Annotated in this window: 49 protein-coding genes and 4 tRNA genes (2 of these 53 only partly in view); 18 read left to right on the forward strand and 35 right to left on the reverse strand. The window is 46.1% G+C overall.

What is annotated here, in order from left to right; translation table 11 throughout:
- The 3 genes from H8K36_RS05515 to H8K36_RS05525 form a co-directional block, all read right to left on the reverse strand.
- A protein-coding gene (locus H8K36_RS05515; RefSeq protein ID WP_186914699.1) for a phosphoglycerate kinase crosses the window boundary here: on the reverse strand, nucleotides 1-657 show its 5' portion. It extends 537 nt beyond the left edge of the window; only the first 657 of its 1,194 coding nucleotides appear in the window; the start codon lies at nucleotides 655-657; the stop codon falls past the left edge of the window.
- 215 nt (nucleotides 658-872) lie between these two features.
- A complete protein-coding gene (locus tag H8K36_RS05520) occupies nucleotides 873-1,199 on the reverse strand; it encodes an AzlD domain-containing protein (RefSeq protein ID WP_186914698.1) in 327 nt (108 codons plus the stop codon).
- A complete protein-coding gene (locus H8K36_RS05525) occupies nucleotides 1,196-1,906 on the reverse strand; it encodes an AzlC family ABC transporter permease (RefSeq protein ID WP_230404294.1) in 711 nt (236 codons plus the stop codon). Before H8K36_RS05525 ends, H8K36_RS05520 begins: the two co-directional genes overlap by 4 nt.
- Nucleotides 1,907-2,243: 337 nt before the next feature.
- On the opposite strand from H8K36_RS05525, the gene H8K36_RS05530 reads away from it, so the two are divergent.
- From H8K36_RS05530 to H8K36_RS05545, 4 genes are read left to right on the forward strand one after another with little or no spacing between them, the layout of a single operon-like run.
- Nucleotides 2,244-2,441, forward strand: coding sequence for a zinc-finger domain-containing protein (locus H8K36_RS05530; protein ID WP_186914696.1), 198 nt, complete (start codon nucleotides 2,244-2,246; stop codon nucleotides 2,439-2,441).
- Nucleotides 2,442-2,471: 30 nt separating this feature from the next.
- Nucleotides 2,472-2,903: a YybH family protein gene (locus H8K36_RS05535; protein ID WP_186914695.1), complete on the forward strand. Its 432-nt coding sequence runs from the start codon at nucleotides 2,472-2,474 to the stop codon at nucleotides 2,901-2,903.
- A gap of 9 nt (nucleotides 2,904-2,912) precedes the next feature.
- The gene (locus H8K36_RS05540; protein ID WP_186914694.1) at nucleotides 2,913-3,869 is read left to right on the forward strand and encodes a hydrolase; all 957 of its coding nucleotides are present in this window, start codon (nucleotides 2,913-2,915) and stop codon (nucleotides 3,867-3,869) included.
- The gene (locus H8K36_RS05545) at nucleotides 3,862-4,452 is read left to right on the forward strand and encodes a DUF2946 family protein (RefSeq protein WP_186914693.1); all 591 of its coding nucleotides are present in this window, start codon (nucleotides 3,862-3,864) and stop codon (nucleotides 4,450-4,452) included. Before H8K36_RS05540 ends, H8K36_RS05545 begins: the two co-directional genes overlap by 8 nt.
- Here H8K36_RS05545 and H8K36_RS05550 read toward each other — a convergent pair.
- The gene (locus H8K36_RS05550; RefSeq protein WP_230404295.1) at nucleotides 4,434-6,101 is read right to left on the reverse strand and encodes a M48 family metalloprotease; all 1,668 of its coding nucleotides are present in this window, start codon (nucleotides 6,099-6,101) and stop codon (nucleotides 4,434-4,436) included. The two genes, H8K36_RS05545 and H8K36_RS05550, sit on opposite strands and share 19 nt — an antisense overlap.
- 141 nt (nucleotides 6,102-6,242) lie before the next feature.
- On the opposite strand from H8K36_RS05550, the gene moaC reads away from it, so the two are divergent.
- Nucleotides 6,243-6,779 carry a cyclic pyranopterin monophosphate synthase MoaC gene (gene moaC / locus H8K36_RS05555; protein WP_186914692.1) on the forward strand — a complete coding sequence of 179 codons (537 nt, stop codon included), beginning with the start codon at nucleotides 6,243-6,245 and terminating at the stop codon, nucleotides 6,777-6,779.
- Nucleotides 6,780-6,783: 4 nt separating this feature from the next.
- Here moaC and H8K36_RS05560 read toward each other — a convergent pair whose 3' ends face one another.
- From H8K36_RS05560 to tfpZ, 5 genes are all read right to left on the reverse strand, one after another.
- Nucleotides 6,784-8,409, reverse strand: coding sequence for a glycosyltransferase family 9 protein (locus H8K36_RS05560; protein WP_222611118.1), 1,626 nt, complete (start codon nucleotides 8,407-8,409; stop codon nucleotides 6,784-6,786).
- A gap of 30 nt (nucleotides 8,410-8,439) precedes the next feature.
- A complete protein-coding gene (locus H8K36_RS05565) occupies nucleotides 8,440-8,733 on the reverse strand; it encodes a hypothetical protein (RefSeq protein ID WP_186914690.1) in 294 nt (97 codons plus the stop codon).
- 86 nt (nucleotides 8,734-8,819) lie between these two features.
- Nucleotides 8,820-10,472 carry a tetratricopeptide repeat protein gene (locus H8K36_RS05570; RefSeq protein ID WP_186914689.1) on the reverse strand — a complete coding sequence of 551 codons (1,653 nt, stop codon included), beginning with the start codon at nucleotides 10,470-10,472 and terminating at the stop codon, nucleotides 8,820-8,822.
- 48 nt (nucleotides 10,473-10,520) lie between these two features.
- Nucleotides 10,521-12,230 carry a PglL family O-oligosaccharyltransferase gene (locus tag H8K36_RS05575; protein WP_186914688.1) on the reverse strand — a complete coding sequence of 570 codons (1,710 nt, stop codon included), beginning with the start codon at nucleotides 12,228-12,230 and terminating at the stop codon, nucleotides 10,521-10,523.
- Nucleotides 12,231-12,367: 137 nt separating this feature from the next.
- Nucleotides 12,368-13,135, reverse strand: a complete 768-nt coding sequence (gene tfpZ / locus H8K36_RS05580) for a TfpX/TfpZ family type IV pilin accessory protein (RefSeq protein ID WP_186914687.1) — start codon at nucleotides 13,133-13,135, stop codon at nucleotides 12,368-12,370.
- A 453-nt stretch (nucleotides 13,136-13,588) separates the two neighbouring features.
- Here tfpZ and H8K36_RS05585 point away from each other — a divergent pair, with 453 nt between their 5' ends.
- Complete coding sequence (locus tag H8K36_RS05585) at nucleotides 13,589-14,002, forward strand: pilin (RefSeq protein ID WP_186914686.1); 414 nt, start codon at nucleotides 13,589-13,591, stop codon at nucleotides 14,000-14,002.
- A 104-nt stretch (nucleotides 14,003-14,106) separates the two neighbouring features.
- Nucleotides 14,107-14,532 carry a pilin gene (locus tag H8K36_RS19300; protein ID WP_186914685.1) on the forward strand — a complete coding sequence of 142 codons (426 nt, stop codon included), beginning with the start codon at nucleotides 14,107-14,109 and terminating at the stop codon, nucleotides 14,530-14,532.
- Between the two features lie 121 nt (nucleotides 14,533-14,653).
- On the opposite strand, the gene H8K36_RS05595 is transcribed toward H8K36_RS19300, so the two are convergent.
- From H8K36_RS05595 to H8K36_RS05620, 6 genes are all read right to left on the reverse strand, one after another.
- Nucleotides 14,654-15,244, reverse strand: coding sequence for an FHA domain-containing protein (locus H8K36_RS05595; protein ID WP_186914684.1), 591 nt, complete (start codon nucleotides 15,242-15,244; stop codon nucleotides 14,654-14,656).
- A gap of 48 nt (nucleotides 15,245-15,292) precedes the next feature.
- On the reverse strand, nucleotides 15,293-16,099 hold the full coding sequence (locus H8K36_RS05600) for a Stp1/IreP family PP2C-type Ser/Thr phosphatase (RefSeq protein ID WP_186914683.1): 807 nt from the start codon (nucleotides 16,097-16,099) through the stop codon (nucleotides 15,293-15,295).
- A 49-nt stretch (nucleotides 16,100-16,148) separates the two neighbouring features.
- Nucleotides 16,149-16,880, reverse strand: a complete 732-nt coding sequence (locus H8K36_RS05605) for a TerC family protein (RefSeq protein ID WP_186914682.1) — start codon at nucleotides 16,878-16,880, stop codon at nucleotides 16,149-16,151.
- 115 nt (nucleotides 16,881-16,995) lie between these two features.
- Nucleotides 16,996-17,877: a succinate--CoA ligase subunit alpha gene (sucD, locus tag H8K36_RS05610; protein ID WP_186914681.1), complete on the reverse strand. Its 882-nt coding sequence runs from the start codon at nucleotides 17,875-17,877 to the stop codon at nucleotides 16,996-16,998.
- An 18-nt stretch (nucleotides 17,878-17,895) separates the two neighbouring features.
- On the reverse strand, nucleotides 17,896-19,080 hold the full coding sequence (gene sucC / locus H8K36_RS05615; protein ID WP_255423111.1) for an ADP-forming succinate--CoA ligase subunit beta: 1,185 nt from the start codon (nucleotides 19,078-19,080) through the stop codon (nucleotides 17,896-17,898).
- Nucleotides 19,081-19,747: 667 nt separating this feature from the next.
- Nucleotides 19,748-21,583 carry a DUF885 domain-containing protein gene (locus H8K36_RS05620; protein WP_230404296.1) on the reverse strand — a complete coding sequence of 612 codons (1,836 nt, stop codon included), beginning with the start codon at nucleotides 21,581-21,583 and terminating at the stop codon, nucleotides 19,748-19,750.
- A gap of 234 nt (nucleotides 21,584-21,817) precedes the next feature.
- Here H8K36_RS05620 and H8K36_RS05625 point away from each other — a divergent pair, with 234 nt between their 5' ends.
- On the forward strand, nucleotides 21,818-24,235 hold the full coding sequence (locus H8K36_RS05625) for a glycoside hydrolase family 127 protein (RefSeq protein ID WP_186914679.1): 2,418 nt from the start codon (nucleotides 21,818-21,820) through the stop codon (nucleotides 24,233-24,235).
- Between the two features lie 124 nt (nucleotides 24,236-24,359).
- Here the strand turns inward: H8K36_RS05625 and recX are convergent, their stop codons facing one another.
- The 6 genes from recX to H8K36_RS05655 form a co-directional block, all read right to left on the reverse strand.
- The gene (recX, locus tag H8K36_RS05630) at nucleotides 24,360-24,836 is read right to left on the reverse strand and encodes a recombination regulator RecX (RefSeq protein ID WP_186914678.1); all 477 of its coding nucleotides are present in this window, start codon (nucleotides 24,834-24,836) and stop codon (nucleotides 24,360-24,362) included.
- A 270-nt stretch (nucleotides 24,837-25,106) separates the two neighbouring features.
- Complete coding sequence (recA, locus tag H8K36_RS05635; protein WP_186914677.1) at nucleotides 25,107-26,144, reverse strand: recombinase RecA; 1,038 nt, start codon at nucleotides 26,142-26,144, stop codon at nucleotides 25,107-25,109.
- Nucleotides 26,145-26,590: 446 nt separating this feature from the next.
- Nucleotides 26,591-26,666: transfer RNA gene (locus H8K36_RS05640), tRNA-Glu, on the reverse strand.
- 156 nt (nucleotides 26,667-26,822) lie between these two features.
- Nucleotides 26,823-26,898, reverse strand: a tRNA-Ala gene (locus tag H8K36_RS05645).
- Between the two features lie 102 nt (nucleotides 26,899-27,000).
- Nucleotides 27,001-28,419 carry a glutamate--tRNA ligase gene (gltX, locus tag H8K36_RS05650; protein ID WP_186914676.1) on the reverse strand — a complete coding sequence of 473 codons (1,419 nt, stop codon included), beginning with the start codon at nucleotides 28,417-28,419 and terminating at the stop codon, nucleotides 27,001-27,003.
- A gap of 114 nt (nucleotides 28,420-28,533) precedes the next feature.
- Nucleotides 28,534-29,355 (reverse strand): formate dehydrogenase accessory sulfurtransferase FdhD, encoded by an 822-nt coding sequence (locus H8K36_RS05655; protein WP_186914675.1) that lies wholly within the window; start codon nucleotides 29,353-29,355, stop codon nucleotides 28,534-28,536.
- 93 nt (nucleotides 29,356-29,448) lie between these two features.
- On the opposite strand from H8K36_RS05655, the gene H8K36_RS05660 reads away from it, so the two are divergent.
- From H8K36_RS05660 to H8K36_RS05670, 3 genes are all read left to right on the forward strand, one after another.
- Nucleotides 29,449-30,336 (forward strand): pseudouridine synthase, encoded by an 888-nt coding sequence (locus tag H8K36_RS05660; RefSeq protein WP_186914674.1) that lies wholly within the window; start codon nucleotides 29,449-29,451, stop codon nucleotides 30,334-30,336.
- Nucleotides 30,337-30,444: 108 nt separating this feature from the next.
- Nucleotides 30,445-30,521 (forward strand) — tRNA-Pro (locus H8K36_RS05665).
- Nucleotides 30,522-30,602: 81 nt separating this feature from the next.
- Nucleotides 30,603-30,679: transfer RNA gene (locus tag H8K36_RS05670), tRNA-Pro, on the forward strand.
- 81 nt (nucleotides 30,680-30,760) lie between these two features.
- Here H8K36_RS05670 and ribD read toward each other — a convergent pair.
- Nucleotides 30,761-31,870, reverse strand: a complete 1,110-nt coding sequence (gene ribD, locus H8K36_RS05675; protein WP_186914673.1) for a bifunctional diaminohydroxyphosphoribosylaminopyrimidine deaminase/5-amino-6-(5-phosphoribosylamino)uracil reductase RibD — start codon at nucleotides 31,868-31,870, stop codon at nucleotides 30,761-30,763.
- A gap of 17 nt (nucleotides 31,871-31,887) precedes the next feature.
- Nucleotides 31,888-33,000: an iron-sulfur cluster carrier protein ApbC gene (gene apbC / locus H8K36_RS05680; RefSeq protein WP_186914672.1), complete on the reverse strand. Its 1,113-nt coding sequence runs from the start codon at nucleotides 32,998-33,000 to the stop codon at nucleotides 31,888-31,890.
- A 277-nt stretch (nucleotides 33,001-33,277) separates the two neighbouring features.
- Between apbC and H8K36_RS05685 the strand changes: the two genes are divergently transcribed.
- The 3 genes from H8K36_RS05685 (at nucleotide 33,278) to H8K36_RS05695 (ending at nucleotide 38,648) form a co-directional block, all read left to right on the forward strand.
- Entirely contained in the window at nucleotides 33,278-34,579 is a 1,302-nt protein-coding gene (locus tag H8K36_RS05685) for a DUF4214 domain-containing protein (RefSeq protein ID WP_186914671.1), read from the forward strand.
- Nucleotides 34,580-34,685: 106 nt separating this feature from the next.
- Complete coding sequence (gene metG / locus H8K36_RS05690) at nucleotides 34,686-36,740, forward strand: methionine--tRNA ligase (RefSeq protein WP_186914670.1); 2,055 nt, start codon at nucleotides 34,686-34,688, stop codon at nucleotides 36,738-36,740.
- Between the two features lie 111 nt (nucleotides 36,741-36,851).
- Entirely contained in the window at nucleotides 36,852-38,648 is a 1,797-nt protein-coding gene (locus H8K36_RS05695; RefSeq protein WP_186914669.1) for an aminopeptidase P family protein, read from the forward strand.
- 87 nt (nucleotides 38,649-38,735) lie between these two features.
- On the opposite strand, the gene H8K36_RS05700 is transcribed toward H8K36_RS05695, so the two are convergent.
- Nucleotides 38,736-40,043, reverse strand: a complete 1,308-nt coding sequence (locus H8K36_RS05700; RefSeq protein ID WP_186914668.1) for an ATP-binding protein — start codon at nucleotides 40,041-40,043, stop codon at nucleotides 38,736-38,738.
- Nucleotides 40,044-40,318: 275 nt separating this feature from the next.
- Here H8K36_RS05700 and H8K36_RS05705 point away from each other — a divergent pair, with 275 nt between their 5' ends.
- The 3 genes from H8K36_RS05705 (at nucleotide 40,319) to H8K36_RS05715 (ending at nucleotide 43,277) form a co-directional block, all read left to right on the forward strand.
- Entirely contained in the window at nucleotides 40,319-41,518 is a 1,200-nt protein-coding gene (locus tag H8K36_RS05705) for a hypothetical protein (RefSeq protein WP_186914667.1), read from the forward strand.
- Between the two features lie 181 nt (nucleotides 41,519-41,699).
- Entirely contained in the window at nucleotides 41,700-42,503 is an 804-nt protein-coding gene (locus tag H8K36_RS05710) for a MipA/OmpV family protein (protein WP_186914666.1), read from the forward strand.
- Between the two features lie 42 nt (nucleotides 42,504-42,545).
- The gene (locus tag H8K36_RS05715) at nucleotides 42,546-43,277 is read left to right on the forward strand and encodes a hypothetical protein (protein WP_186914665.1); all 732 of its coding nucleotides are present in this window, start codon (nucleotides 42,546-42,548) and stop codon (nucleotides 43,275-43,277) included.
- A gap of 50 nt (nucleotides 43,278-43,327) precedes the next feature.
- On the opposite strand, the gene H8K36_RS05720 is transcribed toward H8K36_RS05715, so the two are convergent.
- From H8K36_RS05720 to pstS, 11 genes are all read right to left on the reverse strand, one after another.
- Entirely contained in the window at nucleotides 43,328-44,032 is a 705-nt protein-coding gene (locus H8K36_RS05720; RefSeq protein ID WP_230404349.1) for a response regulator, read from the reverse strand.
- Between the two features lie 124 nt (nucleotides 44,033-44,156).
- Nucleotides 44,157-47,720: a PAS domain S-box protein gene (locus H8K36_RS05725; RefSeq protein ID WP_186914664.1), complete on the reverse strand. Its 3,564-nt coding sequence runs from the start codon at nucleotides 47,718-47,720 to the stop codon at nucleotides 44,157-44,159.
- Nucleotides 47,720-48,868: an FIST signal transduction protein gene (locus H8K36_RS05730; protein ID WP_186914663.1), complete on the reverse strand. Its 1,149-nt coding sequence runs from the start codon at nucleotides 48,866-48,868 to the stop codon at nucleotides 47,720-47,722. The genes H8K36_RS05725 and H8K36_RS05730 overlap by 1 nt, the downstream gene beginning before the upstream one ends.
- A 31-nt stretch (nucleotides 48,869-48,899) precedes the next feature.
- Nucleotides 48,900-49,970 (reverse strand): response regulator, encoded by a 1,071-nt coding sequence (locus H8K36_RS05735; RefSeq protein WP_329604201.1) that lies wholly within the window; start codon nucleotides 49,968-49,970, stop codon nucleotides 48,900-48,902.
- 224 nt (nucleotides 49,971-50,194) lie between these two features.
- The gene (gene phoR, locus H8K36_RS05740; RefSeq protein ID WP_186914662.1) at nucleotides 50,195-51,487 is read right to left on the reverse strand and encodes a phosphate regulon sensor histidine kinase PhoR; all 1,293 of its coding nucleotides are present in this window, start codon (nucleotides 51,485-51,487) and stop codon (nucleotides 50,195-50,197) included.
- Nucleotides 51,488-51,598: 111 nt separating this feature from the next.
- Nucleotides 51,599-52,288 carry a phosphate regulon transcriptional regulator PhoB gene (gene phoB, locus H8K36_RS05745; RefSeq protein WP_186914661.1) on the reverse strand — a complete coding sequence of 230 codons (690 nt, stop codon included), beginning with the start codon at nucleotides 52,286-52,288 and terminating at the stop codon, nucleotides 51,599-51,601.
- Nucleotides 52,288-53,007, reverse strand: a complete 720-nt coding sequence (gene phoU / locus H8K36_RS05750) for a phosphate signaling complex protein PhoU (RefSeq protein ID WP_186914660.1) — start codon at nucleotides 53,005-53,007, stop codon at nucleotides 52,288-52,290. Before phoU ends, phoB begins: the two co-directional genes overlap by 1 nt.
- Before the next feature lie 73 nt (nucleotides 53,008-53,080).
- Nucleotides 53,081-53,869 (reverse strand): phosphate ABC transporter ATP-binding protein PstB, encoded by a 789-nt coding sequence (gene pstB, locus H8K36_RS05755; protein ID WP_186915712.1) that lies wholly within the window; start codon nucleotides 53,867-53,869, stop codon nucleotides 53,081-53,083.
- 14 nt (nucleotides 53,870-53,883) lie between these two features.
- Nucleotides 53,884-54,744 carry a phosphate ABC transporter permease PstA gene (pstA, locus tag H8K36_RS05760; RefSeq protein WP_186914659.1) on the reverse strand — a complete coding sequence of 287 codons (861 nt, stop codon included), beginning with the start codon at nucleotides 54,742-54,744 and terminating at the stop codon, nucleotides 53,884-53,886.
- Nucleotides 54,741-55,715, reverse strand: a complete 975-nt coding sequence (pstC, locus tag H8K36_RS05765) for a phosphate ABC transporter permease subunit PstC (RefSeq protein WP_230404351.1) — start codon at nucleotides 55,713-55,715, stop codon at nucleotides 54,741-54,743. The genes pstA and pstC overlap by 4 nt, the downstream gene beginning before the upstream one ends.
- Nucleotides 55,716-55,883: 168 nt before the next feature.
- Nucleotides 55,884-56,927 carry a phosphate ABC transporter substrate-binding protein PstS gene (gene pstS, locus H8K36_RS05770; RefSeq protein WP_186914657.1) on the reverse strand — a complete coding sequence of 348 codons (1,044 nt, stop codon included), beginning with the start codon at nucleotides 56,925-56,927 and terminating at the stop codon, nucleotides 55,884-55,886.
- Nucleotides 56,928-57,295: 368 nt separating this feature from the next.
- On the opposite strand from pstS, the gene ppk1 reads away from it, so the two are divergent.
- Nucleotides 57,296-57,671, forward strand: the 5' end (the start) of a protein-coding gene (ppk1, locus tag H8K36_RS05775; RefSeq protein ID WP_230404354.1) for a polyphosphate kinase 1. Its footprint extends 1,706 nt past the window's final position; only the first 376 of its 2,082 coding nucleotides appear in the window; the start codon lies at nucleotides 57,296-57,298; its stop codon lies beyond the right edge, outside the window.

Genomic DNA, 57,671 nt, shown 5'->3' on the forward strand with positions numbered 1-57,671 from the left:
GCCAACGATTAATTGGTCTACTTTCTCTGCTAAAGACTTCAAAATCGTCAGTTTGCTCGACACTTTTGAGCCAGCGACGATAGCAACCAATGGTCGAGCTGGATGACCAAGCGCTTTCCCCAGGGCGTCAAGCTCTGCAGACAACAATGGGCCCGCGCAAACGACCTTTGCATATTTCGCGATACCGTGTGTGGTCGCTTCTGCGCGGTGTGCTGTACCGAATGCGTCATTGACATAGACGTCGCACAGATTCGCCATCTTCTGCGCCAGAGCGTCGTCATTTTTCTTTTCACCTTTGTTGACTCGGCAGTTTTCGAGTAATACCACTTGACCAGCAGCGACTTCAACGCCGTCCACCCAGTTTTGTTTTAATTCGACATTCACGCCTAAAAGTTCAGACAAACGTTTTGCAACTGGCGCCAAAGAATCTTCCGCTTTGAATTCACCTTCTGTTGGGCGACCTAAGTGCGATGTCACCATCACGGCAGCGCCAGCTTTCAATGCTTGTTGAATGGCTGGAACGGAAGCGCGAATGCGTGTGTCTTCGGTGATATTGCCAGCGTCATCTTGCGGCACGTTGAGGTCGGCACGAATGAATACACGTTGACCTTGAAGTTGATTAGCAGCGATGAGATCGCTCAGGCGATTAAATTGCATGTTCAGGACCGTAAAAGTATGGAGGATTTGCTTAATTTGCTACATCGTGAAGCTTGCGCACAGTGCTTGCTGTGGACGCCGAAAATTTCGCCTTTCATGCCTTTTAAGCAACTCCAGCAAATTTCCCGTAATCGCGTATTTTACCAAACAGCGGGGCGATTTCACGGATTTTTATGTGAAATCGGCGGTTTGAGATGGGATTGTTTGGGTAAAAACTAAGAAATCCAAAGTCTGGCTGCAGTAAACACACTCATTCCCAAAACGATGGTCATTAACATATTACGGCGCCATAGGAAAAACAGGGTCGCGAGAATACCAGCAATCATCTTTGGATTGGTAATTGAGATATCAATTTGCTCACCATTCACAAATAAATCGGGCACAATAATCGCCGCCAAGGCGCATGCCGGTGCATAGCGCAAGGCCTCTTGTACTCGTTTTGGCAAATTGATATGGTGCCCAACTACCCAAAAAGCGCTACGATCAATCACCGTAGCGATTGTCAGAAAAATAATCACCAACCACACTTCGAGATCACTCATGTCTGATCTCCTTGGCCTGCCTGATCTGCATTTGCCGCTTCAGCTCCTGTATCAAAATGTTCTTCGAGCCACATGGCGAAACCCATACCCACAATAACCGCCAACAATAGACCGAGTTTATACGGTAAGGCATGCGCCAGCACCGCCACCACACTCGCGAGAACGACCCCACCCACTGCAGGACGATTTTGAACCAAAGGTAACATCACACATAAGATAGCCAAGGTGCCTGCGAAGCCTAAGCCCCAATGCGTTGGTACTTGGCTCCCTAGCAAAATGCCAATAATCGAGGTGATTTGCCACACGAACCAATTTGGCACGACTAAACCTTTGAGAAAATCACGCTGCTCTCCCTCCTCTGCTGCTGAATTCCACATGTGTGGGAAACGGTTCATAAACAATGCCACCGTAATATCGCCAGTAAAAAAGCCCAAAACGGTACGCTTAAACCAATGTAGGTGGGCAAATCGCGGCGCAATCAAGGCCGACATAATCAAGAAACGCAGGTTGACGATCAGAGCTGTCACAAAAATGACCCAGACTGGCGCATGTGCAGCCATCAAAGGTAAGGCCGCTAATTGCGCAGAGCCCGCAAACACCAAAAGTGTCATCCCCAAGGCTTGCGGCAGAGTCAAACCTGCCTTAATCATAGCAACACCCACTACTAAGCCCCAAGCCCCCATACCAAACTGCGACGGAGCGCTCATACGAGCACCTTCGATGAAAGCTGGAGATTTCCAATTGAATAACATGGGCGGGATTTCGTAAGGAAGCGGACAAGAAAGCACTAAAGCATGAAAGCGCTATTGTAACGGCTTTCACTGCACTTGCCCGTGTTTGACGACGATTGCTTGTGTTTCTTGAGCCCTGACTGCGTCCACACTCAGCTGCTTTAAGAGCCACCTTGTGCACGCCTTCTCCTCAAGCACAGCAGAATCCGCTAAAATTGCGATCATCTTTGTGTTCGAGCAAACTTATAGCAGGTCGTTGGTTTAGATTGACTCGACACACTACCCACTCATTTTTCCCATGAAGGAGAACACCATGTCAGCGAAGCCAAGCGCCGCTCCTGTCGAACTGCAAGCTAAAGACTTACCAGCACACTGCCCTAACCCAGCGATGCCTTTGTGGTCTTCACATCCCAAAGTATTTCTGGATTTGTCACACGGCGGCAGCGCAACTTGCTCTTACTGCGGCACTACTTACACCCTTGCGCCAGGGACTGTCATCAAGGGTCACTAAGATTGCATCTCTTCATTTCGTCGGAATTCTATGCCTGCAAAAAAACAGTTTAACGGAAGTGCCGACGAACTCGAGGTTGCATTTTATGATGCGATCTCCCGCGGTGATATCGAGGGTTTAATGGCACTCTGGGCAGACGATGAAGAAATTGTCTGCGTTCACCCCAACTCTGCTCGCCTGATTGGTCACGCTGAAATTCGCGCCTCGTGGGAAACCATCTTTGAGAATGGTAGCGTACATATTCACACGACGCAGCTGCATGCCATCCACAACATGCTGACAGCTGTGCACAGTGTGATTGAAACCTTCCACAGCGGCACTGAACCTGCACAAGACGTGCATATTATTGCCACCAATGTGTACATCAAAACACCCAAAGGATGGCGCATTGCTACCCATCACGCTTCGGTCGCAGCAGGTAAGGCACCACTCGATCTGTTCAAAGCTAGCGTGCTGCACTAATACGAATTCATGAAATACATTTCACCAAACTGGTTACCTGGCGGCCATTTGCAAACCATCGTGCCAGCACTCTTTATGCGCAAACCGAGTTTGCAATTCCGACGCCAGCGTTGGACCACGCCTGACAATGATTTTATCGACCTCGATTTCATCGATGGCGAAGCAGGTAAACCGATGTTGGTTCTGTTCCATGGTTTGGAAGGCTCAAGCGATAGCCACTATGCACGCGCCACTATGGCTGCCATCAAAGAACGTGGCTGGCATGGCGTGGTACCGCATTTCCGTGGCTGTTCTGGCACAGCAAATCAAGCACCACGTTTCTATCATTCAGGTGACTCGCAAGAAATCAATTGGATTTTGCGTCGCCTACATCAAGAATTTAAAGCACAACATCCGCAAGCAAAATTCTATGCCGCTGGCGTTTCGCTCGGCGGCAATGCCCTACTCCGTTGGCTAGGCGAGTCACAGCAATCCGCAGGTATCGTTGATGCCGCTTGCGCGGTTTCGGCTCCGCTCGATCTCACGAATAGTGGTGCGACTTTGTCCCGAGGATTCAACTGGGTCTACACCCAAAAGTTTCTACAAACTTTAAAGCCCAAATGTCTCGCGAAGTTAGAACAATTTCCAGGCCTATTCGATAAAGCAACGATGCTCAGGGCTAAGAACTTATTCGAATTCGACAATGTGGTTACTGCGCCCTTACACGGCTATCGCGATGTCCACGACTATTGGCATCGTGCGAGCGCGCGTTTGGTACTGAATGATATTTGCGTGCCAACCTTGGTGCTCAATGCGAAAAATGACCCGTTTTTACCTGAGCGATTTCTACCGCAAAACGCCGCAGCTGCAGTACAGTTAGAATTTCCTGAACATGGTGGGCATGTTGGTTTCGCACAGAGTCCATTTCCAGGAACACTGACTTGGCTGCCACAACGCTTGCTCACACATTTCGATCAACATGGATGACATTGTTAAAGCAGCCATGGCCAAATGGCCTAAGGTACCTCACTGCTACGCCTGGCTTGCCCTTGATGCACGCGGCAACTGGCGTATGCGTGATGAACGTGCACAAGCTTTAAATTTAGCTGGAGACACCATCCGCAATCCGGCGCTACAGCAATTCATTAATCGCAATTACGGGGTCGACGACGAAGGCCGATGGTACTTCCAAAACGGCCCGCAAAAAGTCTACGTGGATTTGGAAGCCACTCCCTATATCAGTCAACTTCTGCCGAATCAAGTTTGGCGATTGCATACAGGCGAAATACTCGACACACTAGAGAAAGCCCATCTACTTCAAGATGGCAGCATGACGATCCAAAATGGCGAGCAGTTAGCGCAAGTCGATGACAGAGATTTAGTTGATGTCATCGCTCTACTGCGCCTCAATAGCGACAGTATCCCCGACGATCAGTTATGGCAAATCATCGAAACTGGTCATTGTGATGGCGCACTGGCTTTACAATGGCACAATAATTTAATTCCTGTTCAACTCACTACGCTAGCCAGACTGATGCAGGAAAACGGCTTTCAGTCCAAGCCGCGCTGAAGAGCAAGCAGGGAATAGCTCTGCGTTCTTCTTTTGACTTTGGATTCCACGTTAGAATCGGCTTTTGTTTCGGTTTTAGTTTGCATATTACTCCAAGCATCTCCATCGAAACGCTGCGCTTGCACGCTAAAATTCGAGCGTGAATCGCCGCGTTTTTTCTCTGCCTCGATCTCTTCTTTATATCGCTCTTTCCATTCACGCTCTTTGGCGTCGATCACCGATAAGTCGTAATACTTCACATCTTTAGCGGTGCGAGCAATTTCCAATTGCTGCAACGCTCCTGGCACAGCGCCTTCCAACATATACGCCTCAGCTAGAGCGATGTGCTGCAGGGCTTCCTTATTTTGTGCAGCATAAGCCTTGGCTATTTCATGCTGCAAACGAGCATCCCTTCTGTACAAGGAAATTTGGTCACGCAAGAAGCTTTCTACTTCTTCATAATGTTTCGCTTCGATAAGCACGTCAGCATATTGGTATACCATGCCTCGTGCCAGAGGCAAATCTCGGACAGCAGACTTCGCTTTGGCCACAGCTTGTTCAACGCGTTTAAGACCTAACTCAATATCAATCGTGAGGCTCGCAAATGCACTAATCTCTTTCAACCATTTATTCTGTTTAGGATTTTGCTCAAGCTCTTTGATCAATTCATTCAAAATCACCTCAGCCTGTTTAAACTCTGACTTCTTAAAGGCGACAAAAGCCAAGCCATACTTACCACTCAAGCGACTTTCTTCATTGCCATTCTGAATTTGATTCTCAAACACGATCTTTGAATCAATCAGACCTTGAGCTTTACTATCTTGCAGCACACGGACTCGTGCTTGCATTAAATAAAAATCCAAACCATCTACGCGCTGTCGATAGCGTTCACCAAATAATCGCCCTTGAATATCCGCCATGCGTTCGGTGGTTAATGGATGACTGCGCAAATATGACAAGCCGTTATCGCTGTAATTGCGTGAAGCGTGTTGCATACGTCCAAAAAAAGCCAACATACCTGAAGTATCGTAGCCACTATCCTTGAGGATCTGGAAGCCGATCCGGTCTGCTTCGCGCTCCGCATCTCGACTAAAACTCAGTTGTCTTTGTATGGTCAGGCCCTGTCCGCCCATCACCATCGCCATTGCCGCATCGGGGCTAGACTTTGCCGCCAAAGCCGCCAACAGAATTGCCGCAAGGGGAATCAATACATCTTGTTTTTGTTGGCCGATCATGCGCGCAATATGACGCTGCGATACATGCCCAATCTCATGCCCCATTACCGAGGCGAGCTCAGACTCGCTTTGCGCAGCCAACAACAAGCCTGAATGAAAGCCAATGAAACCACCGGGGAAGGCAAATGCATTTAAGACAGGATCACGTACCGCGAAAAACTCAAAATCATATCTTTCTTCACCGCGCGCATCCGGACGCTTATCGAGCAAACTATTACCGAGCTTTGTCAGATACTCAGAGGTTGGCCCATCATTCAAAAAATCAGGGTCTCGTCTGACACTCGTCATCACTTGTTCGCCCAACTTGCGCTCCATGATAGGCGACAAGTCTGCCCGCGCGGTATCGCCCAAAGTTGGCAACTTTTGCCCCTGAGCCGAACTAATTTGAGGCAATGCCGTAATTGATAGGCAGACGCTCAACATGAGCTGAGTCAAGTTTTTTCGAAAAAACGGAATTTCTTTTTTCACGGTGATATGATCACAAAAATAAGTCGCGCTACACAAGAAAACAGGTAAAGACATTTATGTTTAGCTAAGCACTTATCTTAACTCACAATTATTTTTTATGTTCATCTTATGACCAACAAAGCACCTACAAGTTCGACCTCCGGTGATGAATTCACGCATTTCGATGCCAGCGGACAAGCGCATATGGTTGATGTGGGTGCTAAAGAGAACACGCATCGCGTTGCCGTTGCCCGTGGCAAGATACGCATGCAAGCACAAACATTCAAAATGATTGCGCAGGGGAATTCAAAAAAGGGCGATGTTTTGGGCATCGCAAGAATCGCTGCAATCATGGCATCGAAACGCACCAGCGATCTTATCCCTCTTTGCCATCCACTTGCATTGACACGCGTCACGGTCGACTTCGAGCAAGATCCAGAGAATCTTTGTATCCACTGCACGGCACAAGTTGAAACACGAGGCCAGACAGGCGTTGAAATGGAGGCGCTAACGGCCGTTCAAGTTGGTTTACTCACCATCTACGATATGTGTAAAGCGGTCGATCGCGGCATGGTGATGAGCGATATTCGTGTAATGGAGAAACGAGGCGGAAAATCAGGCGAATGGGTGGCGGACATCGATGCACCCACTATCCCGACTAGGTAGACCTTTACTTTGCTAGCGCTAGCTTAACTGTTTCCACAACATTTGCCCAAGGCTCACCTATTTGCTGCCTAAATAGTCGAACTGAATCATACCAAGGGCTGCGGTCGGTATTGAGAAGCCAGCGCCAATCTGAATGGTAAGAAAGCAAAACCCAAGTCGGCTTATTCATTGCACCAGCCAAATGTGCGACGGAAGTGTCGACTGTCACGACAATATCCATTAATTCAACTAAAGCCGCAGTGTCTATAAATGTTGTGACTTCGTCGCCATAGAAATGCACATTGTCGAACCTCTGCAGCTCTTGCTTTTCCACGGCGCCGATTTCCTTCTGCAAAATCGTGAAATCAAGGTCCAATGCAAATAATTGTTGAATCGCTGCAAAAGAGATAGAGCGCAAATAATTATTTTTATGTTCAGGGTTGCCCGCCCAAACTATGCCAACTCGACGCTGACGTTTTTGATGCTCTAAACGACTTCGCCAGTGCAGTACGCGCGATTCCATACTACGCAGATAACCAGAAGCGGACGGGATAGATTCAACTGTCACCTGTAGCGCGAGTGGCACACTCATCAGATCACAATAATAATCATAGACAGGCAATGGATCGGTTTCGCGCAATAACTGGGTAACACCCGACATTTGCTCCATCATTTCATATAATGGTGACAGAACTACAAAATGCACTGTGCAACCAAACTTTTCCAGCTGTGGGATGAAACGGCAAAATTGAATCGTATCTCCATAACCTTGCTCAGACGCAATCAGTAAGGTTTTCCCCTCAAGACTTTGAGTGCCATCCCATTTAGGCTTTGAAGTGACAAACCGCCATCCTGTCAACTCAGATGTATTCCAACGATGCTCATAGAGTTTCCAACCCTGCTCGAAGTCCCCCAACTTCAGACGCAACGCTCCTTCTAGAACAAGAGCAGGACTGTAGTCCGGTTGGAGCCGTCGAATTTGAGCAAAGCCTTCGAAGGCCTCATCAAGCTTCATCAATACCACACAGCAAACAACATAGTTGAAAATGAGTTCAACGGAATGAGGGTTCTGCTCGAGGGCACGCATATAGGCTCCCATAGCCTGCGCGTAACGAAATAAATACAGGCAGTAATTTCCATAATGCTGCAACATACCAATATTTCGTGGAAAATACTGCAAGCCGGCTTCGACAACGGCAACCGCTTCTTCGACCTGTTTGCGCTGATAGAGCGCGAAGGATAGCTCAACATAAACGTGCTCTTGACTCGGCGAGATTTCTATAGACCGTCGCCAATTTTTGATCGCAGTCTCCGCATCATTTTCAAGCGACGCAATACCGCCTAACAAATACCACGCATCGGCCAGGTCTGCTTTCAGCTCGACAGCCTTGGATAAGTGTAATTTTGCTTTTAACAGATTGCCGCGCTCTTTATAGAGAAAGCCCAACATGACGTGGGCTTTTTCGAAATCGGGTTGAAGATGAATGACCTGCGCGTATAGGTCCAAAGCCTTAACAGTATCATCGCGATCAAAGGCTTCACCCGCAGCCTTGAACAAAGATTCCGCTGTCACCGACTCGACTAAGTTATTCATTTCACCCGTCTTGAAATCACGACTCTCCTCTTTCTTGCCTAGGAAGAATCCCAACATTTTCTTTAGCATGACAAGGAATGTGATCAGTTATAGGCTTGTCAGAACCAAGTGCGTGATTTCATCGGCGAATTCCTTCTCGAATTGCGCTTCGATGAGTCGCCATTTCAGGGTATTGCCCAGTTGCGCTTTCTGATAGACGTTTAGCTTGTGTTGCTTCTTATATTCATCGACCTGCCAAAGTGCCGCTGCGATCACCTCGCCACGTTTCTTGAGCATTTTGTCTTTCTTGTTTGCGTCCACTTTTGGCATCTTTTCAATCAAAAAATCCGCCAATTTATTTGCAAACTCTTTCGCCTGCGATGCATTAAACCAATTAAACATAATTTTAGTTAAGTCTTTAGTTAAGTTTTAAGTTCCGTCTTTATCAAAACGAGATGTTCAAATGATGCCTTAATTATCCCAACATGCTAGGTTGCTAGGGACTCTTTCAACGCCACGAGTTCATTCTTCAGCTTCTGCACTATCACTTCCCAAGGTTCACCCGTATTTTGTCGGAATAGTCGCACAGAATCATACCAAGGGCTACTCTCTGTACCTAGCAACCAACGCCAATCAGAGAAACAAGAAATCAACACCCAGGTAGGTTTTCCCATTGAGCCCGACAAATGGGCTACGGAAGTATCAACAGTGACAACGATATCCATGGCGTCAACTAGGGCGGCAGTATCTGAAAAATCCTTGACTTCCTCACCGTAAAAAAACACATTGGGGTATTTACTGAGCTCAACCCGCTCCGACGCACTTATCTCCTTCTGTAAAATCGTAAAATCCGCATCGATCTGAAAAATTGACATGATTGAAGATAGTGCGATTGAACGCATATGATTATTGGTATGCAAAGGGTTGCCCGACCATACCACACCAATCTTCGTGCGCTCTCCTTGTTCCAACACCCGCTTTTCCCAACGCTTTTGCTGAATCGGAGGGCACTGCAGATAACGCGAGCTCATTGGTATATTGTGAAGTGAAATATCCAGCGCTAACGGCAAACTCATCAAGTCACAATAAAAATCGAAATCTGGCAAAGATTGCTTGTCGTTGACCAAAGAATCAACTCCTCCAATTTGCGTCATCAATTCAAACAGAAGCGGAGACGTCGAGAAAACTACTCGTGCCCCCAATTCTTTTAACTGTGGAATAAACCGACAGAACTGAATTGTGTCGCCAAAGCCTTGTTCTGAGCGTATATAAATTGTCTTACCCGCCAAACTCTGGGTGCCATCCCACTTGGGTTTAAACGTTTTAAACTTGGCCGCCGATAGGGCTGGTGTTTGCCAACGCCATTCAAATTGCCGCCAACCGCGCTCGTACTCACCTCTTTGCAAACGCAGCATTCCCTCTTCGAAATTGGCCATAACATGATCAGGCTGTATGCTCTGAATTCGCATCAGACAATCCAACGCCAGATCAAACCTGTACAAGGCCATGCAACAGATCACAAAGTTGTAAAGCAACTCAACCGAATCGGGCATCAATCGTAAAGCTTGTTCGTAGGCGGCAAAGGCATTTTCATGCTGAAATTGACTCAGATGGAAGTTGCCCAAATACTGCAACATCGTCACATGTTGAGGAAATTTCTCTAAGCCTCTCTTAATCTGGATAATTGCATCATTGCCGCGCCCCAATTGAAATAGTGCGTACGACAATTCAAGATAGATATGTTCCTGCGAAGGATCGAGCAAAATAGAGCGTTCAAAGTATCCGATCATTTTCTCGGCATCATTTTCGGCTGCGGCAATACTTCCCAATAAATAATTGGCATCAGCCAGTTCAGGATTAATCTCAATAGCACGAATCAGATGGTCTTTTGCTTGCGGAAAATTACCTCGTTCCTTATACAAGTAGCCAATCATCACAAATGCTTTTTCGAAACGTGGGTCTCGCTTAATGACCTGTAAGTAGGTGTCTAAGGAAGAGACTGTATCACCTCGATCTAGAAATTCTCCGGCTTGGCGAAACAAGGACGCGGCATCAGGTAATGACGTAGGGGTAACCACGGAGGCCCCGTCTGCATTCGAATTCTTCGCGTTAGAAAATAAATTCAATATTGCTTTTAACATTGGAAAGCGCTTTATTTAGGTGCACAAATATTTCACTATCATCGCATCCTACTCTTTTGCTGGCATGCTCAGGAATATCTTCTCATAGCGAACGTCTGATTTGGCAAGCTCACGCCAGTAATCATAATATTCGGGATAGTAAAAAGGGTGGAGCCGGTGCAAGGTTTTCATCATCTGCGCTGCATCATCAAGTCGATTATTTAGAACATAAATCTCTGCAAGCTTACTAAGAATATGTACATAACCGAAACGATGACTCGTTTGCTCAACAAAACGGATTTCGTCTTCCGTCATTTTTTCCGCTGGCACGATACGCATCAAACTAAAATAATCATAATAGTCTGGCATTAAGGTAAAACGAGGCGAGCTAATTTTACTGAGATCCATTTGTGCATAATTTTTTGCGCGACGGAACTCATTAAAACCTTCTACAACACGGTGGAAGTCGATCACAATCAAACCGCAAAAAACAATACTTAATGCAGCAATAGCCTGCAGGGAGCGCGCAGAGACTGTGCGAGTTTCTGTAGCTGTCCAGCGCAAGCCATGGGCCATTCCCGCTAGCACGGCCAAAGGTATCAAGACAAATGCGTACCATAAAGGAAATTCAACTAAACTATGGACAGCAATTGCGACCAAAAATAGTAGAAACAAACCAATCTCAGGACGCACACGCAAAGACTTCGCGCCACAGGTGCGAATAAGCCACAAACCGAACGCACCGAAGAACAATATCGCAAAAGGCAGTCCCAATTCAGCTGCAATATTGAGGATGAAATTATGGGAATGCTCGGCATAGATCGTTGGCGTAAAATTAGCACCGATATCAACTTGTGCGGAACCAAAACCAAACCATCCGACCCCAAGCCAAGGGTGGCTAGCGATCATGGAAATGGCTTGCTGTGCCAACACAGTGCGTTCCGACCTGCCACCAATGCGTTCAATCACCGATCCACTCGAAAAGCCCATCCAAGCAGAAATCGTTGGCAAGAAAAAGACTGCCAACGCATACAACGCCAATAGGCCAAGCATCCATACGATATGCTCTTTACGCTGCCCGACAAAGCCAGTCCCTGTCATGATCACGAACAGCGGCAGAATTAACCAAGCAATGCGTGACTGGGTCAACACGATCCCCCAAACGATGAACGCCGCAAAAACGATCGCTATACCACCATGTATTTTTTGCTGTTGGCGTAACCACCAGATTGCTGCCAATCCAAAACAAAGGAGCAATGCGAGTTGATTGGGCTGTGCAATATTGGCAAACGGTCGAACCGCCACCACGCCATCAACTGCCATGTACATAACAAATGGGCGCAAATCCCACCCTAACACCTGTGCATTTTCCATCAATACGGAGGCAAGTGCTGCTATCAGATGTGAGAAGGCAATGCCATCACAAAGCATACGGGCCGCATTTTCCTCACTAGCAATTGCAGAACCATAGAAAATCGCGATAGTGGTCAGCCCAAGATAAAGCACGGGGAAACTAATTTGATAGGGATAAACCCGTTGCAACAATAACTGCAACATCATCATCAACAGGATAGAGATGGGTAAATACACCAATTTCGGTTGAACAATGGCTTCTCGCTTGCAAAACAAGAAGACAGCAGCCAAAAGTAAACCAATCACCGCTGCCAATTCATTGTAAAACGTCCTGAATGGGTGCACATGATGGGAGATTACATTCGCACAAATAATGCCCAGTCCAAATAGCACAATCGATATTTGTTTATGACGCAAGGACAGCATAATTCAACGACTTTCAATGAAATGGAGTGCGATAAAGATTGAGGCTTCGAAATCAACAAGCAGGCTGTAAAAAACAAGCCGCCTATGAGAGGCGGCCGTTTATGCGATTATTACCAATCAACTCAGCTGGCTCCTCATTATAGAGAACCATCAAGCATTATGTAATCAATAAAATCGCCATTGTTTCGATTTACCAGCAAAGTAAAGAATCCTTGTTTTGAAATCACCGGGTAAAAGCCAAGTTGAGCAGTCTCAACCTTCCCTTTCTTAGCGATATCATCAATCGCAGCCTGTGAACTTGGATAACGATCTAATAATAATTTGATCGGTTTTGCATCTTGTTTTATACGTGATTGCGTTTCTTTATATGAGGTCCATAGCTCAGGCCTCATACCGATATCGCGTCCCTCTAACGCTTGAAAAATCGCATCCCCCTGTTCTTTCTGGGAAAGCTCACGCGTTCCAATAATGGTGGGGCCCGTCAGAGAAAATGTGGAGAGTCCCTTCGGTGCTTTTTTCAAGTCAGCTTCAGAAATCTCAGCTGCACACACAACACGAAACCGCATTCCTTCATATACAACCGCCACGGGACGTGACACAAAAACAGCATGCACTCCATAAACGAGTGCGCAGATTTGCAATAAACCGATAACAAAAAAATCCCCGAGCATGACCCTCGCCTTCTTAAGTGGATCAAATGCAACAAAAGTCAGTGCGGGCCCAAGAACAAGATCAACCCCAGTAACCAATAGAAATAGGTTTAAGCCGCCACTCGCGAAACCAAAAGGGTTGGGATACCAGAGAAAGAAAACCACCACGCCAACCAAAGTAGCTACAAGCAAAGATAAACACACATGCAAACCTGAAGCACGCAGTTTAGATATGAGCAACTCTCTTCTTTGCATTTTTTTCCTTTTGAACACTAAGCGCATTTATTACTGAACTTACACACCAGAATCAGAGGATCAATCCTCTATTTACGCGAATTTTACAAAAAAAATGAGCTTAAAAAACGAATCCATGAAATTGGAAGCGACATTTCTTATCCATATTCGTGAGCATATCACCGATCGACCTGACAATTTTTGTCAAAACAACGTCAGCCTGTCATTTTTTGTCATTCGAAAGCAAGTATCGATAATGAAGATACATTTCTAAAAGCCTACTTCTTTCTGCATTTGACTTAAAAGATTCTGCCGTTTTATTAATCAAAGTTAATTTTTTGTGGCTTGAAAGAAAATTTCTGCAAAAAACAGGCGAGAAATCACTTACAATCCGCTCCCAAGGAATATCTGGCACAGCTTGTGCTTATATCCTTGCGTGGTTTCCCCTTTTATTAATTTTTTATGGAGTTTGAAATGACTATTTCCAAACAAGTACAAAAAGGTTTTACTTTGATCGAATTGATGATCGTTGTTGCGATTATCGGTATTTTGGCAGCAGTTGCGTTGCCAGCGTACAAAGACTACACAGTTCGTGCAAAAGTAACTGAAGTTATCTTGGCAGCATCTGCAGGTAAAGATACTGTTGCTGAATACTTTAACTACACAGGCTCCTTGCCAGCAAGTGGTGCAATTTCAATTGCAACACAATCAACACAATACGTTTCAGGTGTGAGCTGGAGTGGTACAGTTTTGACTGCAACGGCAACTGGCGAATCTAAAATCGCTGGTAGCACAATCACTTTGACACCAACAGCGTCTACAGACAATTTGAACTGGACATGCAGCGGTACAATCGATTTGAGATACCGTCCAGCAAGCTGCAAGTAATACTTGCTTCTTGAGAAAAAGGTCTCAACTTGGGGCCTTTTTTTTGGAATTTATCTTTAACCAATATAAAAACAAAAAATTAAATTACAATTTAGGACATTGCTATGAAATCGAAATCAGCGTTTAAGTCGGTACAAAAAGGTTTTACTTTAATTGAATTGATGATTGTCGTTGCAATCATTGGTATTTTGGCAGCGGTCGCCCTGCCAGCGTATAAAGACTATACAGTTCGCGCTAAAGTATCGGAAGTTATTCTTGCAGCATCCTCTGCAAAAAACACGATTGCCGAGTACTACAACGTTAAAGGGTCCATCCCAGCCAGCGGCCTGGTTTCAATTTCAACACAAACAACACAATATGTTTCAGGTGTAAGCTGGAGTGGTACCGTGTTAACTGCAACAGCAACTGGTGAAGCAAAAATCAGCGGCAGCACAATCACTTTGACGCCGTCAACTTCAGCTACAGACAATTTGAATTGGACATGCAGCGGCACAATCGATTTAAGATATCGTCCAGCAAGCTGCAAATAATTGCTCTATTTCATAGCAAAAAAGGTCTCCGAGGAGACCTTTTTTTATTCTTGCAAAATTCATTTAATTCGGACAAAGTAGATCCTAATGAGTAATCATTCTACTCAAAATGAATGAGACCTTAAGCACTCGCCAGAGAAAACTCCATCTTTGTTCCAGATAGATCAATCACATCACCATCCGACAGGATTCGCGGACGGGCATCCATGGACTCATCATTAATCTTAGGGAAAACCTTACCTTCAACAAATGAAATCATAAAGCGATTAGTGTCATCACGTTTGATCGATACAACCAAAATTCCTGGACTACCGAGAGTCACGTTTGGCTTCGACAAGGTCATTTCCTTGCCAGCATTGTTTCCAGTCAAAACTTTAATCTTACCCACCTTTTGAAGATCATCCGGGCTCGGAACAAAATTGTCAGCTTCCACTTTAAATTGCAGGCGATACTTACCCAACTCAATTACATCATCGTTTTGCAACAAGTGCTTCTTAATTGGTTGGCCATTCACCGAAGTACCGTTAGTGCTACCTAAATCAAGGATAAACGACCCTTCACTCGTCGTATCAATAGCAGCATGACGCCCGCTCACAGCGAGGTGATCTAGAACGAGATCATTACTTGGGCGACGCCCAATATGTATGCGGGCCTTGTCGATGCGCACTTCCCTTTGCACTTGCCCATTAAAATTTACGACAAGTTTCGTCATATTTGTCCCACCAAAAACTATAGAAAAAAATCAATCGAAGCCTAATTATCAACTAGCAAAAATATACTCCATAAAGCGTCGCTCATGCAATTCTTTGACACGAAACAACACCACAGAAATATTATCCAAACCACCTTGACGATTTGCTAGATACACCAAGGTTTTACAGCAAGTATCAAGGTCGTTTCCCAATTCACGCAAGACTAGCTGAATTTGGATATGATCGAGCATATCGGTAAGTCCGTCGGAGCAGAGCATATACACATCGTTGGCCTGCATTGCGTGATCGTGGACCTCAACATCGATGTCATCACTCGATCCAACTGCGCGAGTAATTAAGTTCTTAATCGGCGAAAACTGGGCTTCCGCAGGTGTAATTAAACCCGCATCAATTTGAGATTGCAGGACAGAATGATCGTGCGTAATCAACTCTAAATTATTGTCTCGAAAACGATATGCGCGTGAATCACCAACATGACCAATGACTAGGCGATCGAGATAACACAAGGCAACGACAATCGTCGTACCCATCCCGAAATTATCCGGATTTTGGTTTGCTTGATCGATGACCTGCGTATTCGCCATCGTTACCGCATCACGTATCCATTTCATGGGCACGGATGTTTGCCATGGCATATGAGGAAACCATGTAGAGCCACGCATCTGTTTGATCTGGCGAGCGACAATATCAACACTCATTTGACTCGCCACTTCACCCGCGTTGTAACCGCCCATACCATCGGCCAATATCGCCAAACTTTCGTCCGGGCAAATGGCAATCGCATCCTCGTTATGACTTCTAACAAGGCCGGTATCGGTGTGACTCGCGAATTCTAAGACGGTTTGTGAGGGCATTGATTTACGATATGAAGAAAATATTCCGAACGCTTTCTAGTGACTCTGACTATGTTGATTTCCGACTTTTTTGCATATGCGCTCTCACTTTAGCGATAACCGCAATACTAATAGCACCAATTATGCCAACGACACTGAGCTTAACATTAATGAGCGGAATTATGACGTGCATTTGCAAAAAATCATGTTGCAATAGCGCAACTGAAACAAGGGCTGCAAAGGCCATTACCACACCGATGTAAGCAAGCATTGCCGCACCCACGAAAATGACACTCGGGAATCGATCTAATATCTTCAAAAACAGACTACTACCAAACAAAATCACAGGTATGCTAACAAGCACGCCAACCACCATCATTAAGATTTGATTTCCAGATCCACTCACTTGGGTCGCGCTGGCTACTGCCAATACATTATCTAGACTCATAACAACATCAGCAACTACGATGGTGCGTATTGCATGAATCAACTTTTCATGTGCTGTAATTTCCTTGCCATTGTCTTCATCACTCAATAACATCTTGAGAGCAATCCAATACAACAAAGCACCACCTAGAATTTTGATCCATGTCCAGTTGAGAACTAAACTTGCAATCACAAGTAGCACGATTCGAGCGATGATCGCGCCTAGTGTTCCCCACATCAAACCGCGACGACGTAGGTTTTCTGGCAGCTCACGGCAAGCCATTGCAATTACAATCGCGTTATCGCCACCCAACAAAATATCGATCAGAATAATTTGCCCTACAGTGACCCAACTGATATCTGCTAACCACTCCATCGTTTTTTTACCTAGTCAAAAATTACAATACCAATTCAGCCGGTAGCTTACACAAACAAAACAGGGGAGCCATGCTCCCCTGTTTCTTGAACCTATACTTCCAATCGAAATTGGCTTACAGCATTGCTTTCAACAAGCGCGCCATTTCAGATGGGTTCTTGGTTGCTTTGATACCGCATTCTTCCATGATGTCTAATTTTGCTTGCGCAGTATCAGCACCGCCAGAAATCAAAGCACCTGCGTGGCCCATACGTTTGCCTGGAGGCGCAGTCACACCAGCGATGAAACCAACTACTGGTTTCTTCATGTTGTCACGTACCCAGTAAGATGCATTCGCTTCATCAGGACCACCGATTTCACCGATCATGATCACAGCGTCTGTATCTGGATCATCGTTGAACATCTTCATGACGTCGATATGTTTCAAACCATTGATTGGATCGCCACCGATACCAACCGCAGAAGATTGACCCAAGCCGAGTGCAGTCAATTGACCCACTGCTTCGTATGTCAATGTACCAGAGCGGGAAACCACGCCAATACGACCTTTACGGTGAATATGACCTGGCATAATGCCGATCTTAATTTCGTCTGGTGTGATCAAACCTGGGCAGTTAGGGCCGAGCAATTTTGTTTTGCTACCAGCTTTTGCCATGCGGTCTTTCAACATCATCATGTCACGAACAGGAATACCTTCAGTGATACAGATCGCCAAATCGAGATCCGCTTCAACCGCTTCCCAGATCGCAGCCGCTGCACCTGCTGGTGGAACGTAGATCACAGAAACAGTTGCGCCAGTTGCCGCTTTAGCTTCTGAAACATTCGCGTAAATTGGAATGCCTTCGAAATCTTCGCCAGCTTTCTTTGGATTTACGCCAGCGACGAAACAGTTTTTACCGTTTGCATAGTCGCGGCACATACGTGTATGGAACTGGCCAGTTTTACCAGTGATACCTTGGGTAATGACTTTAGTGTCTTTATTAATCAGGATGGACATAGTGATTCCTTGCGATAATTAAGCGTGAGCAGCAGCAGCGGCAACAACCTTCTGCGCTGCTTCTTCCATCGTGTCTGCAGAAATAATCGGCAAACCAGAGTCAGCCAACATTTTCTTACCGATATCTTCGTTTGTACCTTTCATGCGTACAACCAAAGGCACTTGCAAGGACACTGCTTTAGACGCTGTAATCACGCCTTCTGCAATTACGTCACAACGCATAATACCGCCGAAGATATTGACCAAGATCGCTTTCAGACCTGGGTTTTTCAACATGATCTTGAAGGCCTCAGTCACTTTTTCTGCTGTCGCGCCACCACCTACGTCGAGGAAGTTAGCTGGCTCGCCGCCGAACAATTTGATGGTATCCATGGTTGCCATCGCCAAACCTGCACCATTAACCAAGCAACCAATGTTGCCGTCGAGGGAAATATAAGCGAGGTCAAATTTAGATGCTTCGATTTCAGCTGGATCTTCTTCGTCCAAATCGCGGTAAGCGACGATCTCTGGTTGACGGAACAAGGAGTTTGCGTCGAAGTTAAATTTCGCATCGAGAGCGATAACTTTGCCAGAACCAGTCAAGATCAACGGGTTAATTTCAGCCAAAGAGCAATCTGTTTCCATGAAAGCTTTGTACAAGCCTTTCAATTGAACACGTGCGTCTTCGATAGAGCCTTCTGGCACACCGATTTTACGAGAGATGTCATCTGCTTCAGCGTCTTGCAAACCAGCTGTTGGGTCGATCGCGATAGAGTGAATCAATTCTGGGTGTTTTTCAGCGACTTCTTCGATGTCCATACCGCCTTCGGAGGATGCCATCAATACCACGCGTTGGCTGATACGGTCAGTTACCATACTAACGTACAGTTCTTTCTTGATGTCCGCGCCTTCTTCAATCAGCAAGCGACGTACTTTTTGACCTTCTGGGCCAGTTTGGTGTGTGACCAATTGCATGCCCATGATCGCATCAGCGTATTCGCGTACTTGCTCCATGGATTTAGCAACTTTAACGCCACCACCTTTACCACGGCCACCGGCGTGAATTTGTGCTTTGACTACCCATACTGGACCGCCTAAAGTTTCAGCAGCTTTGACTGCTTCTTCAACGGACATGCATGGGATACCGCGCGGTACGGTCACTCCGAATTTACGGAGGATTTCTTTACCCTGATACTCATGGATTTTCATACGACTTCCCTTCAGACACTGAGGTATTAGTTAAAAAGTAAAACAAAAACAAACAAATCGATTACTACGATGCGCCATCGTCAAATTGCTTTCCGGGGGAAATCAATGCAGAACTTGTTTTGAAGCTACCGTAAACAATAATGGCGAGCCATAACGACTGAACGTCGTCGCACGACATACCAATGAAGTTTGAAAGCTGGAAAACAAAGCGCGAGAATTTGCACTCAAGAGAATGGGGCTAGCAAGCGTTGAACAAGCACGTCCTAACGACACTGCTGCTTGCTGAACGCAGAGCGGTGAAGTCATTTGCCAGAGTGATCTAGCAAGAATACAAAAGGACGTTGATATTGGCATCATGCCCGAGGCGGCCATTTCAGAGATAAAAAGCCACAATTGCGTGCGTTATCGCAGCTTCTACGATAACAGCCGCTCCTGCGGCGTTGCAAAAAACCTTTGGATTCTAGCACAGCTAGTACTCCAATTCCATTTTTGCGCACCTTTTCCAGCGAGGAATACCCTTTTTCACTGCAACTTTGTTACTAGAAAAATCACAAAAATGTAAGTACGTCCATATTCTGAATGTATTTTCGAGAGTCTAACAAAAGTCAAATAAGACCCAGTTCGAATACATCAAATATGCGTAAGTTTCTAAATGGCGAATTACCCAAGGACTTCCTTCCCACTACTTCTTAGAGGCTTTCGCCTTGCCATCAGCGATAAATTGGTCAATGCGGGCATCGAGCACAGAGAGCGGCACCGAACCCAATGCCAAAATCGCATCATGGAAAGCCCTCAAATCAAACTGCTCGCCTAGCGCTGCTTCGGCGCGTCGACGGTTCTTCCAGACGGACATCGATCCGAGATAATAGGAATCCGCTTGACCAGGCCAAGTAATATAGCGATCAACCTCGGTTTCAATTTCATGCGCAGAGAGAGCTGTGTTATCGAGAAAGTATTGTTGTGCTTGTTCACGCGTCCATCGTTTGGCATGAATCCCTGTATCCACCACCAAACGACACGCGCGCCACATTTGATAACTCAGCATACCAAAACGTTCATAGGGTGTCGTGTACATCCCCATCTCTACCCCCAAACGTTCAGCGTACAAAGCCCATCCTTCACCGTAGGCAGAGATATACGAATTTTGGCGAAACACGGGCAAATTTTTATTCTCAGCAGCTAACGACATTTGCATTGCATGGCCCGGTGCAGATTCATGTAAGGTCAGCGCCGGCAAGGAATACAAAGCACGAGAAGGTAAATCATACGTATTTACAAGATACACCCCAGGACCACCACGACCACTGGTGTAGAAAGGTGCAATATCGTCGGGGACTGGAATGATCGCAAAACGCTGACGAGGCAAGAGCCCAAAATACTTACTGGCCTTAGCATCGAACATCTTTGAAATCCATGCGGCTCGATTCAATAAATCTTGTGGCGTTTTCGCATAAAACTCTGGTGAGGTGCGCAGGTATTTCAGAAATTCGGGCAAACCTCCTTGAAACTTGAGTTCGGCCATGATTTGATCCATTTCACGGCGAATACCCGCGACTTCATCGAGTCCAATTTGATGAATCTCTTCAGGCGTTAAATCGAGTGTCGTATAGATCTTAATTTGTGACTGATAGAATGCTCGGCCGTCAGGTAAGTCATAAGCGGCAGTCGATTTTTGCGCATGCGGGAAATATTCTTCGCGCAAAAACTTTAGAAGATTTGCATACGATGGCAAAACTTTTTCTTCAATAATTTTTCTCGCTTCAAGCTTCATCGTATTTTGCTTCTCAGGCGAAATAGAGCTTGGCATTTTCTTGAATGGCGTGAAATATACATTCTCTTCCAAGGTCTTAGTTTCTAACACCGACAGCACAGAAGCATCGCGCCCTTTTAGGCTCACCTTGGGCATAGAGAAATCACGCTTTAGACCCGCGCGCATATTTTCTATTTGCTCGCCGAAGTAACGAGGAATATCGGCAATTTGTCCTAGATAATTTTGATAGTCTTTCTCGCTGCGTAAATCTCGTCTCGCAACATCCGCGAGATTACCCCAAAACGAAGTGTCGCCATTAAATGGACGCTCATACAGCTTGTATTTTTGCGCTAAAAAGAGAGACTCCACCTGGTTACGGTAGACCGCGAAATTGACTTGATCTTCTGCTGATAGATCCGACACTTTTATTGCATCGAGTTGATTCAAAGTCTTTTGCCATACCGCCATACGCTTATCTTGCATGGCTTTATTCACGACTGGCAATTTAGGAATAACTTTATCCTGTGGACTGTCTTCATCATCCGCCATTTGATGTTGGCGCCATTCCCACTCTTTGGTGTAAATTGCTTCAAAGTCAGTTGTCGATTTGTTTTTCTTATTCTGACTTGCGCTCGCATTTGCTGCATTAACAAATGTTTTATGGGCAGATGTGGCGCTCGCCTCAAGGCTGCAAAAAACCGCACCGTTCAAGAGTAGATTGGCAAGCACCGCCGACATCATTGTTTTCTTAAAAGCTTGTTGCATCATCTCTCCTGTTCTTTTTGGTGTGCGTTGCTCGGTAACGCACACACTTTTTACTATTTACCATCGATGGCTCACCTTGATACACACAGGGAGTTTGACATTGCATCTGCTAATTGATTCAATTATATTCTAAATATATTTAAATCTGTCGCAAATCAAGCTTATTCGGTAGATGTACAAATCTTGCAATTTTCAGCACGATTCGTCGTTACCTCCCCCATCCAGAAAGTAGATACTATGCAAAAGCATAAACAAGAGCGCAATCAACAACGACGACGCCTATTGAAAGGACTCGTAAGTAGCGCCGGCATGGCTTCTAGTTTTCTGGCTCATGCAAACGCCTCATCTTTACAACGCTCGTCTGCACCGACAGCAGCGGCCAATCCCAACATTCAAGCGATAGCCATGGAACGAGTTCGCCTCCTACCCTCGGTCTATCTCGATGCCTTACGTTCCAACCAAGCCTATCTCTTGCGTCTGCAGGCTGATCGTATGCTCCATAACTATTATCGCTTCGCCGGATTAAGCAGCAAAGGCAAACCCTATGGCGGATGGGAGGCCGACACGATTGCTGGTGAAGCGCTTGGCCACTACTTAAGCGCGCTCTCCTTGATGTATGCGCAAACTGGCGTTAGCGAAATGCGTCATCGGGCTAATTACATCGTCAATGAACTTGAACGCGTCCAAGAAGCGCACGGTGATGGCTATGTCGGCGGATTTTTGCGCAAACGAAAATCAGGTGAAATTGTCGATGGCAAAGAAATCTTTGCTGAAATTATGGCAGGTGATATTCGCTCTGCTGGCTTTGATTTGAATGGGTGTTGGGTGCCATTCTATAACTGGCATAAAGTACTGGCAGGATTATTTGACGCGCAGCGTTATTGCAAAAATCAAAAAGCTTTGAAGATCGCCGAAAAATTGGCGAACTATATCGCTAAAGTGTTTGACTCCCTAAACGAAACGCAACTCCAGCAAGTGCTGAACTGCGAACATGGCGGCATCAATGAGAGCTTTGCTGAATTGTACGTCCGCACGAATAATTCCAAATGGCTGACACTGGCTGAACGTTTGTATCACAGCAAAACGCTGGAACCGTTAGTCCAAGGTCGTGACAATTTAGCGAGCTTACACGCCAATACGCAAATCCCCAAAGTGATAGGGCTTGCACGACTCGCTGAGATTACTGGAAAGGCTCGCTATCAGAAAGCCGGCCTACAATTTTGGAATAGTGTCGTCGAGCATCATAGCTATGTCATTGGCGGACATGGTGATCGTGAGTATTTCGATGCCCCCGACACGCAGCATCAACATATTTCAGAACAAACATGTGAAGCCTGTGGTACGTACAACATGCTCAAACTCACACGTCATTTGTATAGCTGGAAAGCTGACCCGCGTTACTTTGACTTCTATGAACGCGGGCATTTGAATCATATACTGACACACCAAAATCCTAAGACTGGCATGTTCACCTACATGACGCCGTTAATGTCTGGTGTTGCCCGCGAGTTTTCAAATGAAGAAGATAGTTTTTGGTGTTGCGTACTATCAGGCTTAGAAAGCCATGCAAAACATGGCGATAGTATTTATTGGTCGCAAGGAAATACGCTACTCATCAATTTGTACATTCCTTCGCGCTTGCATTGGCGAGAACAAGGGCTTAACTTAAAATTGACCGGTGCCTACCCGTTTGAGGAAGAGATTCAGATCGAGATTGAAAACTGCCGACAGGAGGTTCGAGAGATCGCGCTACGGATTCCCGCATGGGCGACCGAGTTCTCAATCGAACTCAATGGCAAAGTGATCAACACAAAAAATGAAGATGGCTACTGCCGCATCAAACGAAGCTGGAAGCAGCACGACCGCATCAGATTAAAGTTTCCTATGGCGCTACGCCTAGAGAATGCAGGTGGTAAGCCTGCCAAGGATGATGATCAGATTGTTGCGGTATTACGCGGCCCTATGGTTTTGGGCGCTGACCTTGGTGCTGCAGACAAGCCATACTCAGCCCCCTCCCCCGCATTAGTTGGGCACCAGTTACTCTCGCAATTTAAACGCCTCCCCGAACACAAACTTCGCTATCAGACACTCGGTATTGGCAAGCCAACAGATATGCAATTTATGCCCTTCTTTCAGATGGCTGAACGCCGCGCTGCTGTCTATTTTCCACGCTTTACCGAATCACAATGGCAGGTAGCCGCCGAAAAATACCAACAAGAGGAAGAGGAAAAACAAGAAATTGCACGCAGGTCGGTTGACATCATGTATCTCGGTGAAATGCAGGCTGAACGCGACCATCAATTAGAATCCGATATTTCCTATCCGGTTTCGTATCGAGGAAGGAACGGGCGTGATGCGCGTACTGGTGGATTCTTTGCTTTTGACATGAAAGTCAAACCTGGAACATTGAGCTTACAAGCGAGCTATTGGGGCGAAGAACGCAATCGTCGCTTTAGTATCTTAGTCGACGAACAAGAAATCGCACGTGTCGAATTGGACGCAGCGGATCCAGGCGTATTCGTCGACAAAACATATGCAATTCCACCTCATTTAACTGCAGGTAAAAACAAAATACGAATTCGCTTCCAACCTGAGACTGGCTTCACGGCAGGTCCAGTATTTGGTTGCCGCTTGATCTTGAACGCTGATCAGTAAAACACTAAAAAGAGGTGCGTAAGAGTCTTATACACTTTCTGTCATTCTTGCTACTCGGATAGATAAGTAAATGATCGAAAGATAGTCGTAGACTTGTGACAGCGCAAAGTGATGATATAGCAAGCTAGCTATCGAATCTGCCATCTTCTTCGTCGAGACGGGGAGCGCGAAGGGCCTGCTGCACGGCTTTGCTGGAGAATCCTCTTTGCATCAAGAATTTCATTTGCTTAGCCTTCTCCATATGATCGGTGGGCCCAGAAGAAAATTTCTTGTGCAATACTTCAATCGCTCGATCAATCTCCGAGCCTTGTAGTTTTTCTTTGACCTCGGCCATATCATCAGCACTTAAGTCATGATTTACTAGTTCTGCAAAAATTCTTTGGTTGCCGAATCGTGATTGACGACGATTCACCAATGATTCTGAAAAACGTTGATTCGATAAGAAATTAGAACGCTCTAAAAAATTAAGAACTTCTTCTAGATCTTCACCTTCTTGCACATATGGTGTTAGTTTTCGCGCCAATTCCAAACGACTATGTTCACGCATAGATAAATAACGGAGCGCACGTCCTTTCAAACTTAATTGCGGTTTCTTTACCATGCTTTTATACGTCACTCAAAAATTAAGCAGCAGATTGCACTTACCGAAAAAAGCAATACCAAGCGACTCATACCTAACAACACCTTACCGTATCAGTATTCTCACATTGAACGTGGCGCCAATATAAGAAGTGCGTCGAAAATCGCAATCAACGAAATGGGGCGCATGCTCTCCACGATGTTGGAAATCTCAACCAAACAAAAAAAGTCGACCCTCCATGGCAAGGAAGATCGACTTAAGACTAACGTGAACCTGTTAAAACGTCGTGAATTAAACTTCTGCGAGTGGTGGCAATAACGGCACACCTAATTGCTCACGCACTTTGTTTTCGATCTCATGCGCCAAAGCTGGGCGTTCGATCAAGAAATTGCGCGCGTTATCTTTACCTTGACCAATCTTCTCGCCGTTATAGCTGTACCAAGAACCAGATTTTTCAACAATCTTGCAGTCAGCACCGAGGTCAAGAATCTCACCTTCGCGTGAAGTCCCTGCACCATAAAGAATATCGAAATGCGCTTCTTTAAATGGAGGTGCAACTTTGTTCTTAACAACTTTAACCTTTGTTTCATTACCGATGACTTCGTCACCAGACTTAATCGAGCCGGTACGACGAATATCCAAACGAACCGAGGCGTAGAATTTCAGCGCATTACCACCAGTCGTTGTCTCTGGGCTACCAAACATCACACCGATCTTCATACGAATCTGGTTAATGAAGATGACTGTCGTGTTTGTGCGATTAATCGTGCCTGTCAATTTACGCAGTGCTTGAGACATCAAACGTGCTTGCAGGCCTGGCAATGAGTCACCCATATCGCCTTCAATCTCAGCCTTTGGCGTTAACGCTGCAACCGAGTCGATGACTATCAGATCAACGCTGCCGGAACGAACCAACGCATCTGTAATTTCCAACGCCTGTTCACCGGTATCTGGCTGTGAAATCAAGAGTTCGTTTAAGTTGACACCCAATTTCTGAGCATAGCCAACGTCTAACGCGTGTTCTGCATCGATAAAGGCACAAGTGCCACCGAGCTTTTGCATTTCTGCGATCACTTGCAGTGTCATGGTTGTTTTACCAGACGATTCTGGACCATAAATTTCAACCACACGACCGCGTGGCAAACCACCGACGCCGAGCGCAATATCTAAACCTAAGGAACCTGTAGAAACCACTTGGACTTCTTCGACCTTAGCACCATCTGCCAAACGCATGATGGAACCTTTACCAAATTGCTTTTCAATTTGTGCCAGCGCGGCGGCCAATGCTTTGCTTTTGTCAGCGCTGTTATCAGATTTTCTATCGTCCATGTTTCTCTCTCGGGTATTTACGTTGGCAACGAGCCGACTGCCTGCAGTCGACCATTAATTAAATTCAAAGTAACTCTATTTCAAATCTTTACCTGACTCGACAGTACAAAAACGCTGCAAATCACTGTATGAACGATACTGTATAAAAAATCAGTGGTTTTAGCAAGCCCCAATTTCACTTTTTTTTAAAGTGTGTCGATTTTGGCATATCGCTGAGTATTTATTTGACGTCGATTCGGTTCAGCATTGTTGAACCTGGTCAAACACAAGTATGAGTCATTCAATAGGTCGCTCGGCGCAATGTGAGGGCTAAAGACATCAGGAGTTTACAAGTCGGCCGCTGTTTCGCTTGCAAGCGAAACCCTTCGAATCCCCTGCGCGAGCAGTGCTCGCTTTGTACCGCAAAATAAAAAAGCCGCTAAGCATTTAAACTTAGCGGCTTTATCTGGCGTCCCCAGGGGGATTCGAACCCCCGTACCCACCGTGAAAGGGTGGTGTCCTAGGCCTCTAGACGATGGGGACAGTAACCTGTCCGTGCTGCTGACCTATTCACTTTTTTCGCTACGCTTTATTTGTTTCGCGATCAAGTAAGACCAAGATTATATAGTAGCTTTCTTGGTTTTGGCAAGAATTATTTTTCAAATTCCTGTTCAAACTAAAACTACTTTTGTCTCGACTTGGTGGAGGTAAGCGGAATCGAACCGCTGACCTCTTGCATGCCATGCAAGCGCTCTACCAACTGAGCTATACCCCCGCTCGAAACAGAAGCGAGAGTATAACAAGCTTACACAATGCTTGTAAAGCAAATTGCCCGGCGCGTACTCAAGACAAACCGAATCGAACCGCCATTTAGCACTCAAGCCTTTGCCAAGCGATTCAGTACAACTTCTCTTCCAAACAACTCAATCACAGCATCAATCGATGGTGTTTGTAATTGCCCAGTTAACAGCAAACGCAATGGCATTGCCAATTGCGGCATCTTAAGTCCATGCTTGGCCAAAACCTCTTTCATGGTCGCTGAGATTGCAGCTTTATTCCATTCAACATTTGCGCAAGCTGTCGTGAATTCTTGCAAGGCAGGTTTGATCGCTTCGGTAATATGCTGCGCGACTAAGTCAGCATCTGCCACTGGCTCCCGATAGAACAACATTGCAGATTGAGCCAATTCAACGGTGGTGTTTGCGCGCTCTTTCAACAAAGCGATTACAGCCGCGAGATCGGGTCCAATGGCCAAATCTGCGCCTAATTTATCGAGATCAACTTTCACCAACTCGGCCAAGCGTTGATTATCTGCCGCTTTAATGTAGTGATTATTCAACCAAGCTAATTTTTCAGGATTGAATTGAGCAGCGGAGCTGGAGAGATGAGTCAAATCAAACCAACTGATCATCTGTTCCATACTGAAAACTTCATCATCGCCATGACTCCAACCAAGGCGCGCTAGGTAATTTAGCAATGCCTCTGGCAAATAGCCTTTCTCGAGATAGTCCATCACGCTCACAGCGTCACGGCGCTTCGATAACTTCTGACCATCGGTACCGAGAATCATAGGCACGTGTCCATAGAACGGCAAAGGCGCGCTCAATGCGTTCAAAATATTAATTTGACGAGGCGTATTATTGACGTGATCATCACCGCGAATCACATGGGTGATTTGCATATCACTATCATCCACAGCAACACAGAAGTTGTAGGTTGGCGTGCCATCAGGGCGTGCAATAACTAAATCGTCAAGCTCGCGGTTGGAAATCGTAATTGTTCCCTTCACGACATCGTTCCAAGTCACTTCACCATCCAAAGGATTTTTGAAGCGAATTACTGGTTTACGATCTGACGGAATCGCAGGCAAGGTTTTGCCTGGTTCTGGACGCCAAGTGCCGTCGTAACGTGGTTTCTCGCCTGCTGCACGTTGACGCTCACGCATCGCTTCTACTTCTTCTGGGGCGCAGTAACAATGATAGGCGGTGCCCTCAGCAAGCATCTTTGCCAACACCTCACGATAACGATCCATGCGCTTCATCTGATAATACGGACCTTCATCATGCTGCAGATTCAACCAACTCATACCGTCCAAAATCGCTTGCACGGCTTCTGGGGTTGATCGTTCCAAATCAGTGTCTTCAATGCGCAGAACAAAAGTACCGCCAAAATGGCGGGCAAAAGCCCAACTAAACAAGGCTGTACGCGCACCGCCGACGTGCAAATAGCCAGTCGGACTAGGTGCAAATCGTGTACGCACTGGAGTTGTTGGTGTAGGTAAATGAGAAGCGGTCATCTATGCATGGCGGTTGTCGATCCTATAGAAATTTGAGGACGACAATAATCGCGGTAAAGTCAAAACCGCTATTTTACCTTTTTACGAGGGACTAGGATACTTAGCACTAGACGCTTAGGGCGTGGCATCAACTTTCAAGCGACGAGCATGGCTTAACAACAAAAAATGATTACCGGAACACCTAGTAAATAAGCTCATCCCTAATTCTTGTGCCAATTGCAAACCCATTGCCGTTGTACCTGAGCGCGATAACAAGATAGGAATACCCATTTGCGCAGCCTTTATCACCATTTCCGAAGTCAGGCGTCCCGTGGTGTAGAAGATCTTATCTTCGCCGGGCATCTCCTCAAGCCACATTTTGCCTGCAATCGCATCAACGGCATTGTGCCGACCAACATCCTCAACAAACTGCAATAGCTCCCCAGTGTCTGAAAACAAGGCACATGCATGCACTGACCCTGCCTTCTTGTAGACTGAAGGGTGGTGTCGAACGGCATCAACAATACTCACGATGACAGATTGTTTAACGCTAGCCTTAATCGGCAACTGAATTTGGTCAAGATCATCCATTAAGGCACCAAAAACCGTGCCCTGACCGCAGCCTGTCGTCACAATCTTTTTTGCCGTTCGCTGTTCAATGTGGTCAATCCCTGACCGAGTGACGACCGCAGCAGCAGCGACCTCCCAGTCGACTTGCACCGAGGTGATGTCAGCAACATTCTTAATTAGACGTTGGTTTTTAAGATAACCCAACACCAATAACTCAGGATTAGCACCTATCGTCATCAAGGTGACTAACTCGCGTTTATCCACATACACAGTGAGATCACGCTCGATTGGAATATGGATCGCACTGAGACGGCCACGCTCGTCTACGACCTCAACCTCTTGAGTCAATTCTATTTCGGCATGACTAAGTTGAGGTAGTTGGATCATGTTCTAAAGGGGAATTCACACATTCAAAGTTACGACCAATTTGAGCAATGGTAAGATGCGACAACTTCATCATACCATTGCATTAGGCACTCAGTGAAATCTGCACCACTTCCCACTCGTGACGGCATCAGTCCAAGCTACATTTGGCTCCCGGAAGGGCAGTGGCAGCATGCTTTACATTTTCTATGTTCGCATTTTCCCGAGGTCAGCGAACAAATATGGCTTACCCGTTTCGCTAAACACGAGGTATGTACTGCAGAAGGAAATGCACTTACACCCAACTCGCCCGTCAAACGCGGCATGTGCATTTACTATTATCGCGAAGTAGAAAACGAAGTCGCAATTCCGTTTCAGGAAACCATATTGTTTCAAAATGAAGATTTGCTGGTGGTCGACAAACCTCACTTTCTTCCAGTGACGCCCGGCGGTAACTATTTAAAGGAAACTCTGCTAGTACGTCTGAAAAACAGTACAGGAATCGACTTTTTGACCCCACTACATCGACTCGACCGTGAAACCGCGGGCGTCATACTGTTGTCGTGCAATCCGAAAACGCGGGGCCGTTATCAAGCCTTATTTCAGCAGAATCAGATAATAAAAACCTACCACGCCATTGCTGCATTTTTGCCAGACTTGCCAACGCCCTATTTGAAACAGAGTCGGCTTGAAGAAAGCGCGCAATTTTTTGTTATGCATGAAGTAGAAGGTGAAGCCAATACTGAAACCTTGATTTCAATTATTGAACGCCGTGGCGAAAATGCGCTCTATCAATTGCAACCAAAGACTGGAAAAAAGCACCAGCTACGCGTGCATCTCGCTAGTTTAGGCGCGCCGATCCTCAACGATCGCTTTTATCCGCAAGCACTCCCCGTTGGTCATGATGATTTCGAGAAACCACTCAAATTACTCGCCAAACGTATCAGTTTCATCGACCCACATTCTCAAGAGCACTATCATTTTGAAAGCCAGTTGTCCTTATGAAGTTGAGGCAAATCAAGTTCGTCAGTCCCTTGAAATACATCAAATGAACAGAAGTACTGGCTGACAGCGGTTGACAAGAACTAGCAGGCGAAGTATTATCTCGCTTCTCGGAGTGTAGCGCAGCCCGGTAGCGCACCTGGTTTGGGACCAGGGGGTCCAAGGTTCGAATCCTTGTACTCCGACCAATTTTCAAGGATCGTCGAATATTTTTGACGATCCTTTTTAGTTTCACCATGTTTTGTATTAGCAATGCATGTCGCAGTTTTCGGAGTGTAGCGCAGCCCGGTAGCGCACCTGGTTTGGGACCAGGGGGTCCAAGGTTCGAATCCTTGTACTCCGACCAGAATAGAAAGCCTCGTTGAGAAATCATCGAGGCTTTTTTATTTTTCTGAACTATTATTACTCACTCGCTAGGTCGTACACTCTACTTCCGCAACAAGACTCGAATCGAATTACCAATCGGTTTCATTTCATGTACTTGCCACGCCATTGCTTGATTGACGTCGGATAATGTAGGCAGTTCAAACATGGTCTTACCCGCGCCAAGAAATTTCGGTGCGAGATATAACAATAACTCATCAACCACGCCTGCGGCCATCAATGCACCACTGAGACTGGCTCCTGCTTCGACGTGGAGCTCGTTGACCTGCTGTCGCCCCAACTCAAGCACCAATGCATTGAGATCGACACCGCTTCCATCGGCACCCGGCAATTCCAGCAGTTGAACTCCTTTCTCCCGCAGCCGCCCCATTTTAGATTCCGGCAATAATGTCGCTTGTGTATGAACTAGCGTGGTCTCCCCTGATTGCAAGAGTTGCGCATTTTCGGGCGTACGGAGCATGGAATCAGCAATGACTTTACGTGGCTGCCTGCTGATTTCTTGACCAGGAAGTCGCACCGTCATTTGAGGGTCGTCAACAAGTACGGTGCCAATGCCAGTCAAAATAGCATCGGCTCTCGAACGCCAACGATGGCCATCAACACGCGCTTCGCTGTCGGTAATCCATTGGCTATGGCCGTTAGGCAATGCAGTAAAACCATCCAAACTTGCCGCCATTTTGAGACGGACCCAGGGCTTACCCGTCTCCATGCGTCGCAAGAAACCGATATTCATTTCTCGCGCTTCCGCCGCCATCAAACCATGCGCAACCTCGATACCAGCATCACGTAACATCGCAAAGCCACGCCCGGCCACTTGAGGATTTGCATCTTCAATTGCTGCTACCACACGTGCAACCCTTGCTTCGATCAAAGCATTCGCGCATGGAGGAGTTCGACCGTAATGACTACAGGGCTCCAAGGTGACATAAGCAGTCGCGCCACTCACATCGTGTCCTTTGTTTACCGCATCCCGCAACGCCATTACTTCTGCATGTGCCTGCCCTACTTTTTGTGTATGACCTTGACCGATGATTTCGCCGCCTTTGAGCAATACGCAGCCGACCTTTGGATTCGGTGAAGTTTCCATGGTGGCCCTGCGTGCCTCTTGCAAGGCCAAAGCCATCATCTCTTGGTCGATTGTCGAAAAAGTCATGCTCTTAGCGAACTCAATTAGTTGTTTTGCACTGTAATCGTTGGGAATTTACTGCTCATATCTTTGGCTTTTTCCGCAACCCTAATCGCGATCTTGCGCGCAATTGCTTTGTAGGCTTGCGCAATAGCACCGTCAGGATCAGCTACCACCGTTGGTTTACCAGAATCTGCTTGTTCACGAATCGCCATTGTTAAAGGCAAACCACCCAAGAAATCAACCTTATATTCTTGGCACATTTTCTCGCCACCACCTGCACCAAAGATGGCCTCAGCATGGCCACAGTTCGAGCAAATATGTGTACTCATATTTTCAATAATACCCAAAATAGGGATGCCCACTTTTTCAAACATCTTCAAGCCTTTACGGGCGTCTAGCAGTGCAATGTCCTGCGGCGTCGTGACAATCACAGCCCCAGTCACAGGCACTTTTTGCGACAAAGTCAGTTGAATGTCGCCGGTACCAGGTGGCATATCGACGATCAAGTAATCGAGATCACGCCAGTTAGTCAGCTCCAACAATTGTTGCAAGGCTTGAGTCACCATAGGGCCACGCCACACCATTGGAGAATCCGGATCAATCATGAACCCAATCGACGAAACCTGCACACCATAATTCTCGAGCGGCTCCATGGTTTTACCATCAGCCGACTCCGGTCTAGCATCAATACCCATCATCATCGGTTGTGAAGGGCCATAAATATCGGCATCTAACAAGCCCACGCTCGCCCCCTCAGCAGCCAATGCCAAGGCCAAATTTACCGACGTCGTCGACTTACCAACACCGCCCTTCCCGGATGCTACAGCGATGATGTTTTTGACGTTAGGCATCAATTTGATGCCTCGCTGGACAGTGTGCGCTACGATCTTGCTTGATACATGAGCCTCAACGCTGTCGACTCCACTGATGCCAGCCAATGCCTTGGCGATCTGGTCTTGGATTAAAGTGAATTGGCTTTTGGCTGGGTAGCCCAATTCCACATCGAGACTCAATTTACCAGAGGCAAATTGTATATTTTTGATTGCTTTCGAAGCAATGAAGTCTTTTCCAGTATTGGTATCGATCACCGACCCAAGCAACAATTTTGCTTGTTCAAGGATTGCTACATTTTGTTCTGTACTTGCTGCTGACATGCGTTTCTCCATTCAATTACCGCAAGTCTAACGTAAAACGCAGATCAAACCGATCAAAGCCATAAACCCACTACGGGATTCCATGAATATTACATAAGAAAAACAATTGCATAGAAAATAATTATCTAGAATGTTAGAATAGTTTCAATTGCCAACATGGTTTATAAAAAAAGTATCATTTGTAATTAAACGTGCAAGAGTTTAGCTTTCCAATTTGCAACACCACTTTTTTGATCAGAGCAAACTCTAACCAGCTTGTCCCCACATTCCATCCAATATGAAAAAACTCACCACTTTATTCTTTTGCGCCTTCACACTCTGCCTCACCGCATGCGGTGGGAATACCGATCAAACCAAACCAAGCGCTGCCTATGCCATGCCACCCGCTGCACCAGCTGCTAGTACGCAGAGTTTTGCAGGGCCTCGCTCAAACTACGCAATTCGAAATACAGCGGCAGGCTTCGTAGTGACTGAGATTGCTACGAGTAAAGTAACAAGTATCCCAAGCAATATTACTAACTTAAATTTTTCCGATGCAACCATCAATCTTCAAATTGCAAAGAAAGCCAGCGCGATATCTGCCAACGACTTGCAAAAACTGGAAGAGCTTTACGTGGCCTTTTTTAATCGCGTGCCGGATGCAAATGGTTTGAGCTATTGGATAGATCAATTGGCGGCTGGAGCCACGATCAATCAGATTGCCGATAATTTTTACCGGGCCGCGCTTCTGTTTCCAACAGAGACTGGCTACAACGCCAATATGAGCACCGCGGACTTCATCAAAATTATTTACAAAAACGTATTGGGACGCACCAGCGTCGACCAAGCAGGACTTGATTATTGGACTAGCAGTTTAAATAGCGGCAAGGAAAGTAGAAGTAGTTTGGTCGCGACAATTCTCTACTCTGCACATACGTTCAAGGGCGACTCAACGTATGGCTACGTCGCAGATTTGCTCGACAATAAAATCGCTATCGCAAATTATTTCGCCGTTCAACAAGGCATGGGCTACCTCAATGATGCGGACTCAATCACCATAGGAATGAAAATTGCGGCCGCAGTCACTAACTATGAATTCATCAATGCAAAAAAATTAATTTTGGTCGGCAATGATGCTAGCGCAGACATTTTCTCTACTCCTTTGATTTTGACGCCCGATGTCGCTCAACTACTTAGAAATGCCCAAGCTTGTCCTGACGGGATGAGCAGTGACCCCAACTCAAGCACTTGCGTCAAGGGTGCGGCACTTGGCGCGAGCACCTTTGGGAATACTGTTTGTAATTTATCCGTAACAGACGAAGGCACAATTTCGCTCGTTATCGGTGCAAATGCTTATAAGTTGAAAAAGCCGTACAACGTCAACTATCTCAAATCGACACCGATCGCGAGCACACCAGCAGCCTTCATTTTGAATTTTATGGCAACAGATTACGGCTCCACGACCGGACAATCGATAACAATTAACATGAAATCACCTGGAATGAAGGCATATAGCCAGACGCCGTCGCTCACAGCAGAGGTCAAATTCATTAGTGACTTCTCAAAAAACGCTAGTTGTACGTTCCCACTCCCGAACTAAAACTTCGGCTTCGCAAATAGAAACCCACATCGCTAAACTACTGCGATGTGGGTTTTCACTGTTAAAATACTAGCTTTCGTCCATTTCATAGAAGAAATTCAAGATTATGACTCGCAAGCTGTTTGTCACCACTGCCCTTCCTTACGCGAACGCCCCTTTCCATCTTGGCCATATCATGGAGTACATCCAGGCCGATATCTGGGTTCGTCATCAGCGAATGTCGGGCCACGAAGTTAACTTCGTCTGTGCTGACGATGCGCATGGCGCACCGATTATGATCGCTGCCGAAAAAGCAGGCTTAACACCGCAAGAATTCGTCGGTCAAATCGCTGCAGGTCGTAAGCAATACCTGGATGGTTTTCATATCCAATTTGATAATTGGCACTCGACTGATGGTGCTGAAAATCACGAACTATCGCAAGACATTTACCGCAAGCTCAAAGCGGCAGGCTTCATCACCAGCAAAACCATCGAGCAGTTTTATGACCCTGTTAAGAACATGTTCTTGCCAGATCGCTACATCAAAGGCGAATGCCCGAAGTGCGGCGCTAAAGATCAGTATGGCGATTCTTGCGAAGTGTGTTCCGCTGTGTATGCGCCAACCGAACTCAAGAACCCTTACTCGGTCTTGACTGGCGCAACGCCAATTATGAAATCGTCTGAGCACTTTTTCTTCAAGTTATCTGATGAAAAATGCGTCGAATTCTTGCGTGGCTGGGCTTTGCAAGATAATCGCTTGCAATCCGAAGTCGCAAATAAGTGCAAAGAATGGTTGGAAGGCGAAGGCGGCTTAGGTGACTGGGATATCAGTCGTGATGCACCTTACTTCGGTATCGAAATTCCTGATCAACCAGGCAAATATTTCTATGTTTGGCTCGATGCCCCTGTTGGCTATCTCGCTTCATTGAAAAACTACTTCAACAAAACGGGCAAAGATTTTGATGCCTTTATGGCCGATCCGAAGACGGAACAAATTCACTTCATCGGGAAAGACATTACGTACTTCCATACGCTATTCTGGCCAGCGATGTTGAAATTTTCTGGTTATAAAACGCCAGACAATGTTTATGCACACGGGTTCGTGACTGTTTCCGGTGAAAAAATGTCGAAATCCCGCGGCACAGGTATTTCACCTTTGCGCTATCTCGACATCGGTATGAATCCAGAATGGTTGCGCTACTACTTTGCGGCCAAACTCAATGCCAAGGTTGAAGATCTGGACATGAACCCAGACGACTTCGTGGCGCGTGTGAATTCCGATTTGATCGGTAAGTACATCAATATCGCGAGCCGTGCGGCTGGCTTTATCACGAAACGTTTTGATGGCAAGGTCAACACCACATGGGCAACAGCCGATGATGCGTTCTTGCAAAATCTGCGTGCCGTCACGACCGAAATCCAAGCACTGTACGAAGCACGTGAATTTGGTAAAGCCTTACGCGCCGTAATGGAACAAGCGGACGTCATCAATGCTTACGTTGATGCAAACAAACCTTGGGAACTGGCGAAGCAAGAAGGCAACGAAGCCAAGTTACAAGAAGTGTGCAGCCGTTTGCTGGAAGCCTTCCGTATCTTGACGATTTTCTTAAAGCCAGTCTTGCCGCATTTGGCGAGCCAAGTTGAAGCGCAATTGAATATCGGCGCCTTGCAATGGGCTGACGTCTATGCACCGTTGCCTAACCAGCATCAGATCAATCCTTACGTGCACTTGATGCAACGTGTTGACCCTCTGATTTTTGATCAATTGTTTGATGCGCCAGCTGCGGCCGAATCAACGGCAGCTGCAGCCACAGCAACGCCGAGCATCGAGCCATTGGCAGACGAAATCAAGATCGACGATTTCGCTAAAGTCGATCTGCGTATCGCCAAAATCGTCAATTGCGAACACGTAGAAGGTTCAGACAAATTGCTGCGCTTAACTTTAGATGTAGGCGAAGGTAAAACGCGCAATGTGTTCTCAGGCATCAAATCAGCTTATCAGCCAGAACAATTGATTGGTAAATTCACGGTCATGGTGGCTAACCTCGCACCACGTAAAATGAAATTTGGTATATCTGAAGGTATGGTATTAGCAGCATCTGCCGCCGATGAAAAAACCAATCCTGGCCTCTACATTTTGGAAGCCTGGCCTGGCGCAGAACCTGGCATGCGCGTGCGTTAATTCACGTTCAGATCAAACCAAGCTGATCTCCCGAAGATGCGCATCCTCAACTGGTGCGCATTTTTTTTGAGCAATTCCAAATAAGACAAAATCGCTGTTAGAGAAAATAAAATGACATACACCGTCCCAGAAAGATTAAGCCAACTTCGACAAGCCATGCAGCGCCACGGCATTGACGCTTGTTTGATTCCATCTGCAGACCCACATTTGTCTGAATACCTCCCCCCGCGTTGGCAAGCGCGCGAAGTATTTTCTGGCTTCACTGGGTCGGTCGCAACACTCGTTGTTACTGCTGAGTTCGCGGGTCTATGGGTTGACAGTCGTTATTGGGAACAAGCTGAGATCGAACTCGCTGGCAGTGGTATACAAATGATGAAGATCTTATCTTCTGCGACACCAGCGCATATCGAATGGTTAGCGGCGAACCTGAAAGCCAATCAAGTTCTAAGCGTGGATGGCAATGTGTTGAGTTTGGCCAGTGCGCGCATGCTACAAAATGCACTTTACCCTAAACTCGTGAAGATACAAACTGAGACCGATCTCTTACAAGAAGTGTGGTTAGATCGCCCTTCATTACCAACTGAAATGGTGTATGAACATCCGGCGCCATATGCCGTCGTCAGCCGCCGTGAGAAACTGCAACAAGTGCGTGCTGCAATGGTCGAGAAGTCTGCGCAATGGCATTTCATCTCGACGGTCGATGACATTGCTTGGTTGCTCAATTTACGTGGTTCGGACGTCAATTACAATCCGGTCTTCGTCTCACACTTACTTCTGAGTGCGAGCACCGCCGTTTTGTTTGTGCCGCTCGATAAAGTACCTGCCGGAGTCGCGCAAGCCTTGGCAGCTGACGGTGTAGAGCTTCAACCCTATGTTGATGCAGCAAATGCACTCAGTACGCTAGGCGCTGGGGATGCGGTTTTGATCGATCCACGCCGCATTACTTTTGGTTTCCGAGAATCGATAGCGAAACACTGCAAGGTGATCGAAGCAATTAACCCTTCCGTTTTCCTAAAGTCGCGAAAAACACCGCAAGAGGCACAGTTTGTGCGCGAGGCAATGGAGCAAGATGGTGCTGCGCTGTGCGAATTTTTCGCATGGTTTGAAGACGCGATGCAAGACAAAACACAAGCTATCAGCGAACTCACCATCGACGAAAAAATCTGCGCAGCACGCGCGGCGCAAGCGCATTTTGTGTGTCCAAGTTTCGGCACTATCGCTGGCTTTAATGGGAATGGCGCCATGCCACACTACCGAGCGACAGAGAAGTCCTACGCGCAAATCGAGGGCGATGGATTATTGCTGATTGACTCTGGTGGCCAATACTATAACGGTACCACCGATATCACACGCGTGGTCGGCGTCGGTAAAGTGTCTGATGATCAGAAACACGATTTCACTTTAGTCCTCAAGGGCATGATTGCGTTGTCACGCATGAAATTCCCCTATGGGACTTTGTCGACGACGCTAGATGTTATTGCCCGCGCGCCGATCTGGGCCGAAGGCATCAATTTTGGCCATGGTACAGGACACGGTGTCGGTTATTTCTTAAACGTTCACGAAGGTCCACAAAGCATCTCGGGCGCTGTACCAGAAGTGCATATGAAGATGGAAGTTGGGATGATTACTTCCAACGAGCCAGGAATTTATCGCCCTGGAAAATGGGGAATTCGAATTGAGAATCTTTTGCTTTGCGTACCGGCAGAAAGCACTGAATTTGGCGATTACTTACAGTTTGAAACCTTGACACTGTGCCCGATTGACACGCGCTGCATCGATCTTAGCATCATGCGCGAAGACGAAATCGCTTGGCTGAACCAATACCACCTGCACGTTTTGCACCGTTTGTCACCACGCGTCAGCGGTAATGCCTTAGCTTGGTTAAAAAGCCGCACTCAAGCAATTTAATCGTAGCGCTATAAACAAATACAAAGAAGTCGCACCAAACGACTCCTTTGTATTTCATAGCGGCCATCGAGCAAACTATGCTGAAATTTATTTCGGCAATCTAATTACAAAGCGAGCTCCACCCAATTTTGCATCGTTCACTTCAATAGAACCACTGTGCATTTGTACGATTTGGCGGACAATCGATAAACCCAAACCAAATCCACCGCTATTGCGATCACGGCTCCGATCAAGACGATAAAAGGCTTCAAAGATGTTTTCGCGCTCAGCTTGAGGAATACCGACGCCATCGTCTTCGACCGCAATCCAACGGCAATCTTTGTCTTCGCCGATCTCCATGCCAATGTGCTGATTAGCATATTTCATCGCGTTCTTCAGTAAATTCTGCACCGCGCGCATCAATAAACGTTGATCTGCCAGCAGACGCAGATGAACTGGTTCCACCGTAAGATTAAGTTGAAGTTCGGCGCGCATCGGTGGTAAACCGTCGATACATGTTTGTGCGAATTCTTGGGCACTCAATTCCTGCAACTGTAGCTCGTGTTGTTGCTCCATCTTCGCCAAATTCAGCAATTCAGAAACGAGGGTATTGAGTTCCGCGAGATCGCCACGCATGGCATCGATGCGTTGTTTTTTTTTATCGTCGACACCGGCATCCTGTAAAATTTCCAGTGCAAATTCGAGGCGTGCAATCGGTGTTCTGAGCTCATGAGAAACTGCGTGCAACAACTGTTTTTGGGCCGTCAACAGTTGTGCGATGCGCTCCGCCATCTGGTTGATCTGCACGGATAATGGGTACACACTCGAACTTGTGGGAGTATCGGCGCGAACCGCTAACTCACCACTACCAAATTTTTCGGTCACTTTGGCCAAGGCTTGCACTTCTCGCCAATGGGAGCGCGACCAAAAAGCCACTGGCACCAACAAGACAAGGGCGACTAGCACGTAACGCAACATTTCGATGCGTAGAAACTGCCACATATCAATCGGCAAATCTTGGGCATACAGCACATCGTTTTCACTATCGACATAACGATAGCCTGTGAGATCTACACGCCGATAAAATGCGCGCCCAGGGACATCAATCACAACCGTACCATCCATCAATTTCGCACGTTGATCTTCGTCTAACTGCGTCAATGCTGTGCGCAAAGGAATCAAATCAAACTTCACCTGTGAGACTTCGCGCACTTTGTTTAGGCGTTGCAACCACTCATCGCCTGGGGCTTTGTCGATATATTGTTCCAATAAAAAAATCTGCGGCGCGGCCTGTCTAGCAGCATTTTCTTTGACGGGCTCACCAAACAGTAAAGTAATCGCGCCATAGACCAAAGTGCCTGCGAGGGCAATAGACAAGAATACAGGGCCGATAAAACGCAGAAAGATACGGTTCATACCGATCTCCCCCAAGACTCAACTAGTGTTTGTCCTACAATTGTCATCCAATATCTCCCATCGACATTCTATAAGAAGAAGGTGATTTGCAAAAATATTTTCACAACGTTATTTCGAACGAGAACCGCTACAATTTAATGACAAATTGCATTAAGTTCAGAGGAGATTCTTTCCACTTACTTGAATATGATGTGCCTCAGATTATGGCGATACGCAAATTCATTCGGGCAACCACATGCCGACTCGATTTGCGCGACTCGACGAAAGAGGCACAAATGAGCAAAGCGAGATCAATTACTTTAATTTATTTATGCGCAAACATCCTTAGTGGATGTGGCGGGGGGAATACATCGAATTTATCAACTCCGATTAAAAGCACGCCTGCGCCAATCGAGACCAATGCTTTCTTAACTATCGCCAAAGACACAAGTTGTGCCGATCTACAAAACCGATTATTCGTCATCGATCAACAGTATGTGCTCTCAGAAAAGCTCGGAACTTGCTCTGATGCCCGTTACCGTCAAACTCTCTTTGGGAAAACACCTGAAAATGTTGTCTGCAGCAATGCCGATTCGATTGCTGGTCCACGTTATAACTGTAGTGACCCGAGTGCTGCAGCCATTTTCAAACAAGCAATAGAGCACCTAGACTACCCGGATCTTGGTTTAGGACCCAATCACCAGATCCAGCAAATTATTGTGCCGGCAGATGCAGAGACCAATTTGCGAATCACAGCCCTTGGCGCGTCACTTTTTTATGGCAAAGCACCAATCAATGCTGTCATTAAGGATGACAAACTCTGGACGCAATTTGTTGAACTCGGCAAGTTTACAGTCCCACAAAAATTAAATCTTGATTTCGCTAGCGACATGGTTATCGGAAGCTTCTTTGCTAGCCCGAATAACTGCAGCCAACATCAGATTCTAAAAGTATCGACAAATGGACAAAAAATAACGGCGCAATTCCATGAAAGAAGTATCGTATCTTTAACAAGCTGCGATAAAACGTCGCCTCAAGCAAGCACACCTATGAGTTTAGTGCGCGCACCTCGCTTGGCGTTGCCAGTAGATTTTGTGGAAATTAGTGGCCAAAAAATAGGTTTCGACGTTATTGAGAAAACTTCAAACTCAATGATACAGACACCACGGGCCTTGGTGGTCAAAGACCAAGCAGCTTGGTCGACCCTGTGGCAAGAGCACAATGCAGTGATCAATCGCCCTTTGCCCACTATCGACTTTAGTAAAAAAATGTTGATCGCGGTCTTTACGGGTAGTAAGCCAAACGGTTGCTATGGAGACCCCGAAATTACCGTGTGGCGCTATAACAAACGAATAAATGTGTCTTACCTTGACGGGCAACCACCTTTAGCACCTGAAACACTCTGCACTATGGCGATTGTCAGCCCAGCACAAATAATGATGATTGATCGTAGTGATGAGAGCGTCGACTTTACAACGATACCTATCATCTATTGAAGAAAAGCGCTCAGAAATAACGAGGACGCATCATGGATGCGAATGAAATCGGTAAAATAAGCACTGCGACACGGCGTAGCGTAAGCCGTGCTGAATTAAGTCACCGATGTTTGATTATGAGCCACGTACCAAGATGAAAAAAATCTTTACTTTTCTTTGCTTTTTGACTGCGATGCCATGTATGGCACAAAGTCCTAGCCGCAATTTGATGCCTGATGGTAGCTTCGACAGCTACGTTGGGATCGGTGTTATTTCACGCCCAAACTATGAAGGCGCGGAGAAAAGTAAACGTACTGTGCTGCCTGCACTTCAAGTCGAATGGAGCAACGGCATGTATTTGGCGGGTATGACGGCAGGCTGGCACTTGTCCGATACCCCGAATATGGAATTTGGCCCTTTACTCCAAATTGAACCGGGACGTACCCCTTCAGGTGTTGGCAACAGCATCGACGCCCCCCGCTATCAGACTTCTAGCGTCATGGGACCAGAACTTAAAATTGTTCAACGGGAGCTCAATCGCTTAGATGGAATGACAGACATCAAAACACGACTACTCGCAGGCGGCTTTTATCATTATCGAGTAAATGAAAATCTACGTTTCACTAACAGCTTACTTTACGGCGCAGGTAATGACAAAAAGGGGCTGCGTTTGAGCTCCGATTTGAGCTATCGATTTAGTGATCTGCCACGCCACCATTCTCTTGCCGTCGGTGTCGGCTTCAACCTAGTCAACCAAGCTTATGCAGAAAGTTACTTTGGGGTCAGTGAAGTAGAAGCTGGTCGCAGCATTAACGAAGAATTTCATCCAAAATCTGGCGTGAAGGATGTTCATCTTGATATCAACTGGAACTATAGCCTGAGTACATCGTGGCTCATTACCAGCAAGTTACGGGCAACGCAGCTTGTTGGCAGTGCTAAAGAAAGCCCCTTAGTAGAAAAGAAAACTGGAGTGTCGATCTCGACTGCATTGGCATATCGATTTTAATTTGCACCTCAAGCCCCTTATTAACTTAATTTTGTACCCATTGTGAAACGTTTCTTACACTTGATCGCAACAGTCTTTACCGTCACTGGTTTAGGAGCCTCCCAGGTTCTTGCCCAATCGGTTGTTGACGTCAGTAAGAAAGCCGACAGCGAATGGATCAGCTATCGAGACGCGTATAAACTCATGGTCTCGTTTGAGAAGTACGGTAAGTCCAAACACCTGATTCAAAACCGTTTTCAAATTGTGATCAAAGATAAATCGATCAATCTTGAAAACTTGCGCCTTACGCTGAATGCAAAAAGCAGCGTCATGAATTTAGGGCTCGACCCGCTAGGACAAACCCAACTTCCATTGCTGAAAGCCGCATACGATGAAAATGCGGAGTTGAGTCTCAGTCCGAAATTGAGTCAGTTCACTTACCGCTCTCGCGTTAGCATTCAGCTGCGCACCGATGGTAACTACGAAGTTGCCGATTTGCGTACAGCGTGTGAACAAACGCTGGCGTATATGCAGCAGGTCGACTCCAGCAATGTTTCTGGTAAAAAATGTGTTGGTGTTAAATTTGGCTTCGACAAACGTGATAGCAACGCCAGCATTGAAGTACGTACACCCAATCAAGTCGCCTTTAACCTGCCAATTACCGATAATGGCTTAATCTGGAATGACAGCAATAACGCCTTGCGCGTTTCTCAATTTAGCTTCAACGGTGGGACTGACAGAGGTCACCTTTTGACACGTACAACCCCGATTATCATCGTGGCCGTGATCGAATAAAAAAAGGCGCTTGAGTAGCGCCTTTGCTGTTGAAAACCTAGTACAAAAAATTAACTCTCGAGCCATGCTGAGGGTGAAAACAAGTAGCCTTCCCCCCATACCGTTTTGATTTTTTCAGATTGTTGATCGTCAAATCGACGGCGTAAGCGCGAAATCAAATTATCAATACTACGATCCAAGCCATCAAACTCGATACCACGCATTTTTTTCAGAATATCGTCACGAGACAGAACTTTACCCGGTGACTCAGCCAAGATCATCAACAATTTAAATTCAGTATTCGAAAGATCCATCACTTGCTCGTTCCATTGCACGATGCGATCAGCTCTATTGATCTTGAGACCACCAAATGCTATTTGGTTAGGGTCAAGCAAGGTAGCATCCTCTTGATTTCCATTGCTGCGGCGAACCAATGCGCGTAGGCGTGCCAACAAAATTCGAGGTTGCACCGGCTTGTTTACAAAGTCGTCAGCTCCTTGCTCTAGTGCAGACACTTCATCATAAGAATCTTCGCGCGCCGTAAGAATCAAGATAGGCACCTTACTTATTTCACGAATTTGACGCGCAACGACCATCCCATCGAGTCCAGGCAACATAAGATCAAGGACGACCAAATCAGGCTTGCTTGCTTGAAAATGAGCTAGGGCTAAGTCGCCTCGAGAAACCAGCTCCACCGAGAATTCATACGACTGTAGATACTCGAGAATTAAAGTGGCAAGACGCTCATCATCTTCCACCAACATGACACGGTACATAGGCATTTCTCCTTGCACGTGATTGTATAGGGCATGGGGTGTCAGAGCAATCTCGTCAACCGTACAATTGCGTCTGAAAATTGTAAGAAGCAATTACGATTATCAGACATTTCAAGAATTTCCATTAATCAAGTTTCTCTGCGACATATTTTCTCAATGCTGTAGTCATTGGTTTCATTTGTCGTTGCAATTCTTCAAAAATAAGTGGCACACGTGAAAAGTCTTTATGTTTGCCTTTGAGTTCCAATGCTTTTGCCAAATCCTCCACCGGCGTCGCATTGAAGTTACCGACAAGTCCCTTTAAAGTATGCGCACTGCGATAAAGTAATTCTGCATCTTCACGAAGAATCGCAGTTCGAAGCTCTTCAAGATGGGTGTCTGAGGCATCAAGAAACATCGGTGTGATAATCGCCAACACTTCTTCATCACCCTGTAGAATCGCTTTAGAAAAATCAAACTGGATATCTCGTTGATCAGAGGCTCGGCGAGGTTCAACACAAGACAACTGTTTTTTTGGCTCAGTTACATTCGCATTTTCCACAACATGTGAAAATATTTCGTCCAATAAGTTTCTGAGCAAGTCAGATTTGATCGGCTTCGACAAATAGTGGTCCATTCCCACTTCAAGGCAGCGCTCTTTATCACCCTGCATCGCATTTGCCGTCATCGCGATAATCGGAATTCGACTATTCCCTTGTTCCATTTCTCTAATTTTCTGCGTGGCCTCGATGCCTCCCATTTCCGGCATCTGCATATCCATCAGAATTACGTCATAGACATTGCGCTTGAACATCGCAATTGCAAGGATACCGTTTTCTGCGATATCAACATCGTGGCCCCATTTTTCAAGCAAACTACGCGCTAATTTTTGATTAATGGGATTGTCTTCGGCAACCAACACGCGCAAGGCCTTTTGTTGGTCCTCGTTGGATACGGATGCGAGTTGCGCATAATGCATCGCCCCTTGCGACACTCCTTTGAACACGGATTCAATGGCGAACTGCAGTTCATTATGACTTATCGGTTTGCGCACGTAGCCAGCAATACCAAACTCCTCGCAACGTTTAGCGTCATCTTGCGATCCCGCCGATGACAGCATCAGCATTTTACTTCCTCCCAAAATGCCATCCGACTTCAGCGAAGCAGCTAAGCTAAAGCCATCTTTCTCAGGCATGCAGGCATCTAAAATAATGAGATCAAATCGGTGACTTTTTGCGATGCTCTGACGAACAACATCATAGGCCTCGTCGGCACTGCTAACTGATACTGCCTGCATATTCCAATTACGCAAAGTATCGCCAATGTATTTCCGATTAATTGCATTATCGTCGACTACCAACACATGGATGCCCTGCAGCTCAATATCGGGAATTTGTTCGATACTCATCTCACCGATTCCAAATATTGCCGAGAAGAAAAAACTACTGCCTTTACCTTCCTCACTTAAGACTTGCAGTTGCCCCTGCATACTTTGCACCAAGCGTGAAGAAATCGATAAACCTAGACCAGTTCCGCCGTACTTGCGCGTGGTCGATGCGTCCGCCTGACTGAACGGTTGGAATATGTGTTCCAATTTTTCAGCTGGGATACCGATGCCATTGTCGGTCACAGCAAAATAGACTTTGACTTCACTATCATCACGATCTTCTAAATTGACGTCCACCGTAATAACGCCGGAATCACTAAATTTGATTGCATTCCCAACCAAATTGGTCAACACTTGGCGCAATTTCCCAGGGTCTCCCAATATGATATGCGGCAGCTCAGAATCGATTTGATAAACCAACTCGATATTTTTTTGTTCTGCGCGCAATGCAAGCGCCTTCAAAGTTGTAGCAATTAATTCACGCAAGGGGAACTCAATACGTTCCAACACCATCTTGCCAGACTCAATTTTGGAGAAATCAAGAATGTCGTTGATGATGCCAAGCAGAGAATTCGAAGAAACTTTGACCAACTCGAGGTACTCACGCTGTTGAGTATCGAGCTCGGTATCCAAAGTAAGTTCAGTCATACCTATGATGCCGTTCATCGGCGTACGAATCTCATGACTCATGGTCGCCAAGAACTCACTTTTAGCGCGACTCGCCTCTTCTGCCCCCACCTTTGCTTTAATCAGCGCAGCTTCAAATTCTTTACGACTGGTGATGTCACGACACGAACCATACATACTGCCGTCTGGCAATAAGGCTGCGTTCATTTCGACTGGGACTTGACCGCCTGTTTTCGTCAAGAGTCGAATTTCTTGTCGCATGAACTTATCACGCCCAAGTCGCGCATTAAAATTAGATCGCGCAATGTCACGATGCTCTTCCGGCAATAATTGATAGATATTCGAGTTCAACAATTCATCACGACTAAAGCCCAATAGGTTCAAGGCCAAATCGTTGACGTAAATCCAGCGCTCATCTTTTCCTGCGACAAACACCGCATCCGCAGCGTTATCAAGAATCATGCGTTGTTTATTTTCGCTTTCACGCAATGCAGCCTCAGCTGCATGACGATCGGTAATATCTTGAAAAGCGGCGACTGAGCCCACGATCACGCCATTTTCAAAAATAGGCGAGGCGACTAGTGATACTGGGAAAAACCGTCCTGATTTATGTTGAAAATATTCATCATCAGAACGAAAAACTTGGCCGCTTTCCATACTGATACCAATCGGACATGCATGGCGAGGCACATACGTGCCATCAGGGCGATTTGCATGAATCAAATCATGAAGTTGTTTGCCGCGTGCTTCTTCTATGCTCCAGCCTAGTATTTTCTCAGCCTCGGGATTCAAGAAGGTACAGACGCCTTGAGAATCTAATGTATAAACACCCTCTCCTAAGGTATTCATCACGTTTTGCAACAGGCGCTTGCTCGATTCGATTTCTTCTTTTAACAGGCGCTCATGGGTGATGTCTGTTCGAATCGAAATAAACTGATATGGTTTTTGATCTGCATCCAGAAACGGCACTATCGTTGCGCTGGTCCAATAGAAACTTCCATCTTTGGCGCGATTACGAATCTCGCCATGCCACACCTTCCCTTGTTTAATGGTGTCCCACATCGCGGCGAAAAACTCTTTCGAATGCAAACCAGAGTTAACGACTCGATGATTAACACCCAGTAATTCACTCCTATCGTACTGGCTGATCTTACAGAACTTATCATTAGCGTACAGAACATTGCCGTCCGCATCTGTGACGCTAACAATGGCATGTTCATCGAGAGCGAACTGCTGATTCTTAATTGCATTCAATGCTGTCTGCAGTTCACTACGAGTACTTAGGATGTCACTGACTAAGCCGGCCAAAAGAGTACTGAGAGATTCTAGGCTCTCTTCGTCGCCCAAGCGCTTGCCTAATTGTCCTAGTACCTCGTTCGTCGTTTGGCGTAGTGTTTGCAGAACCTGTTGGCGCATTTCGGCTTCTTGCCGCAGAGTCTGATTCGCTTCCATCAATTCGGTGGAGCTCAGTTCTAGGCTACGTTTCCCCAGCGCCAAATCACGATCAGCTTGCTCGTATGCTTCGTCTACCTGTAAGAAAAACGGACGTAAGCCTTTGAACGCTTGCAGCGCAAGATCACTTACCCCTGAATCTTTAGGTAACGATTCAATTTCCGCCAAAAAACTCTCGAGCTGGGTTTCTCCAACTATCCCCAGCAAACGCTTGTATTGGCGAAGAGACAGCTTATGTGGCATTAAGCACTCTCGGCAAGATAGGTAATAGTCATTGTTTGATTATGCAAACTACATGCTTCAAGTTGATAGCCAGGGCAAATTTCACCATTCGAATAAAAACCGCAGAGAACCGTGTTATCGCCAAGAATATCTTGAACTGCTTCGACTTCTTCATCCACGCGCCCACCCATGACGAGTTTGCGTCCAACACAGCTGACTAAGAGTCCGAGCGCTTGACCCTCCACTTCTCCCATGTTTTCAATGGTTGAATTGGCGGCGGTTTCCGCACCGTCGACTAGATCATTCGTATGCGCATGCATTAGCCTCAAGTAACCATCAGGATTAATGACACCTGCCAATACGAGACTGCCGTCTGCTTCATTCACACCCAGAATAGTACGGATTTGTCCCAAAGATTCGCGTGCATCGCTCAACATTTCGAATGGGAATAGTAAGCCAGAGCCGGGTAGATCTTTAGCGTAATCACCCAAGTAGCGTTTGTAGACATCCAAAGCTGGCTCGCCGTCAAGCTCATACAAAATATTGCCAACGCAACGGGTTACTTTGCGGGTTGGACCAAATGGTTTCCACCCACCAAAGCTGCCGTGTGAGAATCGCAATTTTTCTCCCTCGAATCCAACACCGACAATGTGATCAGTGGAGACCCCTTCATTCGACAATACAAAGGTCTTTACAAAGGCACCATCGTCGCCGGCCAAGCCACCTGTGATTGGCATTCCTACGCCTAGTTCGCTGACCATCCCTTCGATCATACCGCTGCCGTTAATCGCAACTCCTTGACCGAACACGAGCACCGCTTTCAATGCTGGTGACTTCAGCTTACTCGCTAAAGTCGCACCAGCTTCAAATGACTTCTCCATCGAATCTAATGGTGCTGTTGCCACCTTAAAGCCTGTATGCTCGAATCGAATGGCTGTCACAACGCTAGTATGATTAACCACGCCAGAGGGTGCAATTTCTCCTGCAGTGGTGCAACCAACACACTGGGCATGAGGAAAATTTATGCGTAGACTCTGATGTAAAGCAGGATCAGCAAAATGCTCAGTAAATCCAAACACCAACACTAACTGAGGATCGAGTTCAGCCAGTTCTTTCAGTTTTTCGACATCGCCAGCCAGATTATTCAACACCACTTGAGCAATTTTCATATTCAGCCTCTTTGTTTTCTTGACGTGAAATTTAAAATGAGCCTAGTCCACTGCTTTCGACTTTATCGTCTTTATACTGTTCTTTAATTGCAAGTACTTTTTCCCAATGCAATAGGAAGGCGTCAACACACTGGGGATCAAAATGATGGCCGCTCCCTTCGCGCAAAAATGCCACCGCTTTATCTAAATCCCAAGCCGACTTGTATGGGCGCTCTGAAGTCAATGCATCAAATACGTCAGCGACTGCGACGATACGTGCGAACAAAGGGATAGCATCACCAACAAGACCTTGAGGATACCCACTGCCATCGTATTTTTCATGGTGAGATAAGGCGATTTCGGCGCCGGTCCGTACGATTTCCGATTGACTGCCCGCAAGAATTTGATACCCCAAAGTAGCATGCGTTTTCATGATGCTAAATTCTTCAGGGGACAATTTTCCGGGTTTGAGTAAAATATGGTCAGGGATGCCAACCTTCCCGATATCATGCATAGGCGCCGCATCCAATAACATCTGTTGTTGCAATTCAGAGAGCCCGAGATTCTCACCGATCAGCTTAGAATAGTTAGCCATGCGCGAGATATGCGCGCCGGTTTCGGGGTCTCGTGAATCTGCGGCCTTCGATAATCGCAAGACGGTTTCTTGCTCGCGTGCCTTAATTTCCGCCGTCGCTTTTTGAACCTCAGCATCAAGCCAAGCGGCACGATCCTCCAAGAGGCGCTGATTGCGCCTTAAGGCCAACATGTTCTTGGAGCGGGCTAAGAATTCTATTTTGTCGACAGGTTTAATGAGGAAATCGTTGGCACCTGCATCTAATGCATCGTAGCGAACGGCCGTCTCGTCATTTGCCGTGATCATCAAAATCGGAATATCGACGCAAGAGCTTAGCTTCCGGAATGCGCTGATGAATTGAACACCATTCATGCTCGGCATCATATAGTCTACCAACACCAGATCAGGGACATTCTCCGTACACCATTGCAGTGCACGTTCGGGTTCAGTAAAACGAACAGACGAGCAATTATCTAGCTTATCCAATAAGCGACACAGCAAGACGACATTGATTTCAGCGTCATCAATGACCAAGACTCGCATTTCCATCGTTCAGCCCTCGATATGGTTGCAACCACTATTGGACGATAGCTCCCCTGATGCACAGTGCTTACCGCGCATTTACCAATGGAAATAATAGACGGAATATTTTGCTTTTTGTTGCTTTTTGGAAAAATATTTAAAACTTGGCAAAAATACGACTAGTATTTTTTCAAGTACTTTTCAAATAATTAACACACTCCCCAAAAAACGCGGGCAAACCAGCATGAGAACTATTCTACGATACGGGAGACTGGGAATTGAACACAGAATTTGCTACCAACACCAGGGGTAGATTCAATCAAGAGCTGCGCATTATGGCGTAACAAGACGTGCTTGACGATCGCTAAGCCTAATCCTGTTCCTTGAGTCTCGCGTGAACGGCTCTTGTCGACACGATAGAAACGTTCTGTCAAACGAGAAATATGTTCGGCACTGATGCCAATACCGCTATCTTGAACAACTAACTTAGGTCCTTGTGCACCTGACTTCCACACGATCTTGATCTCGCCATGCTCAGGCGTATATCGAATAGCATTTGTCACTAGGTTACTGATAGCACTGCGAATCTCATCCGAACTACCCTGCAAATTTGGTCCTTCTAGTTCAAGTGTAATTTGATGTTTACCAGCGGACAAAGCCTGCCCCTCTTGAAGGATATGTCGCAACATTGCATGCATATCGATCTTCTCACACCTCACCTGAAACTCTGCAGACTCTAAACGACTGAGTGTCAGCATGTCTTCAACCAAGCGCTGCATGCGTTCACCTTGCTCAACCATCAATTTCAAATGTGAAGAGCGTATCGATACTTCAAGATCCGGTTGCAAAGAAGCGATCTCAAGAAAACCATTAATCACAGTCAAAGGCGTGCGTAACTCGTGAGAAGCATTAGCAATAAAGTCGCGACGCATCATATCGATACGTTCAGATTCGGTGACATCATGGGTCACTAAGATCTGACGGCGATTTTCAAAGGGGATGATATGGACAATTAATTTTCGATCGCGGAAGCTCAAGGTAAGTGGCGTCTCATATCGTCCAAGAATAATGTAATCGATGAACTCAGGCGTCCGCACTAAATTTGTGACCCGCATGCCTTTGTCACGCTTTAAATCGAGTCCGAGATGATGCTCAGCGATAGGATTACACCATTCCAGAAACATGACGTCATCCATGATCACGACGCCATCGGGCAACAAGGTCATCGCTTGGCGAAAGCGCGCCAACCACTCTGCCAATTCGGCTTGATTCTTTTCATCACCGCGGCGGAGTTTATAGAGGCGAGAAAAAATTTCCGTCCATGCGCCCCAACCATCTGGCAAACGCGCACTGCTAGGATTATCGAGCCAATCAGAGAGGCTCAACAAATACTGTAATTGCATCACCACTAGACCAAGCATGCCAATCAAACCTAGTACCAAGCCGACCTTCACGCCCCAGAAATAGCCGCATACTGCAGCACCAGAAAGGATGAGTAAGATCCGAACTAAAGCAGAGATCCAAAAAACGAGATGAGGACGCATTATTGATTTCGTAGGCTAGTCGCGACAAATAAACGTGCGATATGGGTGATGACTCGAGATACGGGTCTGACGATAGAATATAAGCTTACGCCAGACCTTGAGTTTTTCAAACTATTTTTCAGACAGCATATAGCCAACACTACGCACAGTCTTAATTAAACCTTCGGCTTCTTTCAGTACCTTACGTAAGCGTAGCACATGGACATCCACTGTGCGCTCTTCAATTACGACATGATCACCCCATACCTTGTCGAGCAACTGACTGCGCGAAAAGACACGTTCGGGATGCGCCATGAAGAACTTCAAAAGTTTATATTCAGCGTGACCAATCTCCACTTTTTTATCATCGATTTTCACCGAACAACTGACTGGATCCAAATGCACGTTTCCAATCACCAAAGCAGACTGCGCATGCTCAGGACTCTTACGACGCAACATAGCCTTGATACGTGCCGTCAATTCACGTGGTGAAAACGGTTTTGTAACATAGTCATCCGCGCCGTGGTCGAGACCAGCGATCTTATCTTCTTCCATACTCTTTGCCGTCAACATAATGACAGGCATTTCGTTGAAATGACGATCGGATCGAATTTTAGATAAAAGACGCAAACCACTTTGATCTGGCAACATCCAATCAAGCAAAATCAATTGTGGCGTGCGACGTTGTAAGAACTCCCAAGCCTCGCTTGTATTTCCGACCGCGCAAGTATTCCATCCTGCGGCCTTCAAAGTAAAACTGACTAATTCACTGATGGCTGGTTCATCTTCAACGATGAGTATGGTGGTTTTATCAGCTGACATTATTCTTGATGACTACTTTGTTCTTGTTTAGTCGCGACGTAATCTGAATGGCGAATGTCACGTCCCTCGACGATATAAATCGTATGCTCAGCGATATTTTTCGCATGATCGCCGATACGTTCAATCGCTTTGGCAATCCATAAGGCATCCAAGGCTGAAGAAATAGTGGTCGGATCTTCCATCATGAACGTAATCAAATTACGCATAATGGAACGGAAATCGTTATCGATAATTTCGTCAAATGCAATCAATTGCACGGCTTTAGCGTCGTCGTGACGTGCAAACGCGTCCAAAGATTGATGCAACATCTGACCAACACTGTTTGCCAATACACGCACGGTGTCGTAACCACTAAACAGCGTATTGCCACGTGCTTTGTTTTGCATCTCCAAAGCGATACGTGCAATCTTAGTCGACTCGTCACCGATACGTTCAATGTCGGTAATCACTTTGCCAGTCGCCATTACCGTGCGCAAATCATTTGCCGCAGGTTGACGCTTGACGATCAGATGACTACACATATCATCCAATATTACTTCCAAACGGTTCACCTCCTCATCGGACTTCACCACCGCAGCAGCTTGTTCTGCATTACCCGTGCGGTAGCAAGCCATCGCATCATGAAAGTGACTTTCAACCAAGCCGCCCATGAGCAAAACCTTGGAGCGAATCGCTTCCAAATCGTGATTGTATTGTGATGATGAGTGTTCGCCTTGCATAGAGGGCTCCTGAATTCTGTATATATTCGTTGTAATCTGTGTGTATTACCGCATTGCCACCACGATAGAAAAATCAACCAAATCGACCTGTGATGTAGTCTTGCGTTTCTTTACGTACTGGGTTCATGAAGATGTTATCCGTTTCACCGAACTCGACCAATTCACCCAAGTACATATAGGCGGTGTAATCAGAGCAGCGAGCCGCTTGCTGCATGTTGTGCGTCACGATGGCAATCGTGTAGTCTTCCTTCAATTCATTGATCAGCTCTTCGATTTTGACCGTAGAGATTGGATCCAAAGCGGAAGTTGGTTCATCTAGCAGCAAAACTTCTGGCTTGACTGAAACGCCGCGCGCGATGCACAAACGTTGTTGTTGACCACCAGAGAGACTCAAACCACTACTACTCAATTTATCTTTAACTTCAGTCCACAAAGCAGCCTTTTTCAACGCCCACTCGACGCGCTCATCCATTTCGCCTTTTGACAAATTCTCATAAAGACGCACACCAAACGCGATATTGTCATAAACAGACATTGGGAACGGCGTAGGCTTTTGGAAGACCATGCCCACTTTCGCGCGCAAGAGATTAATGTCTTGACCTGGGGTCAAAATATTATGGCCGTTGTACAAAATTTCGCCTTCTGCGCGTTGACCTGGATACAAGTCATACATGCGGTTGAAGGTACGCAACAGAGTCGATTTACCGCAGCCAGATGGACCAATGAATGCAGTGACTTTTTTGTCATAAACCTTCAAATTCACATCGCGCAAACTACGATTATTGCCGTAGAAGAAATTGAGATTTTTCGTCTCGATACAAGCTTTTTGCTCAACTGCTGTTGGGATAGTTTGTGAAGTCATCATGAGCTACTCAATTAATGTTGATTCTTTTGTGAAAATACGGTGCGCGACAAAATATTTAATGCGAGAACGCTGAAGGTTACCAACAAGGCACCAGTCCACGCCAAACCACGCCAGTTGTCATACGGGCTCATCGCAAATTGATAAATCACGACCGGCAAATTCGCCATTGGCTTATTCATATCGGTGTTCGTAAATTGATTATTCAACGCCGTGAACAGTAAAGGTGCTGTTTCACCTGAAATACGTGCCACAGCCAACAACACGCCAGTCAAGATACCGGCTTTAACTGCTTTGATACGAATGAACAGCGCGACTTTCCAACGTGGAGCACCTAAAGCAAAAGCAGCTTCGCGCAAACTAATAGGTACTAAGGCCAACATATTATCTGTGGTACGTACGACGACGGGGATCGCAATCAAAGAGATAGCGAGAGAACCTGCCCAGCCTGAGAAGTGCTTAATGTGGGCGACATAGATTGCGTATACAAACAAACCAATCACGACTGATGGTGCTGACAACATAATGTCTGTGACAAAACGCGTTACATCGCTAAACCAATTGCGCTCACCGTACTCAGCCAAATAGATGCCTGCTAAGATGCCAATCGGTGTACTAATTAAAGTCGCAAAACCAACCATCATCAGGCTACCGATCAACGCATTGGCGAGACCACCACCTTCTTCACCTGGTGCCGGAGTTGCCACAGTTAAAGCTTCCCAACTTAGAGAACCGACGCCTTTGATGACGAGTGTCGACAAAATCCACATCAAAAAGAAGACACCGAAAGCCATAGCCGCCGTCGACAAGGCGATACCAATCTTGTGCTTCATTAAGCGATTACGATAAACGGGATTCATACTTGCTTGGCTCATTTCACGCCTTCTTTCTTTTTCATGCTCAACAACAGTAATTTTGCCGAAGCCAATACGATGAATGTAATCACAAACAAAATTAAACCTAAGAGAAATAAGGAAGCAATATGCAATTCGGATTCAGCTTCAGCAAATTCGTTTGCCAAGGTTGAAGCAATACTATTACCACCTGAGAATAGCGACCAATTCAATCTGTGAGCATTACCGATCACGAAAGTAATCGCCATGGTTTCGCCAAGCGCTCGGCCTAGACCCAGCATCACGCCACCGATGACACCCGCTTTTGTGTATGGCAAGACAATTTTGCGAACGACTTCCCAACGAGTGCAGCCGAGCCCGTAGGCCGATTCTTTCAAGACAGGAGGAACGATCTCAAAGACGTCACGCATCACCGAAGCAATGAATGGAATAATCATAATGCCAAGAATAATGCCTGCGGTAAGAACACCGATACCGATCATGGAACCGGAGAATAACTGACCAATCACTGGCAATTTACCAAGAGTATTGGCAAGGAATGGCTGCCCATAAGTACTAAAGAACGGTGCGAAGACGAACAAGCCCCACATACCGTAAATAATACTTGGCACACCAGCCAAGAGTTCCACTGCAGTTCCCAGTGGCCGCTTCAACCAAGTTGGGCAAATTTCTGTCAAAAATAACGCAATACCAAAACTCACTGGGAAAGCGATTAGTAGAGCGATGATCGAGGTCACCAAAGTACCAACGATCGCGATCATGCCCCCAAACTTATCGTTGATTGGATCCCATTCGATGGTCGTAATAAACGCGAAACCAAATTCTTTCATGGCTGGCATCGCACCATATACGAGAGAGACTACAATGCCGACCAACACTACTAACACAAATAATGCAAAACTAAAGGTGATCTTGTGAAACAAAAAATCTTGCAGCTTTTGCTTGCGCATGGTCGGACTATTTGCCACAGAATACTGGCTGGTTGTCGCCATATTTTTTTCGAGTTTTTCAGTCATGGCAGCCTCAGGAGACAAGACATTGGGAGCAGATGGCACTGACATTTTTAACCTTTTGATGGTCGAACATCCCGACCACAAGATCGGGATGTTTTTCTCATCTCAAAACAATTGAATACGTAATTTCAAAAAACGCTTGGCAGATTAGTACAATGCTTTGCCAGAAGCATCTTTCAAGTTGGACTTCCAGCTGGAGTGAATCAACTTAATGACATCAGCTGGCATTGGCACGTATTCCAACTCTGTAGCCATTGCACCACCATTTGCAAAAGACCATTCAAAGAATTTGATGACTTCTTTTGTGTTTTCTGGATTTGTTGGCACTTTGTGCAAAATGATGAAAGTCGCACCGGAGATAGGCCATGTGTCTTTACCAGCTTGATTAGTCAAGATTACACCCATACCTGGTGTTTTCGCCCAGTCTGCGCCAGAAGCAGCGGCTTTAAAGTTCAAATCATCTGGTTGTGCAAATTGACCGTCACGATTTTTCACCAAAGTGTGAGTCATTTTATTACGCTTAACATAGGCATACTCAACATAGCCAATAGAACCCTTGAGACGTTGAACGTTAGCAGCAACGCCTTCGTTACCTTTACCGCCCAAACCTACTGGCCATTTAACTGCCGTACCAGAGCTCACTTTTTCTTTAAATTCAGCACTCACTTTGGACAAATAGTCTGTCCAGATGAATGTCGTGCCGGAACCGTCTGAACGATATACAACAGTGATATCGTCTGCAGGCAATTTAACACCTGGGTTAATCGCAGCGATTTCAGCTGCGTTCCATTTCGTAATAGAACCCATATAAATCTTCGCCAACACATCGCCAGTCATTTTCAATTGGCCTGGTGCAATGCCATCAAGATTAACTACAGGCACAACGCCACCAATTACTGCTGGAAATTGAATCAAACCATCCGCATCCAAATCTTCGATCTTCAAAGGCATATCAGAGGCACCGAAGTCCACTGTTTTCGCTTTAATTTGTTTAATACCACCACCAGAACCGATGGATTGATAGTTCACTGTGTTGCCAGTTGCTTTTTTATAAGCATCAGCCCACTTAGCATAAATAGGATATGGGAAAGTCGCGCCAGCACCTGTCACTTCAGACGCATGCACGGAGGAGAATGCCAAGGCTGCTGTGGCCGCGACAAACAAAGACTTCACGATACGATTCAATTGCATATTTACCTCGGGTTAAAAGTAGACAATACTTCAAGCAACGTCACAAACAATCATCAATATTTTTCAGACTGATCTAACACGAACCGAACTTTACAATTCAAATATGACAGGATTATGACAAATATGACGCCCTATGAAATTATGAATTTTCGCGTCTTTTTTGTCATAAACTTGTCACATTCACTCTCTACAATCAAGCAAAAACCGCATCACTATTGATGATACAGGTGTATTGTATGTCACTGAAGAGAATTTCCATGAATCAAGTGCATGTCATAAATCCCGCCTCAACGGAAGCCGAGCCCATGTCGAAAAACCCAAATATGACAAGCATCGCCAAGCTAACAACTGATAGCGAATCGGCAATTATGTCAGCAACAGGGCTAAATCGCAGTGGCATTTACCTTGATCGGGAGCATTCCCAAATCGCATTCAATTGGCGTGTCTTAGCGCAAGCTGAAGACAAATCAATACCACTTTTAGAGCGCCTGAAGTATTTATGTATTGTTGGTAGCAATCTCGATGAGTTCTTTGAAGTTAGGGTCGCTAGCCTTTTAGCGCAAAACACGGTGGACGGCCAATTGGCTCAGCATGCAACATTTACTAGCATGATGGAGAGAATCTCAACGGAATGCCATGCATTGGCATTAAGGCAATATGAGGTACTCAACCACGAGATCCTTCCTGCGCTTTCTCGTAAAGGCATTCATCTACTTCGTCACTCAGACCGCAATGAAGCACAAC

The sequence above is a fragment of the Affinundibacterium nitidum genome (assembly GCF_014284155.1).
Classification (GTDB): domain Bacteria; phylum Pseudomonadota; class Gammaproteobacteria; order Burkholderiales; family Burkholderiaceae_D; genus Undibacterium; species Undibacterium nitidum.

What these genes read in the sequence shown, in the direction of transcription:
- H8K36_RS05520 (WP_186914698.1), bottom strand. Translation starts at nt 1,199, where the DNA reads ATGAGTGATCTCGAAGTGTGGTTGGTGATTATTTTTCTGACAATCGCT.
- H8K36_RS05525 (WP_230404294.1), bottom strand. Translation starts at nt 1,906, where the DNA reads ATGAGCGCTCCGTCGCAGTTTGGTATGGGGGCTTGGGGCTTAGTAGTG.
- H8K36_RS05530 (WP_186914696.1), top strand. Translation starts at nt 2,244, where the DNA reads ATGTCAGCGAAGCCAAGCGCCGCTCCTGTCGAACTGCAAGCTAAAGAC.
- H8K36_RS05535 (WP_186914695.1), top strand. Translation starts at nt 2,472, where the DNA reads ATGCCTGCAAAAAAACAGTTTAACGGAAGTGCCGACGAACTCGAGGTT.
- H8K36_RS05540 (WP_186914694.1), top strand. Translation starts at nt 2,913, where the DNA reads ATGAAATACATTTCACCAAACTGGTTACCTGGCGGCCATTTGCAAACC.
- H8K36_RS05545 (WP_186914693.1), top strand. Translation starts at nt 3,862, where the DNA reads ATGGATGACATTGTTAAAGCAGCCATGGCCAAATGGCCTAAGGTACCT.
- moaC (WP_186914692.1), top strand. Translation starts at nt 6,243, where the DNA reads ATGACCAACAAAGCACCTACAAGTTCGACCTCCGGTGATGAATTCACG.
- H8K36_RS05560 (WP_222611118.1), bottom strand. Translation starts at nt 8,409, where the DNA reads ATGTTGGGATTCTTCCTAGGCAAGAAAGAGGAGAGTCGTGATTTCAAG.
- H8K36_RS05565 (WP_186914690.1), bottom strand. Translation starts at nt 8,733, where the DNA reads ATGTTTAATTGGTTTAATGCATCGCAGGCGAAAGAGTTTGCAAATAAA.
- H8K36_RS05570 (WP_186914689.1), bottom strand. Translation starts at nt 10,472, where the DNA reads ATGTTAAAAGCAATATTGAATTTATTTTCTAACGCGAAGAATTCGAAT.
- H8K36_RS05575 (WP_186914688.1), bottom strand. Translation starts at nt 12,230, where the DNA reads ATGCTGTCCTTGCGTCATAAACAAATATCGATTGTGCTATTTGGACTG.
- tfpZ (WP_186914687.1), bottom strand. Translation starts at nt 13,135, where the DNA reads ATGCAAAGAAGAGAGTTGCTCATATCTAAACTGCGTGCTTCAGGTTTG.
- H8K36_RS05585 (WP_186914686.1), top strand. Translation starts at nt 13,589, where the DNA reads ATGACTATTTCCAAACAAGTACAAAAAGGTTTTACTTTGATCGAATTG.
- H8K36_RS19300 (WP_186914685.1), top strand. Translation starts at nt 14,107, where the DNA reads ATGAAATCGAAATCAGCGTTTAAGTCGGTACAAAAAGGTTTTACTTTA.
- H8K36_RS05595 (WP_186914684.1), bottom strand. Translation starts at nt 15,244, where the DNA reads ATGACGAAACTTGTCGTAAATTTTAATGGGCAAGTGCAAAGGGAAGTG.
- H8K36_RS05600 (WP_186914683.1), bottom strand. Translation starts at nt 16,099, where the DNA reads ATGCCCTCACAAACCGTCTTAGAATTCGCGAGTCACACCGATACCGGC.
- H8K36_RS05605 (WP_186914682.1), bottom strand. Translation starts at nt 16,880, where the DNA reads ATGGAGTGGTTAGCAGATATCAGTTGGGTCACTGTAGGGCAAATTATT.
- sucD (WP_186914681.1), bottom strand. Translation starts at nt 17,877, where the DNA reads ATGTCCATCCTGATTAATAAAGACACTAAAGTCATTACCCAAGGTATC.
- H8K36_RS05620 (WP_230404296.1), bottom strand. Translation starts at nt 21,583, where the DNA reads ATGATGCAACAAGCTTTTAAGAAAACAATGATGTCGGCGGTGCTTGCC.
- H8K36_RS05625 (WP_186914679.1), top strand. Translation starts at nt 21,818, where the DNA reads ATGCAAAAGCATAAACAAGAGCGCAATCAACAACGACGACGCCTATTG.
- recX (WP_186914678.1), bottom strand. Translation starts at nt 24,836, where the DNA reads ATGGTAAAGAAACCGCAATTAAGTTTGAAAGGACGTGCGCTCCGTTAT.
- recA (WP_186914677.1), bottom strand. Translation starts at nt 26,144, where the DNA reads ATGGACGATAGAAAATCTGATAACAGCGCTGACAAAAGCAAAGCATTG.
- gltX (WP_186914676.1), bottom strand. Translation starts at nt 28,419, where the DNA reads ATGACCGCTTCTCATTTACCTACACCAACAACTCCAGTGCGTACACGA.
- H8K36_RS05655 (WP_186914675.1), bottom strand. Translation starts at nt 29,355, where the DNA reads ATGATCCAACTACCTCAACTTAGTCATGCCGAAATAGAATTGACTCAA.
- ribD (WP_186914673.1), bottom strand. Translation starts at nt 31,870, where the DNA reads ATGACTTTTTCGACAATCGACCAAGAGATGATGGCTTTGGCCTTGCAA.
- apbC (WP_186914672.1), bottom strand. Translation starts at nt 33,000, where the DNA reads ATGTCAGCAGCAAGTACAGAACAAAATGTAGCAATCCTTGAACAAGCA.
- H8K36_RS05685 (WP_186914671.1), top strand. Translation starts at nt 33,278, where the DNA reads ATGAAAAAACTCACCACTTTATTCTTTTGCGCCTTCACACTCTGCCTC.
- metG (WP_186914670.1), top strand. Translation starts at nt 34,686, where the DNA reads ATGACTCGCAAGCTGTTTGTCACCACTGCCCTTCCTTACGCGAACGCC.
- H8K36_RS05695 (WP_186914669.1), top strand. Translation starts at nt 36,852, where the DNA reads ATGACATACACCGTCCCAGAAAGATTAAGCCAACTTCGACAAGCCATG.
- H8K36_RS05700 (WP_186914668.1), bottom strand. Translation starts at nt 40,043, where the DNA reads ATGAACCGTATCTTTCTGCGTTTTATCGGCCCTGTATTCTTGTCTATT.
- H8K36_RS05705 (WP_186914667.1), top strand. Translation starts at nt 40,319, where the DNA reads ATGAGCAAAGCGAGATCAATTACTTTAATTTATTTATGCGCAAACATC.
- H8K36_RS05710 (WP_186914666.1), top strand. Translation starts at nt 41,700, where the DNA reads ATGGCACAAAGTCCTAGCCGCAATTTGATGCCTGATGGTAGCTTCGAC.
- H8K36_RS05720 (WP_230404349.1), bottom strand. Translation starts at nt 44,032, where the DNA reads ATGTACCGTGTCATGTTGGTGGAAGATGATGAGCGTCTTGCCACTTTA.
- H8K36_RS05725 (WP_186914664.1), bottom strand. Translation starts at nt 47,720, where the DNA reads ATGCCACATAAGCTGTCTCTTCGCCAATACAAGCGTTTGCTGGGGATA.
- H8K36_RS05730 (WP_186914663.1), bottom strand. Translation starts at nt 48,868, where the DNA reads ATGAAAATTGCTCAAGTGGTGTTGAATAATCTGGCTGGCGATGTCGAA.
- H8K36_RS05735 (WP_329604201.1), bottom strand. Translation starts at nt 49,970, where the DNA reads ATGGAAATGCGAGTCTTGGTCATTGATGACGCTGAAATCAATGTCGTC.
- phoR (WP_186914662.1), bottom strand. Translation starts at nt 51,487, where the DNA reads ATGCGTCCTCATCTCGTTTTTTGGATCTCTGCTTTAGTTCGGATCTTA.
- phoB (WP_186914661.1), bottom strand. Translation starts at nt 52,288, where the DNA reads ATGTCAGCTGATAAAACCACCATACTCATCGTTGAAGATGAACCAGCC.
- phoU (WP_186914660.1), bottom strand. Translation starts at nt 53,007, where the DNA reads ATGCAAGGCGAACACTCATCATCACAATACAATCACGATTTGGAAGCG.
- pstB (WP_186915712.1), bottom strand. Translation starts at nt 53,869, where the DNA reads ATGACTTCACAAACTATCCCAACAGCAGTTGAGCAAAAAGCTTGTATC.
- pstA (WP_186914659.1), bottom strand. Translation starts at nt 54,744, where the DNA reads ATGAGCCAAGCAAGTATGAATCCCGTTTATCGTAATCGCTTAATGAAG.
- pstC (WP_230404351.1), bottom strand. Translation starts at nt 55,715, where the DNA reads ATGGCGACAACCAGCCAGTATTCTGTGGCAAATAGTCCGACCATGCGC.
- pstS (WP_186914657.1), bottom strand. Translation starts at nt 56,927, where the DNA reads ATGCAATTGAATCGTATCGTGAAGTCTTTGTTTGTCGCGGCCACAGCA.